This window comes from Streptosporangiales bacterium (assembly GCA_009379955.1).
GTDB lineage: Bacteria > Actinomycetota > Actinomycetes > Streptosporangiales > WHST01 > WHST01.
On sequence record WHST01000004.1, the window covers coordinates 56,872 to 112,606 of the forward strand.

General features: G+C 71.7%; 51 protein-coding genes, 1 tRNA gene and 3 pseudogenes (1 of these 55 cut by a window edge). 30 read left to right on the top strand and 25 right to left on the bottom strand.

The window, feature by feature from the left end; translation table 11 throughout:
* Positions 1 to 762: the 3' portion of a helix-turn-helix domain-containing protein gene (locus tag GEV10_02160; GenBank protein MQA77281.1), read on the top strand. It extends 39 nt beyond the left edge of the window; only the last 762 of its 801 coding nucleotides appear in the window; the start codon falls outside the window, past its left edge; its stop codon occupies positions 760 to 762.
* 16 nt (positions 763 to 778) lie between these two features.
* Here the strand turns inward: GEV10_02160 and GEV10_02165 are convergent, their stop codons facing one another.
* Positions 779 to 1,744 (bottom strand): hypothetical protein, encoded by a 966-nt coding sequence (locus GEV10_02165; GenBank protein ID MQA77282.1) that lies wholly within the window; start codon positions 1,742 to 1,744, stop codon positions 779 to 781.
* Positions 1,745 to 1,923: 179 nt separating this feature from the next.
* Between GEV10_02165 and GEV10_02170 the strand changes: the two are divergent.
* A pseudogene (locus GEV10_02170) lies at positions 1,924 to 2,199 on the top strand (hypothetical protein).
* A gap of 387 nt (positions 2,200 to 2,586) precedes the next feature.
* Here GEV10_02170 and GEV10_02175 read toward each other — a convergent pair.
* Entirely contained in the window at positions 2,587 to 3,699 is a 1,113-nt protein-coding gene (locus GEV10_02175; GenBank protein ID MQA77283.1) for a tetratricopeptide repeat protein, read from the bottom strand.
* Positions 3,678 to 4,855, bottom strand: a pseudogene (locus GEV10_02180) (AAA family ATPase). The gene GEV10_02175 and the pseudogene GEV10_02180 overlap by 22 nt, the downstream one beginning before the upstream one ends.
* Positions 4,856 to 4,906: 51 nt before the next feature.
* Between GEV10_02180 and GEV10_02185 the strand changes: the two are divergent.
* Both GEV10_02185 and GEV10_02190 read left to right on the top strand, forming a co-directional pair.
* Entirely contained in the window at positions 4,907 to 5,830 is a 924-nt protein-coding gene (locus tag GEV10_02185; GenBank protein ID MQA77284.1) for a methyltransferase domain-containing protein, read from the top strand.
* A 684-nt stretch (positions 5,831 to 6,514) separates the two neighbouring features.
* Complete coding sequence (locus tag GEV10_02190) at positions 6,515 to 6,922, top strand: hypothetical protein (GenBank protein MQA77285.1); 408 nt, start codon at positions 6,515 to 6,517, stop codon at positions 6,920 to 6,922.
* Here GEV10_02190 and GEV10_02195 read toward each other — a convergent pair.
* Positions 6,919 to 7,560: a helix-turn-helix domain-containing protein gene (locus GEV10_02195; GenBank protein MQA77286.1), complete on the bottom strand. Its 642-nt coding sequence runs from the start codon at positions 7,558 to 7,560 to the stop codon at positions 6,919 to 6,921. The genes GEV10_02190 and GEV10_02195 overlap by 4 nt on opposite strands.
* 164 nt (positions 7,561 to 7,724) lie before the next feature.
* Here GEV10_02195 and GEV10_02200 point away from each other — a divergent pair, with 164 nt between their 5' ends.
* Positions 7,725 to 8,579 carry an alpha/beta fold hydrolase gene (locus GEV10_02200; GenBank protein MQA77287.1) on the top strand — a complete coding sequence of 285 codons (855 nt, stop codon included), beginning with the start codon at positions 7,725 to 7,727 and terminating at the stop codon, positions 8,577 to 8,579.
* 327 nt (positions 8,580 to 8,906) lie between these two features.
* Here the strand turns inward: GEV10_02200 and GEV10_02205 are convergent.
* From GEV10_02205 to GEV10_02215, 3 genes and pseudogenes are all read right to left on the bottom strand, one after another.
* Positions 8,907 to 9,507 (bottom strand): annotated as a pseudogene (locus GEV10_02205) (AAA family ATPase).
* A gap of 237 nt (positions 9,508 to 9,744) precedes the next feature.
* On the bottom strand, positions 9,745 to 10,407 hold the full coding sequence (locus GEV10_02210; GenBank protein MQA77288.1) for a methyltransferase domain-containing protein: 663 nt from the start codon (positions 10,405 to 10,407) through the stop codon (positions 9,745 to 9,747).
* 191 nt (positions 10,408 to 10,598) lie between these two features.
* Complete coding sequence (locus GEV10_02215; GenBank protein ID MQA77289.1) at positions 10,599 to 11,714, bottom strand: cytochrome P450; 1,116 nt, start codon at positions 11,712 to 11,714, stop codon at positions 10,599 to 10,601.
* A 134-nt stretch (positions 11,715 to 11,848) separates the two neighbouring features.
* Between GEV10_02215 and GEV10_02220 the strand changes: the two genes are divergently transcribed.
* Positions 11,849 to 12,445, top strand: coding sequence for a TetR family transcriptional regulator (locus GEV10_02220; GenBank protein ID MQA77290.1), 597 nt, complete (start codon positions 11,849 to 11,851; stop codon positions 12,443 to 12,445).
* 14 nt (positions 12,446 to 12,459) lie between these two features.
* Here the strand turns inward: GEV10_02220 and GEV10_02225 are convergent, their stop codons facing one another.
* Positions 12,460 to 12,708, bottom strand: coding sequence for an MFS transporter (locus tag GEV10_02225; GenBank protein ID MQA77291.1), 249 nt, complete (start codon positions 12,706 to 12,708; stop codon positions 12,460 to 12,462).
* A gap of 197 nt (positions 12,709 to 12,905) precedes the next feature.
* Between GEV10_02225 and GEV10_02230 the strand changes: the two genes are divergently transcribed.
* Positions 12,906 to 13,760 carry a phosphotransferase gene (locus tag GEV10_02230; protein MQA77292.1) on the top strand — a complete coding sequence of 285 codons (855 nt, stop codon included), beginning with the start codon at positions 12,906 to 12,908 and terminating at the stop codon, positions 13,758 to 13,760.
* A gap of 202 nt (positions 13,761 to 13,962) precedes the next feature.
* Here the strand turns inward: GEV10_02230 and GEV10_02235 are convergent, their stop codons facing one another.
* Positions 13,963 to 14,367 (bottom strand): hypothetical protein, encoded by a 405-nt coding sequence (locus GEV10_02235; protein MQA77293.1) that lies wholly within the window; start codon positions 14,365 to 14,367, stop codon positions 13,963 to 13,965.
* A 66-nt stretch (positions 14,368 to 14,433) separates the two neighbouring features.
* Between GEV10_02235 and GEV10_02240 the strand changes: the two genes are divergently transcribed.
* Positions 14,434 to 16,896: a helix-turn-helix domain-containing protein gene (locus GEV10_02240; protein ID MQA77294.1), complete on the top strand. Its 2,463-nt coding sequence runs from the start codon at positions 14,434 to 14,436 to the stop codon at positions 16,894 to 16,896.
* A 420-nt stretch (positions 16,897 to 17,316) separates the two neighbouring features.
* Here the strand turns inward: GEV10_02240 and GEV10_02245 are convergent.
* A tRNA-Ser gene (locus GEV10_02245) sits at positions 17,317 to 17,405 on the bottom strand.
* Positions 17,406 to 17,480: 75 nt separating this feature from the next.
* Here GEV10_02245 and GEV10_02250 point away from each other — a divergent pair.
* Both GEV10_02250 and GEV10_02255 read left to right on the top strand, forming a co-directional pair.
* Positions 17,481 to 19,031 (top strand): hypothetical protein, encoded by a 1,551-nt coding sequence (locus tag GEV10_02250; protein ID MQA77295.1) that lies wholly within the window; start codon positions 17,481 to 17,483, stop codon positions 19,029 to 19,031.
* A gap of 31 nt (positions 19,032 to 19,062) precedes the next feature.
* Positions 19,063 to 19,881 carry an EamA family transporter gene (locus GEV10_02255; GenBank protein MQA77296.1) on the top strand — a complete coding sequence of 273 codons (819 nt, stop codon included), beginning with the start codon at positions 19,063 to 19,065 and terminating at the stop codon, positions 19,879 to 19,881.
* Here GEV10_02255 and GEV10_02260 read toward each other — a convergent pair.
* Complete coding sequence (locus GEV10_02260; GenBank protein ID MQA77297.1) at positions 19,825 to 20,493, bottom strand: methyltransferase; 669 nt, start codon at positions 20,491 to 20,493, stop codon at positions 19,825 to 19,827. The genes GEV10_02255 and GEV10_02260 overlap by 57 nt on opposite strands.
* Positions 20,490 to 22,028, bottom strand: coding sequence for an AAA family ATPase (locus GEV10_02265; protein ID MQA77298.1), 1,539 nt, complete (start codon positions 22,026 to 22,028; stop codon positions 20,490 to 20,492). Before GEV10_02265 ends, GEV10_02260 begins: the two co-directional genes overlap by 4 nt.
* 1,568 nt (positions 22,029 to 23,596) lie before the next feature.
* Between GEV10_02265 and GEV10_02270 the strand changes: the two genes are divergently transcribed.
* From GEV10_02270 to GEV10_02290, 5 genes are read left to right on the top strand one after another with little or no spacing between them, the layout of a single operon-like run.
* Positions 23,597 to 24,577, top strand: a complete 981-nt coding sequence (locus tag GEV10_02270; protein MQA77299.1) for a zinc-binding dehydrogenase — start codon at positions 23,597 to 23,599, stop codon at positions 24,575 to 24,577.
* 30 nt (positions 24,578 to 24,607) lie between these two features.
* The gene (locus tag GEV10_02275; protein MQA77300.1) at positions 24,608 to 25,261 is read left to right on the top strand and encodes a hypothetical protein; all 654 of its coding nucleotides are present in this window, start codon (positions 24,608 to 24,610) and stop codon (positions 25,259 to 25,261) included.
* Positions 25,258 to 25,857 carry a hypothetical protein gene (locus GEV10_02280; GenBank protein ID MQA77301.1) on the top strand — a complete coding sequence of 200 codons (600 nt, stop codon included), beginning with the start codon at positions 25,258 to 25,260 and terminating at the stop codon, positions 25,855 to 25,857. Before GEV10_02275 ends, GEV10_02280 begins: the two co-directional genes overlap by 4 nt.
* Positions 25,854 to 26,471 (top strand): hypothetical protein, encoded by a 618-nt coding sequence (locus tag GEV10_02285; GenBank protein MQA77302.1) that lies wholly within the window; start codon positions 25,854 to 25,856, stop codon positions 26,469 to 26,471. Before GEV10_02280 ends, GEV10_02285 begins: the two co-directional genes overlap by 4 nt.
* Positions 26,471 to 27,040, top strand: a complete 570-nt coding sequence (locus tag GEV10_02290) for a hypothetical protein (protein MQA77303.1) — start codon at positions 26,471 to 26,473, stop codon at positions 27,038 to 27,040. The genes GEV10_02285 and GEV10_02290 overlap by 1 nt, the downstream gene beginning before the upstream one ends.
* On the opposite strand, the gene GEV10_02295 is transcribed toward GEV10_02290, so the two are convergent.
* Positions 26,958 to 28,271, bottom strand: coding sequence for a hypothetical protein (locus tag GEV10_02295; protein MQA77304.1), 1,314 nt, complete (start codon positions 28,269 to 28,271; stop codon positions 26,958 to 26,960). The genes GEV10_02290 and GEV10_02295 overlap by 83 nt on opposite strands.
* A 69-nt stretch (positions 28,272 to 28,340) precedes the next feature.
* Here GEV10_02295 and GEV10_02300 point away from each other — a divergent pair, with 69 nt between their 5' ends.
* Positions 28,341 to 28,883: a DUF2587 domain-containing protein gene (locus tag GEV10_02300; protein MQA77305.1), complete on the top strand. Its 543-nt coding sequence runs from the start codon at positions 28,341 to 28,343 to the stop codon at positions 28,881 to 28,883.
* A gap of 13 nt (positions 28,884 to 28,896) precedes the next feature.
* Here the strand turns inward: GEV10_02300 and GEV10_02305 are convergent, their stop codons facing one another.
* Both GEV10_02305 and GEV10_02310 read right to left on the bottom strand, forming a co-directional pair.
* A complete protein-coding gene (locus GEV10_02305) occupies positions 28,897 to 29,712 on the bottom strand; it encodes a Cof-type HAD-IIB family hydrolase (GenBank protein ID MQA77306.1) in 816 nt (271 codons plus the stop codon).
* A 142-nt stretch (positions 29,713 to 29,854) separates the two neighbouring features.
* Positions 29,855 to 30,808, bottom strand: a complete 954-nt coding sequence (locus GEV10_02310; GenBank protein ID MQA77307.1) for a transcriptional regulator — start codon at positions 30,806 to 30,808, stop codon at positions 29,855 to 29,857.
* A 129-nt stretch (positions 30,809 to 30,937) separates the two neighbouring features.
* On the opposite strand from GEV10_02310, the gene GEV10_02315 reads away from it, so the two are divergent.
* From GEV10_02315 to GEV10_02330, 4 genes are read left to right on the top strand one after another with little or no spacing between them, the layout of a single operon-like run.
* The gene (locus GEV10_02315; GenBank protein MQA77308.1) at positions 30,938 to 31,939 is read left to right on the top strand and encodes an alcohol dehydrogenase catalytic domain-containing protein; all 1,002 of its coding nucleotides are present in this window, start codon (positions 30,938 to 30,940) and stop codon (positions 31,937 to 31,939) included.
* A gap of 28 nt (positions 31,940 to 31,967) precedes the next feature.
* On the top strand, positions 31,968 to 33,296 hold the full coding sequence (locus GEV10_02320) for an extracellular solute-binding protein (protein ID MQA77309.1): 1,329 nt from the start codon (positions 31,968 to 31,970) through the stop codon (positions 33,294 to 33,296).
* A gap of 6 nt (positions 33,297 to 33,302) precedes the next feature.
* Positions 33,303 to 34,244, top strand: a complete 942-nt coding sequence (locus GEV10_02325; GenBank protein MQA77310.1) for an ABC transporter permease subunit — start codon at positions 33,303 to 33,305, stop codon at positions 34,242 to 34,244.
* Entirely contained in the window at positions 34,241 to 35,086 is an 846-nt protein-coding gene (locus GEV10_02330; protein MQA77311.1) for an ABC transporter permease subunit, read from the top strand. The genes GEV10_02325 and GEV10_02330 overlap by 4 nt, the downstream gene beginning before the upstream one ends.
* Before the next feature lie 12 nt (positions 35,087 to 35,098).
* Here the strand turns inward: GEV10_02330 and serS are convergent, their stop codons facing one another.
* The gene (serS, locus tag GEV10_02335) at positions 35,099 to 36,361 is read right to left on the bottom strand and encodes a serine--tRNA ligase (protein ID MQA77312.1); all 1,263 of its coding nucleotides are present in this window, start codon (positions 36,359 to 36,361) and stop codon (positions 35,099 to 35,101) included.
* 60 nt (positions 36,362 to 36,421) lie between these two features.
* Positions 36,422 to 37,363, bottom strand: coding sequence for a prephenate dehydratase (gene pheA, locus GEV10_02340; GenBank protein ID MQA77313.1), 942 nt, complete (start codon positions 37,361 to 37,363; stop codon positions 36,422 to 36,424).
* A 56-nt stretch (positions 37,364 to 37,419) separates the two neighbouring features.
* Between pheA and larB the strand changes: the two genes are divergently transcribed.
* The 4 genes from larB (at position 37,420) to GEV10_02360 (ending at position 42,247) form a co-directional block, all read left to right on the top strand.
* The gene (gene larB / locus GEV10_02345; GenBank protein ID MQA77314.1) at positions 37,420 to 38,205 is read left to right on the top strand and encodes a nickel pincer cofactor biosynthesis protein LarB; all 786 of its coding nucleotides are present in this window, start codon (positions 37,420 to 37,422) and stop codon (positions 38,203 to 38,205) included.
* 38 nt (positions 38,206 to 38,243) lie between these two features.
* Positions 38,244 to 39,401 (top strand): nickel pincer cofactor biosynthesis protein LarC, encoded by a 1,158-nt coding sequence (larC, locus tag GEV10_02350; GenBank protein MQA77315.1) that lies wholly within the window; start codon positions 38,244 to 38,246, stop codon positions 39,399 to 39,401.
* Between the two features lie 4 nt (positions 39,402 to 39,405).
* The gene (locus GEV10_02355) at positions 39,406 to 39,912 is read left to right on the top strand and encodes a hypothetical protein (protein ID MQA77316.1); all 507 of its coding nucleotides are present in this window, start codon (positions 39,406 to 39,408) and stop codon (positions 39,910 to 39,912) included.
* A 121-nt stretch (positions 39,913 to 40,033) separates the two neighbouring features.
* Positions 40,034 to 42,247 (top strand): hypothetical protein, encoded by a 2,214-nt coding sequence (locus GEV10_02360; protein MQA77317.1) that lies wholly within the window; start codon positions 40,034 to 40,036, stop codon positions 42,245 to 42,247.
* Here the strand turns inward: GEV10_02360 and GEV10_02365 are convergent.
* Both GEV10_02365 and GEV10_02370 read right to left on the bottom strand, forming a co-directional pair.
* Positions 42,238 to 43,752 carry a DUF2029 domain-containing protein gene (locus GEV10_02365; protein ID MQA77318.1) on the bottom strand — a complete coding sequence of 505 codons (1,515 nt, stop codon included), beginning with the start codon at positions 43,750 to 43,752 and terminating at the stop codon, positions 42,238 to 42,240. The genes GEV10_02360 and GEV10_02365 overlap by 10 nt on opposite strands.
* Before the next feature lie 8 nt (positions 43,753 to 43,760).
* A complete protein-coding gene (locus GEV10_02370; GenBank protein ID MQA77319.1) occupies positions 43,761 to 44,507 on the bottom strand; it encodes a glycosyltransferase in 747 nt (248 codons plus the stop codon).
* Between the two features lie 89 nt (positions 44,508 to 44,596).
* On the opposite strand from GEV10_02370, the gene GEV10_02375 reads away from it, so the two are divergent.
* On the top strand, positions 44,597 to 45,643 hold the full coding sequence (locus GEV10_02375) for an NAD-dependent epimerase/dehydratase family protein (GenBank protein ID MQA77320.1): 1,047 nt from the start codon (positions 44,597 to 44,599) through the stop codon (positions 45,641 to 45,643).
* Between the two features lie 12 nt (positions 45,644 to 45,655).
* Here GEV10_02375 and GEV10_02380 read toward each other — a convergent pair whose 3' ends face one another.
* From GEV10_02380 to GEV10_02405, 6 genes are all read right to left on the bottom strand, one after another.
* The gene (locus tag GEV10_02380) at positions 45,656 to 46,777 is read right to left on the bottom strand and encodes a two-component sensor histidine kinase (protein MQA77321.1); all 1,122 of its coding nucleotides are present in this window, start codon (positions 46,775 to 46,777) and stop codon (positions 45,656 to 45,658) included.
* Entirely contained in the window at positions 46,777 to 47,481 is a 705-nt protein-coding gene (locus tag GEV10_02385; protein MQA77322.1) for a response regulator, read from the bottom strand. Before GEV10_02385 ends, GEV10_02380 begins: the two co-directional genes overlap by 1 nt.
* A 14-nt stretch (positions 47,482 to 47,495) precedes the next feature.
* Entirely contained in the window at positions 47,496 to 48,821 is a 1,326-nt protein-coding gene (locus GEV10_02390; protein ID MQA77323.1) for a hypothetical protein, read from the bottom strand.
* A gap of 137 nt (positions 48,822 to 48,958) precedes the next feature.
* Positions 48,959 to 50,440 carry an FtsX-like permease family protein gene (locus tag GEV10_02395; GenBank protein MQA77324.1) on the bottom strand — a complete coding sequence of 494 codons (1,482 nt, stop codon included), beginning with the start codon at positions 50,438 to 50,440 and terminating at the stop codon, positions 48,959 to 48,961.
* The gene (locus GEV10_02400; protein ID MQA77325.1) at positions 50,437 to 51,180 is read right to left on the bottom strand and encodes an ATP-binding cassette domain-containing protein; all 744 of its coding nucleotides are present in this window, start codon (positions 51,178 to 51,180) and stop codon (positions 50,437 to 50,439) included. The genes GEV10_02395 and GEV10_02400 overlap by 4 nt, the downstream gene beginning before the upstream one ends.
* Positions 51,173 to 51,766: a PadR family transcriptional regulator gene (locus GEV10_02405; GenBank protein MQA77326.1), complete on the bottom strand. Its 594-nt coding sequence runs from the start codon at positions 51,764 to 51,766 to the stop codon at positions 51,173 to 51,175. The genes GEV10_02400 and GEV10_02405 overlap by 8 nt, the downstream gene beginning before the upstream one ends.
* 208 nt (positions 51,767 to 51,974) lie before the next feature.
* On the opposite strand from GEV10_02405, the gene GEV10_02410 reads away from it, so the two are divergent.
* Genes GEV10_02410 through GEV10_02430 form a run of 5 tightly spaced genes read left to right on the top strand, consistent with a single transcriptional unit; the run spans position 51,975 to position 55,501 of the window.
* On the top strand, positions 51,975 to 52,616 hold the full coding sequence (locus GEV10_02410) for a glycosyltransferase (GenBank protein MQA77327.1): 642 nt from the start codon (positions 51,975 to 51,977) through the stop codon (positions 52,614 to 52,616).
* 11 nt (positions 52,617 to 52,627) lie between these two features.
* A complete protein-coding gene (locus GEV10_02415) occupies positions 52,628 to 53,275 on the top strand; it encodes a DUF2064 domain-containing protein (GenBank protein MQA77328.1) in 648 nt (215 codons plus the stop codon).
* Positions 53,272 to 53,892: an SAM-dependent methyltransferase gene (locus tag GEV10_02420; protein MQA77329.1), complete on the top strand. Its 621-nt coding sequence runs from the start codon at positions 53,272 to 53,274 to the stop codon at positions 53,890 to 53,892. Before GEV10_02415 ends, GEV10_02420 begins: the two co-directional genes overlap by 4 nt.
* Positions 53,865 to 55,040, top strand: a complete 1,176-nt coding sequence (locus tag GEV10_02425) for a molybdopterin-dependent oxidoreductase (protein MQA77330.1) — start codon at positions 53,865 to 53,867, stop codon at positions 55,038 to 55,040. Before GEV10_02420 ends, GEV10_02425 begins: the two co-directional genes overlap by 28 nt.
* Positions 55,037 to 55,501: a hypothetical protein gene (locus GEV10_02430; protein ID MQA77331.1), complete on the top strand. Its 465-nt coding sequence runs from the start codon at positions 55,037 to 55,039 to the stop codon at positions 55,499 to 55,501. Before GEV10_02425 ends, GEV10_02430 begins: the two co-directional genes overlap by 4 nt.
* Positions 55,502 to 55,735: the final 234 nt, after the last annotated feature.

A 55,735-nucleotide genomic window follows, 5' to 3' on the forward strand; every position in this document is an offset into this window, starting at 1 on the left:
CGCCGCGACCTCGAGATCCTCGACGTGCTCGCCAGCGACGAGTGCCGCAGGCGCGGCGGGCTGGGCGTCGTCCGGATCGCCGAGCGGCTGGGCAGGGAGAACAGCCAGGTGTCGCGGGCCTTGCGGGCACTCGCCGAGGCCGGGATGGTCGAGCGCGACCCGCACACCCTCGACTACCGGCTCGGCTGGCGCCTGTACTCGTACGCGGCCAGGACCTTCGAGGCGCGCCTGGTGCACGTCGCCGCGCCGTTCGTCCGGCGGCTCGTGGCGGCGGTGCAGGAGACCGCGCACCTGTGCGTGTACCGCGGGAACCAGGTCCTCACCCTGTGGAGCGAGCCCGCGCCGCACGCGTACCGCGCCTCGAGCGTGTGGGACGGCCTCTCCGTCCCGCTGCTGTCGGCCGTCGCGGGGCGCGTGCTCCTGAGCGACTGGGAGCCAGCCGTGCTGCGGAAGTGGTTCGGCGACGGTGCCGTCCTGTCGTCCGTCGAACGCCCGCGCGTCCGTACCGTCGACGAGCTGGTGACCGAGCTGGCCGTGATCAAGCAGCGCGGGTACGCGCTCGCCCGCGAGGAGTTCGAGATCGGGGTGGTGAGCTGCTCCGCGCCGGTGAAGGACAGCAGGGGGCGGGTGCTCGCCGCGCTCACGATCTCGGCCCCGAGCCCGCGCCTCGGCGACCGGCTCGACCAGGCCGGCCGGCTCACGGCGAGGTGTGCGGGGGACATCGCGCGGGCACTCCTGCGGGACGGCGCGACGCCTCGCTGAGCCGTCGGCGTCCGACCTACTCGCTCGTGAGGAGCTCGGAGCGCTGGGTGGAGAGGGACTCGCAGTACGCGGCGAGCTCGTCGACGCGTGCCTTCAGCCAGGCCAGCGTGGCGCGTACCCAGGCGGCGACGTCGTCGACCTCCTCGAGCGTGTGCTGGATCCTGCGGTGCCGCGCCCAGTCGATGACGATGTTGTCGATGAACATGTCGGCGAACCAGCGCGTGTCGACCTTGGGCAGCGTGACGTCGGCCGTGACGCCGACGTCGGCCAGCTCGCGGCCGAACACGTCGAGCGCGCGCTGCGCCGCCCAGGCCACCTCGTCGGCGGCGCCCAGGTGCTTGTGCTTGTAGTAGTCGGCCCACGGCGACAGGTTGGTGGCGTCGCCGGCGACGTCGGCCCCCGACCTGCGGATGGCGCGTCCGAGGTGGCCCTCCATCTTCCCGAGCAGGTGCTCGGTGATCGTGCCCGCCTCGTGCGCCTCGGTGTACTCGCGCAGGTCGACGTCGGCGCCGCGGTACAGGCTCTGGATCTCGGCCAGCCGGGTCCCGCGCGGGTCACCGGCGGCGGTGAGCTGCGCCGCCTTGCGGTTGACGGCGTAGTCGTACCGGTCGCGCGCGTCGCCGAGCGCGGCGAGCTCGCTGTCCATGCCGGCGAGGTCGGCGGCGATCTGGTCGCGGCGCTGTTGCTCACCCAGCAGCTTCTGCCAGGCCGCCTCGGCCTCCACGCGTTCCTTCTGCAACTTGGTCTCGCGACCACCGACCAGGTCGGAGATGAGGCGGGCGAAGCCGCCACGCTCGAGGCGTTCGACGTCCTTACGCTCGGCGGCGAAGCCGGCCTCGTACGTCTGCACCCGCTCCTCGACCGCGGTCAGCTGCTCCGCGACGACCCGTCGCTGGCTGCGTAGCTGGTCGTGACGCCGTACCCGTGCGTGAGCGTCACGGATCGCCTCGTCGACGTCGAACGTGCCGGGATCATGGGACATCGCGAGGATATTACTGGTCGTGACCGCTCGAGTGGAGTCCGGAGTGTCCCGATGTCTCCGGTGTCGCCGCCGGGCACCCTCCGGAGCCGGTCCGGGATGGGCCGGGGTTGTCCCTGACGAGGCGGGTCGAAACCGGCGGCATACTGGGCCGGGTGAGGGCGGAGCACGCGTCGAGCGCGATAGACGTGTACGTCGCGGAGCTGGCGACGTCGCTTCGTGGTCCCCGGCGGGTGCGGGCCGACCTGGTGGCCGAGGCACGCGACAGCCTCGTCGACGCCGCCGAGGCCCTCGAGGAGTCGGGCATCGCACGTGCTCCGGCCGAACGCATGGCCGTGGCGGAGTTCGGCACGGTCCGGGAGATCGGGCCGGACTACCAACGACTGCTCGGCGTCGCCCAGGGCCGCAGGACCGCGCTGGTGCTCTTCGGCGTCGGCGCCGGGCAGAGCATCGTCTCCACCTACGCCTGGCAGTCCGCGGGCATGGGCTGGACCACGGATCCGGGGCCGGTGGTCCACGTCGTCGCCAACCTCGTCGACTGGCTGGGCATCGGCACGAACGTGGTCGCGCTGCTCGCGTTCCTCGCCTGCGGCATCGGCGTGCGCTACCTCGGTGCGCATTCCTGGATGCCGCGGGCCATCGGTGTGTACGCCCTGGTGTCCTGCGTCGTGAGCGCGGCTCTCGGCTCCGTACTCGGCTGGGCCGACCCGGCTTCGTCGCCGTTCGTGTCCGTCTTCCACCTGTTCTGGTTCGTCGTGGGAGCGCTCCCGCTGTTGTGGGTCGTGTCGTCGGCGCGGCACTGCCTCGTCGCCTCGGTGAACCCTGGCCGCACTCCGCTCCCGTGATCAGCGGCTCCTCGACCGCTTCCACGGCAGCCGGGAGAGCAACGAGCGGGTCCTGCCCTCGGGACGCGACTCCTCGGGGAGGGCCGCGTCCTGCGCCGTCAGCCGGTCCGCCTCCTCGCTCGCGGCCGCTGCCTCGTCGGCGCGACCCAGCGAGTGGAAGGCCGTGGCGGCCAGCCGGAGCGACCGGGCGAGCTGGTCGCGCCAGCCCTCGGGGTTGGCGTCGGCACAGATCCTGATGATCGCGATCGCCTCCTCGACGGCGGCGAGGGCGTCCTGGGGACGGGAGACCTGCTGGAGCGCCTCCGCCCTGACCACCAGTGCCTTGGCGAGGTACGGCGCGACACCTGTCGGGTTGGGCTCGGCGAGCCGGCGGAAGAGCCGCACCGCCTCCGCGGAGTTGGCGTCGGCGCGGACGCCGTCGCCGACATGGAGCAGGATGCCGCACTGGCTGGCGAGCGTCGCGGCGAGAATCAGGGCGATGTCGTCGTTCTCCACCGGGTCGAGTGCGCGCAGGAGCGCGATCGCCTCGTCGAAGTCGCCGGTCGCGGCGGGGACGAGGCCACGGGCGTTGCCCAGGCTGTTCAGGGACATGGCGGTGGCGTGGCGGTACTCCGTCAGCCCCTGGTCGAGCAGGGCCCGGTAGGTGTCGACGGCCTCCTGGAGCGCCTCCTGGGCGTCGACGAGCCGCTCGACGTGGGTGTGTGCGCGGCCGAGGTTCGCCAGCGAGATGGCCAGGTCGGCGGTGAACTCGGTGCCCTTGTCGGCGAAGATCCGTCGGAAGACGACCGACTGCTCGAGCACCGGGATCGCCTCCTCGTGCTGGCCGGAATCCACCAGCATGGAGCCGAGGTTGCTCAGCGCGGTCGCGAGGTGGTGGGACGTGGCGGGGTTCGCCTGGGCGAGCTCGCGCAGGTACCGCACGGCCTGCCGGGTCACCTGGACGGCCTCCGCCCGGTGACCGCGTGCCCAGAGCGCGTTGCCCTGGTCGATCAGGTCGGCGCCCGCCTCTTCGAGCGACGTCATGGTCCTGCCCTTCGTCTCGCCACGGTGTCTCGACCCTACGGTGACCGGAGGCACCGGGACCCCTCCCATCAGCGTGCCGGCCACTGCCACGGTGGCCTGTCGAAGCGTTCCATGTCGACGACGTGGGTCTCGCCGAGCTCCTTGGTCAGCTCGATCGTCAGGTGCGCGACGCCGGCCTCCGCGCCGCGCTCCTCGAGGGACTCGATGAACGGCCTCGAGTGCGAGACGGTCACGACCTGGTGCGGAGGGCCGCGTCGGCGACGAGCCCGGCCAGGGGCGCGAGCAGTCGCGGGTGCAGGCTCGTCTCCGGCTCGTTGAGCACGAGCAGCGCGGGCGGGCGCGGGGTGAGCAGGGCGGCGAGCCACAGCAGGTAGCGGATCGTGCCGTCGGAGAGCTCGGCGCCGGAGAGCGGTCTGAGCAGGCCATGCTGGTGGAACGCGAGCTCGAACCGTCCGGCGTTGTCGACGACGTCGACCCGGCTGCCGGGGAACGCGCTCTCGACGGCGTCGGTCAACCGGGCGGCGTCACCGACCTCGACGATCGTCTGGAGCGCGGCGGGGAGGTCGGCGCCGTCCTGGCCCAGGGCGAACGTGCGGGTGCCCACTCTGGTCTGGCGCGCGGGTGCGTCGGTGTCGGTGCGGAACTGGTCGTAGAAGCGCCAGGACCGGATCCGGCCGCGTAGCTCGACCAGCTCAGGAGCCCGGGTCGGGTCGGTGAACTCCGACAGCACGCTGTCGAAGACGTGGACGGGGTCGGGACGGTCCGGCCGCATGCCGTCGGACTCCCGGATCCACACGTTGTCGCGGTGTCGGTCGACGAGGGTCGCCGCTCTGCGCAGGAGCGGTCCGGCCCAGACCGCCTCCCGCTTGATCTCGGGGTCGAGGCCGAACGCCGTCGCACTGTCCTGCGGCAGGCCGAAGTCGACCGCGTAGCCGAAGTCGTCGCTGGCGAAGCCCACCCGCAACGCGACCGGACCCGTGCGGACGGTGCCCTGTACCGGATGGCCGCCCGCATGCACATCGCGCCCGAAGCTCTCCGGGCCCGCCCACAGCGTCGAGCGCAGCCCGCCCTCGCGTGCCAGGCTCGCGATCGCCCCGTTGTGGGCCGCGTCGGCGACGAGCCGCAGGGCGCGGTACAGGTTCGACTTGCCGCTGCCGTTCGCGCCGGTCACCACCGTGAGCGCGCCGAGCGGCGTGACCAGGTCGCGCAGCGACCGGTAGTTCTCCACCGCGAACGTCCGTAGCACCCGTCGGATGCTAACGGGGACCTCCGACCTGGTGTCCCGCGTCGGTCAGCGATGCACGGCGAGCGTACGAGTCTGGGATCATCGGCGCCGAGAGGGCGGGTGAGGGATGTGACCGACCAGCGGGATGCGCGGGTACGTCCGAACGCCGGCCAGGCGTCCGGCCCGCACCGGGCCAGGCTCGCCGCCCTGTTCGACGCCGAGATCGCTCCGCACAACGCGCTGTTCCGCGCGGCCGCCGGCGTCCGCCCCCACGATCGCGTGCTCGACGTCGGCTGCGGTACGGGCGAGTCCACGCGCGAGGCGGCCCGCGCCGCCATCGGTGGGAGCGCACTGGGGGTAGACCTGTCCGTGCCGCTGCTCGACCATGCCCGCCGGCTCACCGAGGAGGAGGGGCTGCGCAATGTCGCGTACGAGCAGGCCGACGTCCAGGTCCACCGCTTCCCGCCCGGCGCGTTCGACCTGTGCATCAGCCGGTTCGGCGTGATGTTCTTTGCCGACCCGGTCGCCGCGTTCACCAACATCGCGCGTGCCCTGCGGCCGGGAGCGCGGCTCGTGGTCCTGGTCTGGCAGGAGCGCGACCGCAACGAGTGGTCGACCGCGGTCCGCGAGACCCTCCTCGGCGGGGCGGCCGCGCCCGCTCCGCCCGCGGGTGGCCAGCACCCGTTCTCCCTCGGCGACCCGGCCGTCGCGGAGCGCGTCCTGACGGCTGCCGGGTTCACCGATGTCGGGTTCACCGACGTGCACGAGCCCGTCTACTACGGCACCGACGAAGCCGAGGCGTACGACTTCGTGCGCGGCCTGCAGGACGTCAGGGACCTGCTCGACGGCATAGACGCCGGGGCGGCCGAGCGGGCACGAGGGCGGCTGCGCGCCACGCTCGCCGCGCACGCGACCGCGAGCGGGGTGTTCTTCGACTCCCGTGCCTGGATCGTCGACGCCGTGCTGCCGACAGGCGAGGCGCCCGGGCCTCGCTGAGCCGCGCCGCGGACGACGGGAGGACGCGTGCACGGTCTGCAGCTCGACAGGGACGAGTTCGGCACGATGCCGGACGGCACGCAGGTCGACCGCTACACCTTCGGCAGCCCCGCGGGCCGACCGTCCAGGTGATCACGTACGGCGCGACCCTGCAGACCGCGCTCGCGCCGACCGGCGCGGCCGGCGTGCGACTCGCCGAACCAACCCGGCTATCCGACCACCGTGTTGCGTCCGGGTGAGGAGCTCCGGTCCGCGACCGTCTACCGCTTCTCGTGAGACCTGCCGGGCGGCTCTCGCGAACCGTCCTCCTCCTTGGCAGAGGGGCAGTGTGAACCTGATGGCGCTCGGCAGCATCGAACGCAGGCATGACCGGACGCGCACGGACGAGAAGATCGGGCTGACATGGTGCACAACCGCGCTGCAGGGCACCGACGACGCCTGTCGCTGCTCGTTCTTGGAATGCTGTGCCTGTTCGCGACCGCCGGGTGCGGCGGATACGACGACACACGCGACGCGTACGAACGCACCGCGGATGAGCGAGCCGCCGCGCACCGGGACCTGAGGACCGAAGCGATTGAGCTTTCGGTGCCGCGACTCGGGACGCCGAGAACGACATCCCACGCGAGCTGCTCGGCACGACCACAGGATCAGATCTTCGGCTCCGAGACGGTCAACTGCGCCGCGATGCGTTCAGTCGCCTATCGCGTCGGCGACGCAGACGCGTCACCCGACGTGCTCTGGGCCGCCGAGAGATCCGCGATGAAGGACGTGGTCGACGACCTCGACCGGGCCGGCTGGGAGCGGACGGAGTGGGGCGCGCAGCTGGACCAGTCGTTAGCCGATCGGAACTATGACCCCTACCCCGTCTACAACTCGACCGAGGCGAAGGATCCGGTCAGCGTCCGCCTGTACCTCATTGATCGTCGATGGCATCAGCCCGGTGAGCTGTACGACGAAGCGCAGCCGTTCGCCGCGATGCTCGACAACAGTGAGTCCGGAGCCTTGGTGGTCGTCGTCTTCACCGAGACCTACCTACGAGCCGACTGCGGCGAGTGCACCGACCACGAGCCGACGACCTATCCGTCTCCCTAGGTGCCACCAGCGCTCCCCGCCCAAGGCCTCGAGGGGCGGGTGGGCCAGGCGATGTCGTCGATCGTCAGGAACGGCTCGGCGGCCACGGTCGCGGGGGTCACGCCGGCGAACGCCATGACGTCGCGGTGCAGGTGGGACTGGTCGGTGTAGCCGCCGTCGGCCGCGACTCGGGCCGCGTCCCTACCGGCGACCAGGCGGTGGGCGGCGTGGTCGAAGCGGACCAGCTTGGCGGTGCGCTTGGGCGGTAGGCCGATCTGGGCGTGGAAACGAGACCACAGGCGCTTACGGCTCCAGCCCAGTTCGGTTGCCAGGCGGTCGACCCGGACCGTCTCCCGGCCCCACAGGTCGTCCAGGGAGACCACGGCGCCGTCGAGATCGGACGGTCGCACACCCAGCACGGCGCCGGCGACCACCGGGGGCAGGCGCACCTGCAGGCACGTGATGTTCTCCGCTCGCTGGAGCCGGGCCGCGCCGAACCCGAGACCGAGCCCGCCGACGAGGCTGCCGTGCTGCTCCCGTCCGGTGGCATCGTCCACGGCGGGCGAGCCGGTGCCGAACGCCAGAAGTAGCGTCACTGCCGGGTGCGGGATCAGCCGGAGGGGGAACGGGGTCATGCCCCGGTCGCTGAACCCGGCCATCGTGACTCCGGGCACCCGGCTGGCCCACTCCGGACGGGACACGTCCCACACCGCCGCATCGTCACCTTCGGGGACGGTGTTCCGCATTCCTTCATGTCAGGCGGAGCCGCCGGACGGAACATTTGTCCAATCCCCGGCGCGCACCGGTGGGCGACAGTGGGCCCATGACGACTTCTGACGGCCGGCCGCCCGCGCAAAGCAGCCCCGAGGCCACCGAGGACGAGACCCTGTCGCTGGACGGCGGCACCATCTACGTCGGCCAGGACGGCCCTCGCGACGCGCCCGTACTCCTGCTCATCCACGGGTCGGGCGCCTCGACCCGTTCGTGGGACTCGCTGGTCCCGCTGCTGACCGAGCCCCACCGCGTCATCCGGATCGACCTGCTCGGCCACGGCCGGTCGGCCAAACCGGCCGACGGCGACTATGCGATCCCCGCGCAGGCCCGCCGGGTCGGCATGGCCCTGGACCGGCTCGGCGTCACGAACACCATCGTGGCCGGCCACTCCTCCGGCGGCGTGACCGCCACCGCTCTGGCCGAGCAGCGCCCCGACCTGGTGACCGCGCTCGCGCTCATCAACACCGGCCCCCGGATGGAGGCCTTGATCGCCCAGCGGTTCTCCTTCGAGCCGGCGCAATGGCCGCACCTGACAGACGAGCAGATCCGCCAGGCCGCGAGCACGGGGTTCAACCGCCCGGGTTACCGGCCTCCGCAGGATCTCATCAACGACATGCGGCTCATGACCTTCCACACGTTCACCGCGACGATGCGCGCGTCCCGCGAGTACCTGTCCGAGCAGCCGGTCCCGGACCGGCTGAAGGACCTCGACCTGCCGCTGCTGGTGATCTTCGGTGAGGACGACCGCAGATGGCGGTCCTCGTTCGCCGTCGACTACAACGCCGTGCCGGGCGCGCAGATCGAGATGCTGCCCGGCCTCGGCCACTCGCCGATACTGGAGGACCCGCCGCGGGCCGCCGCGCCGCTGCTGGCCTTCACCGCCCGCCACGCCGCGCAGCCCTGAACGGACCACGCGGGGGATGTTGCCCGCGGCAAGCGCCTGGTGGAACTACAAGAGACGTGGCTTCCGTATCTGTAAGCCGCCGCGACGACGCCGTCCCACGAGGAGGGTGACCATCGGCCGTGACTAGGGCCGAGGTCGTAGATCGACGCCGTGCTCCCTCTCCTGTTTATCGATGGGCGTATGTAGACCGCATCGAGCATTACACCGCGGGTAACGACTCCGTCGTACCCCGCGTGCCGGGACCAGGAGCGAGCTGGGGTACCGGACCGCCGTCATTGGTGTGGGATAGGTACGCCGAGTTTCGTACGTCGTCCCATGGGGCACACCCTAGGTTTCCTTTGATTCCAGCGATCTTGCCTGCCGCATCCGCTTGCCGTTTCCGTGAGCCTGGCGCAAGTCGGCCCTGGCCAGCACCTCGTCGGCCAGCTCAGCCGGGGTGAGCCTGTCCGACCGCAGCATGAGCGTCCCACCCGGCTGGCGGGCAGCGGCAGCCACGGCCTCATCCACGGGGGTCAGGCCGAACTCGCGGGCTGCCTGGTCCCACTCCGGGTTGTCGGGGTGAGTCACTCGGGCGCGGGCATCGAGCCGCTCCCGGAGCACGCCGTCGTCCGCCTCGAGGAAGACGTGCAGGACCTCCTCGCCCGCGTCGGCGAGTCCGCCGAGGATCGGCCCGGTAGGCGTCGCGGATCAGCGACATCGGGACGATGAGCGTCTCCGCGTGGTGCCTGCGCAGCGACAGCGCCGTCGCGACGACCAGTTCCCGCCAGCTCGGCAGGTGCTGGAAATCGCCGTTGGGCCGCATCCACTTCCAGAGCATGAGGCCGACGTCCTCCGGGTCATACACGACCGCGTCCGGGAGCCGCCGGTGCAGCTCCTCCGCCAGCGTCGTCTTGCCCGCTCCGAAGCCGCCGTTGAGCCAGAAGATCACCGGCACAAGGTATCCGGTTAATCCCTGGGCCTGACATCTCGGCGTCTCAGCGTGGTGATGAGTTTCCGCACGTCTTCAAGGCGGGCCCTCCGGCCCGCGCGCGCCGCCGACGCGGCGTCCGGCACTCCTGCCCCCCTTCCAGCCTCGGGCGGCGATGGAGATCGGTCTGCGGTGGGGGCAGTGCGCCCGCGCGCACCCCGCACGTGCACCAGTTGGTGAACCGGCGAGAGGTGAGTGTCAGGTCGGTGCGTGGGCTGTGCCCAGCACGTGTGGTGCCGAGGGTTGGGTGAACCGGTGTTCTGGAAAGCGCAGGCGCCGGCAGGTGGTGATGTCGAACCCAGCTTCGGTGATGTGGGCGACGGGATCGGTGGCGGTGTGGCAGCCACCTGAGAACAGGGGCCAGAACGTAGCATCGGCGAGCCGCTGCACGGCGTGCAGGCCAGGTGTGTCGGCGAAGGTGTGTTCAAGGAACCGCAGCGTGCCGCCGGGACGCAGGACCCGCCGGATCTCGGCGAGCGCGGCGGGACGATCGTCGAGTGAGCACATGACCAGGCACAGCACCGCGGCGTCGACGCTGTCGTCGGCCAGCGGAAGCCGGTCGGCCGTACCGGCGTGGACGGTCACCGTCGCGGGCGCCGTCGCACATGCCCGGCCCGTCAGTGCCCGCAGGTACGGTTCGGGTTCGACGGCGTCCACGTGGGTGACGGTGTCGGGGTAGTGCCGGAAGTTCATACCGTTGCCGGCTCCGACCTCGACCACGTCCCCGGTCAACTCGCTCAACAGCTCGCCGCGCAACGCGGCCAGGCCCTCGGCTTCGAGTCGCGCGCTGATCTTGGCGTAGAAGCGACTGAAGAACCGGCGAGGACGGTCAGTCTCGGGCGAGCGTGTGTTGGCTGACATGGGTTACCCCTTCACTGCGCGCTTGACGGTGCGGCAGGCATCCACGTCGTCGGTGAGCCACGGGCTTCGCCGTGCAATATTTCGACGACGCGCTCGTCGACCAGCTCGCTGCGCCTGTGGACATCCTCGAGCGGGCGGAGTGCCTGAACGGTGTGCAGGCTGGCCGGGTTCCACGTACGAGGGCTGACATCTCACCAGGTGACCGGGAGTTCGACGAGGTCGTCGCGGATGGTCAGGTCGTCGATCGGTACGGCCAGGCGCATCGCGGGGAACCGGTCGATGAGCGCGGCGAAGGCGACCTGCAGCTCGATGCGGGCCAGTGGTGCGCCGATGCAGTAGCGGGCGCCGTGCCCGAACGCGAGGTGCGCGGACGCCGAGGATCGCGTGACGTCGAAGAGGTCGGGGTCGGCGAAGACGGCGGCGTCGTGGTTGGCGGCGGTGTTATCGAGCAGCACCAGGTCGCCGGCCCGGATCGTGACGCCGGCGAGGTCGAAGTCGGTGCGGGCGTACCGGGGGATGCCGCCGCTTCCCGTGCCCGGAGCGCGCATGATCTCGTCGACGGCGCCGGGCAGCAGGTCGGGGTCCTCGCGAAGCGCCCGCCATTGGTCGGGGTTGGTGAACAGGAGCACCGCTCCGAAGCCGAGCTGGCGCACGGTCGTCTCGTGGCCGGCGAATAGCAGGGCCATCGACAGCATGGCGATCTCGTTGTCGCCGAGGCCCTCGGTGCTGCAGAACCGGGAGATCACGTCGTCGCCGGGATCGCGGCGCTTGCGTTCGACAAGTTCGAGCCCGTATCCGAACAGGTCACCCAGTCCCTGCTCGGAGCGGGACCGGTCGACCACGTCACCGGCGGCCTCCGACCAGGCGCGGAACCGGGCGCGATCCGCGTAGGGCACGCCGAGCAGTTCACAGATCACCTGGATCGGCAGCGGCAGGGCGAGGGCGGCGTGCAGATCGGCGGGCGGGGACTGCTGGGCGAGGTCGTCGAGCAGCTCGGTGGTCAACGACTGCACGCGTTGCCGCAGCGCGCGCATGCGTTTGGGAGTGAAGTGCGGCTGTAGCAACGACCGCATCCGGGCGTGGTCGACCTTCTCGGTGTCGAAGTCGCCCAGCGGCCCGCCGAACAGGGCGGATTCTCCCGACCGCGCGGCGTTGTCCGGGTCGGCATGGGCGCGGCCAAGCCGGTCGTCGTCGAACAAGCGCCGCACCTCGTCGTAGCCGGTGACCAGCCACGCCCCATGACCGACGCGGGTGCGGACCTGGTGGACGACGCCCTCCCCCTGTAGGGAGCGCAGGAGTGCCGGCATCTGCAGCGGACGGGTCTGCTGGAACGGCAGCCGGACGGTCACGGCGACTCCTGGTGAATGTCAGGTTGTATATTTCGTTCTAAACAACGCTACATGTAGTTTCGGCAGCAGACAAGTGGAGGGTGGTGACCGGGATGACGGCACGCCGGGAGCGGCAGGTACCCGGTCCGGCCAAGCGGCTGCGCCGGGCCGAGCGCCGGGAGCAGATACTCGACGCCGCGACCCGCGCGTTCGCTCGCACCGGCTTCGCCGCCACCAGCCTCGAGGACGTCGCCACCGAAGCGGCGATCACTCCGGTCCTGCTCTACCGGCACTTCGACTCCAAGGCCGCGATGTACCGGGCGGTCCTGGACCGGGCCTGCGCACGTCTGGAGGAGTCGGTGGGCAGCGACAACTTCGACGACGACACGCTTTCCGGACTCCTCCGCGCCGCGAGTGCCGACCCCGACGGCTTCCGACTCCTCTTCCACCATGCCGCCCGGGAGCCGGACTTCCGCGACGTCGTCGACTCCCTCACTGCCACGTCGAATGAGGTCGCCGAGCGGCACTTGGCCTCGCTCATCCCGGCCGGGCCATGGCTGACCTGGGCCGCGCGGGTCGTCCCGGTGGTCACGATCGAAGCCATCATCGGATGGCTGGACGCCGGACAACCCGACCCCCACCTTGCCCCCGGGATGATCCGCCACGCGATCGGCGGCGCCATCGAGGCCGCACGACAGGCCGGTGGTTAGGGCCGAATGATCTGTCAGGTTGTCGAGGTGTGATGGTGGGTTTCGTACATGCGGACGGCGACGAGGATCCCGGAGGCCGCGCTGATGGCGGCGGCGGTCCAGACGGCTGCGCGTAGCCCCCACAGGTCGGCGGCGATCCCGCCGATGAGGGCGCCGATGGCGTAGCCGCCATCGCGCCAGAGCCGGTAGACGCCGACGGCGCGGGCGCGCCAGGCCGGGTGCGCGACATCGCCGACGGCGGCGAGCAGGGTGGGGTAGACCATGGCGGCGCCGAGGACGGCGACGATTCAACCGGTGAACGTGTCCGCGTAGGCGATGAGGCAGAGTGCGGCGGCCTGGGTGAGGATGCCGGCGCGCCCGGCCCGTCGCGCACCGGGCTCTCTATCGACAACTTGGGTATGGTGCCCAGTCGCACCGCTTGGAGAGTACGGCAGCGCGCAAGGGAGGGGGCCGGGCGACGATGCAGGCGTCAGAGGTCCCGCGTGCAGTGGCTGCGGCCATGTCGACCGCCTCATCACTGGACCTGACAGTCGACGACGCGATCGTTCTTCATGACTCGAACAAGCTCACTCTGCGTCTGCTGCCTTGTGACGTCCTGGCCCGGGTGGCACCTGTAGCGCATCAGGTCGCACAGTTCGAAATCGAGCTTGCTCAACGGCTCGCCGAATCCGAGAGCCCTGTGGCTGTTCTCGAGCCTCGAGTGGAGCCACGCGTCTACGAGCGTGATGGCTTCGTGGTCACGCTGTGGACCTATTACGAACCTGCGACGCCTCGAGAGGTCTCACCAGCCGACTACGCCAATGCGTTCGAGCGGCTGCATGCCGGTATGCGCAAGCTCGATGTCCCTACGCCGCACTTCACGGATCGAGTCGAGCAGGCCCAACAACTCGTGGCAAGCCGCGACCACACTCCGGCGCTCGCCGACGCGGACCGGGAGCTCCTCGGCAACACGTTACGAAGCCTGAGACGAGTGATCGGCGAGCGCGGCGGCGCCGAGCAGCTACTGCACGGCGAGCCGCACCCAGGCAACGTGCTCACCACGAAGAACGGGCTGTTGCTGTTCATAGACCTTGAGACGTGCTGCCGTGGGCCTGTCGAATTCGACCTTGCCCATGCGCCAGAAGAAGTCAGTGAGCACTATCCAGGTATCAATCAAGACTTGCTACGTGAGTGCCGGATCCTCGTGCTGGCGATGATCACAACGTGGCGCTGGGATCGAGGCGACCAGCTCCCAAACGGGCGCCAGCTGGGCACAGAGTGGCTCAGCCAGATCCGAGCAGCGCTCGACCGCAACGGCCTGGATACCCATGGCTGATCGCGGGCCTTCGACGTCGTGGCCGGCTGGCTGTTGATGGCGGGATCTACCGTGATCCCGGTCTTTGGCCGGTTGCCTGACGCGGCACTAGTAGCCGAACGTCACCACGGCTTCGCCCCTCGCCCGTGGGCAAGTCATCCCGTGTCCCGTGGCTTGCGGGTACGTCGTCGCCCGTCCGGTACATGATCCGATCCCGGGGCTCTCAATTCCCGCCGTCCTGCCCGGCGAGGGCGGCGAGCATCGCGGGGGTGTCGACGTAGACCCGGTACGAGAGGAGTTTGCTGTCGCGCAGCTGCCAAGCGTGGATCTCCGGTATGCGGAAGGTGTTGCCGTGGGCAAGGACCCTTCCGCGGGTGTGGCCTACTTCGACGATGTGGTCCCCGGCGTCGAAGAGTTCCTCGATGTCCAGGATCGGCTCGATGTGAGTCAGTAATGTGCCGAGGAAGGCGAAGAAGCCTTCAGGTCCGTGACGTCTACCTCCCCACGGCAGTAGGTCGCTCTGCTCCATGACGAAGTCTTGCCCGATGGCGGCGCGGATGGTGTCTAGGTCGCGGTCTGCGAAGGCCTCGTACAGTCCGCGCACGATGTCCAAGTCGGTGGTCGGCACTGAGCACTCCTCTGTCGGTTAGTGTCGTCGCGAGAGACATACTTGATTGCGCGGGAGCCGCCGGCCATGGACAGCGCTCACACACCGCGGAGTGTGCGAGATGGTGGGTCGGTACTGGGCGAGCCCTTCGGCGTGGTTCTCCGCCGGCTGCGAAAGCGGGCGGGCCTCACGCAGGAGCAGTTGGCCCAACGCGCCGGGCTCAGCACGAACGCGGTCAGCTCACTGGAGCGTGGTACTCGGCGGTTGCCTTACCCCCATACACGTAATGCCTTGGCCCGTGCTCTCGGCCTCAGCTCCGCCGAGCGCGGGGCCCTCGAGGCTGGGCTCGCTGGGCGCTGGGAGCGTCCGCGTCTGCCGGTCCCCGCCTGGCGGATGATCGGGCGGGAGTCGGAAATCGTCACGGTCTCGCAGCTGCTCTCGACCGAGCGGGTCGTCACTCTCGTCGGGCCAGGAGGCGTCGGCAAGAGCCGGCTCGCGCTCGCCGTTGCTGAGCGGCTTGAGCCCGACTACCGAGACGGCGCTGTCTTCGTAGCCCTGAGCCGACTGCACGATCCGCACGACGTACTTCCGACGGTCGCAGCCGATCTCGGTCTGCGTGAGCTTGGTTCGCGGGATATCCGCGAGGTGCTGGCAACCTACCTAAGGTCGCGGCGGCTACTGCTCGTCCTAGACAACTTCGAGCACGTCACGTCGGCCGCGGCAGACCTAGCAGCCATGCTGTCCGCGGCTCCCGCGGTCACGGTCCTGGTCACCAGCCGGGCGCCCTTGCGGATCGGCGGGGAACACGTCTTCGCAGTACCGGTACTCGATTCGTCGGTCGCGACCGCGCTCTTCCGGGAACGTGCGGAGCAGGCCGCCGGTATACCGCTCACCGCCGGCGCCGACCTAGTCACGCGGATCTGCGCGCAGCTGGACAACCTTCCCCTGGCGATCGAGTTGGCCGCTTCACGAACCCGGATACTCTCTCCAGATCAGCTGCTGGTTCGCCTCGATGAGATCCAATCCACGGTGATGGGTGGGCGGCGGGACGCACCCGAGCGCCACCAAACCCTGCGGCTGACGGTGGACTGGAGCTACCGACTGCTCGACCCGCCTGCACAAACATTGTTGAGACTCGTTTCGGTGTTCTCAGGTGGTTGGACGCTCGAGGCGGCCACCGAAATCGGCGGCTTGGAGGAATCCCTCACGTTAGAACTGCACCAGACCCTCCTCGACAACAGCCTCATCACTCGAGACCTGACCAGCGTCGAGCCGCGATTCGCCATGCTTGACACCATCCGGGCGTTCGCCGGGGACGAACTACACGCCAGCGGCGCCGCCGAGTCGGCCTACGACAGCCACGCCCACTTCTACAGTGACCAGGCAGCCGCAGCCGGCCCCCGGCTCTGGACCCAAGACCAAGCTGACCTGCTCCACCGACTCGAATCAGACCACGAGAACATCCGCTCGGCGTTGTCTCGACTCCTCAACCGCGGCGGCCTCGACGAGCTTGCCAGCGCCTGTTTCGGCCTCTGGTTGTTCTGGGTCATCCGCGGCCACCTACGGGATGCGCTGTCCTGGGCGGATACTGCACTCGCCTCAGCCGATCCGCCATCGGCCACCGCACGCGCCAGACTGCAGTACGTGGCGGGTTGGATGCTCATGCCGCGCGGGCGATACGACGAGGCCATCGAACGATTCACCGAAGCAGCACGGTACGCCAGGACCGCGCCCGACCTGCCCACCCTGTGCTGGACCATGCCGTCCTGGGCGAACGCGGAAATCTACCGAGGACAAGCATACACCGCCGCACGCCTTCTCGACGACGCCGAAGACCTCGCGCGACAGTCAGGCGACCATCACATCCTCAGCTGTGTCGTGATCGGCAGAGCGCACGTCGGGATCACAGCCGACAAGTTGACCGAAACCGACGCCCTGCTCACCGCGCAAATGCCCGCGATCGAAGCACGCGGAGCCGACTGGCCACTCGCCGTCACACTAGGAATCCAAGGCCGCATCGCCACAGCCCTCAACGACCACCCCAGAGCCGACAACCTGTTACGCAGATCAGTCCGAATCTTCGGCCAACTACAGGACACCTGGGGTATGGCTCACCAACTCACCCACGTCGCGGACGCCGCGGCACTTCGCGCGACAGCTCGACATGACTACCCCCGGGCTTCCCTGCTCTACGGCGCGACACATCGACCAACTCACAGAACAAACCGGGGCACGGATCTTTCCGGTATGGCAAGCGCTCAGCGACCGATGCCAACACGACGTACTCCTCAACCTCGGCATCGACGCCCACCGCAAGCTCCGACAACGCGGCCGCCAACTATCACCCGACCAAATCATCAACCTCGCCGACAACGCGCCCGTCCAACCCACCCTCCTCACCGACAACTGACACAAAGCCGGAACCAAGAGGCGACACCTGCCCGGCAGCACGGTGAGAATGAATCCGCGGCGGACACGCGGATACAGGCCGATACGCTTCACCATGAAGGTGCTCCTCGCTCAACAAGATCTTGGCCTCGACAACCCTGATCCTTGTTGGTCTGGAGCACTCTTCACGTCAGCGCCACGCAGTCACCGTGAAAGCGCCGGGCTAGAGCGCCCCAGCGCGTTCGACGTGCGACCTGCGCCACGCGTCTGTGTCGCTCTGGCTCATGCGCGAGTGCCGGGCCGGCCCCCTGTTGGTCGAGCGGGTGGGGTCGCGTCCACGGCCTGAGGCGCGTCTACGCCAAATGGGTCTGCGGCCAGCCGATCAATGCATCGAGCCGGGGCTCTCGCCGCTGGGCGACGACAGGCGAGCGTGCCGCTGACGCCGGTATCGCGTAGCCGAACTTCACCACGTATTCGCCACAGACAGCCGTAGACGGCCGGACAGCGCCGGACGTCACCGGACAACGGACCCGGCCCTTCACCAGCGTTTGCCCTGGTGAGGGCCCGAGTTTGTGGGGAGAGCGGAGGGCGTGGGATTCGAACCCACGATGAGAGTCACCCCTCATAGCGGTTTTCAAGACCGCCGCACTAGGCCACTATGCGAGCCCTCCTGGCCGGCAGCTGCGGCCGTGCCGGAGACGAGTGTCCCACGGCTGCCGGGTGACGGTCGCCGCTAGGCTCCGCTCGTGAACGAGATTCCGCCGGCCGTCGGCCGCAGCGAGACGGCCGGGCGGGCGCCGTTCGGTGGGCTCGTCGGCCTGGTCCTGCTGACCCTCGTGCTGCTCGGCTGGGGGGTGGCGCAGCCGTTCCTGTGGTCGTACCTGGCCGGCGCGGTCTCGGCGGGCCTGCTCGGCGCCGGGCTCGTGCATCGCCTTGCCGGGCGTGTGGGACGCAAGGCGGTCCGTGCGCTCGTGGCCGTGGCCACGGCGTTCGTCGTCGCCGGGGTCGTCGTCGCCGTGCCGGCGGTGGCGCGCTACGTGCGGACCGACGGTGCGGTCGGGTGGAGCACGGAGGTGCCGACGCGGTGGGTCAACATCGTCCCACTGCGCGACCGGATCTACCTGTACGAGCAGTCGCGCGGGTTCCGGGTCCTCGACAGGTCGACAGGCCGGCAGCTGTTCTCCGTCGGCGGCGTCGAGGTGTCGGGCGACGTCGCGGGTGACGGCTCGATGGTGCTCAGCAACAGGACCACCGGCGAGTACTACTCGGCGGCCGGGACGCGGCTCTGGCGGCTGGCGGGCGTGGCGTGGCTCAGGGCACTGGGCGCGAACACCGCGGCAGGCACGTCGACCAGCCCTACCGTCGTGGCCGTCGCCGGCGGTGTCACCGTCTTCAGGACTTGCGGACGAGAGGACTGCTGGTACGCCGGGATCGACCGGCACGGCGAGGTCGTGTGGAGGTGGGTCGGCGGAGAGATCCAGCCCGAGCCCCAGGTGCCCTTCCCCGGCGCCGACAAGGCCGGCCCACTGCCCGCGGTCGTCGTCGCCGAGACGCGCGCATCCGGTGACGACGGCGAGTACGTGACGCTGGCGGTGGCGGACGGCCAAGAGCTCGACCGGCGCCCCACCGCACCCGGCGCCGGGACGGTCTCCGGCAGCAGGGGCGGGGCCGGCGCGGTGGGCGACCTGGCGGTCTTCACCGGACGGGACGGTGGCGGATGCACGGTCACCGGGGTCCGCGCCGGCCGCCAGGTGTGGCGCGCGAAGGGTCTGCCCTGCGCGGACGGCGGCGGGCCACTGTGGCCCTCACTCCTCGTGGAGCACCGCATGTACGCCGAGGTGACGGACGAGTCGAGCGTGACGGTCGACCTGCGCAACGGGCGGTGGCGAGAGATCGACGCTGTCGCCTTCTCGGCCCGCGAGCACCTGTCGAGGAAGATCGGGATTCCCGGTGACGACGTCATCGTCTACCGCGACGGCCCCGACCTGACGGGGGTCGATGCCGGCAGTGGCAGGCGCCTGTGGGCCTTCGCGGACTCCACCGGCGAGACGCCCGGCGTCGACGTGGGCTCCGGCGCCGTGGTCGTGCTCAGTCGACCGGGCGGTCACAACCCGTTGGTCCCGGCGGATGTGAGGGACGACGGCTACCTGGTGACCGTCCTGGATCCCCGCGACGGCTCCGACCTGGGTCGCCTGCTCTCTCTCGGCGGGGTCGCGACGTCCGCCCCGGTCGGCGACGGTCGGGCGCTCGTCGTCACGGAGAACGAACCCGAGGCCAGGCTCGTCGGTCGTGACTGACCCGGGCGGGCTGCCCCTGGCGGCGGCTCTCATGGTGCTCGTCGCCGCCGTGGCACACGCGAGCTGGAACGCGATCGCGCACGACATCGACGACAAGCTCGTGTCGTTCACCCTCGTCGGTCTCGGCGGCGCCGTCTGCTCGCTCGTCGTCGTCGCTGTCGCGCCGCTGCCGCACCGAGACAGCTGGCCGTACCTCCTCACCTCCGCGCTGGTGCACGTCGCCTACTTCGCCCTGCTCATGAAGTCGTACGAGCTCGGCGAGTTCAGCCAGGTGTACCCGCTCGCGCGGGGCACCTCGCCGCTGGTGGTCACCGTCCTCGCGGCCGTGTTCGTCCGCGAGGTGCCGCCGCCATTCGAGCTCGCGGGAGTGCTCGTGGTGTCCGTCGGGCTCGGCACCCTGGTGCTCGCCGGCGGGCGTCCCGGCAGGCGCGACCTGCCGGCGCTGGCTGCCGCCGTGGGCACCGGCCTCACGATCGCCGCCTACACCACCATCGACGGGATCGGCGTGCGCGCGTCGGGCAACGCCGCCGCGTACACCGGATGGCTGATCCTGTTGCAGAGCCTGCCGATCCCGTTGTACGCGCTCGCGCGCCGCCGGCGCGCGCTGATCCGTCAGCTGCGCCCGCAGGCCGTCCGCGGTCTGGCCGGCGGCGTGCTGAGCCTGCTGGCGTACGGGCTCGTGCTGTGGGCGCAGACCCGCGGGGCGCTGGCGCCGATCGCGGCGCTGCGCGAGACGAGCATCATCGTCGGCGCGGTCATCGGCACGATCTTCTTCGCCGAGCCGTTCGGCAGGTCACGTGTCGTCGCCACGGTCGTAGTCGTCGGCATCGTGCTGATCAGTCTGGCCTGAGGTCGCCGGCCCCACCCGCAAGATGCGGAACCCCTTGGCGCTGGCGAGCCGTTCGCATGCGTGCCGCTGGTCGGTGAGCCACCGCTGCAGCGAGTCCGCGCCGAGGTTGCGCTGGACGACGAGGTGGGCCGAACCGGCGGCGCGCAGCCGGCCGAGCCAGGTGCGCAGCAGGTCGTGCAGCGCGGACTTGCCGACCCGGATCGGCGGGTTGGCGTAGATCGCGTCGAACATGACGTCCGCGGGCACCTCGTCGCCGGACGCGACGCGGACGTTGGGCAGCCCGAGCGCGGCGGCGTTGGTGCGGGTCAGCTCGCGGGCGCGCTCGTTGACGTCGACCGCCCACACCTCGGCCCCCGGCGACCGGCGTGCCAGTACGCAGGCGATGGGCCCGTACCCGCAGCCGAGGTCGAGCAACGTGCCGGTCGCGGGCGGCGCCGGGCCGCGCTGCAGCAGCACTGCTGTGCCCGGGTCGAGCCGCGTGGAGCTGAAGACCCCGCGCGCCGTGCGGAGCGCGTAGTCGTGCCCGTCGACCGTGAAGCGGACGGTTCGGTCGCCGGGGTCCGAGGACGGCGAGGCGCTGAAGTAGTGCTCGCCGCCCGTTCGCTCAGTCAGACCGGCAGCCTGTGCTGGAAGCCCGCGGCGACCGCGGCGGTGAGCTGCAGGTACGCGTCACGCGTAGCCGGGCTCAGCTGCTCGAGCACGAACTCCGCGCCGGCCTCGAGGTGCGGGTCGAACGGCACGCGCACCAGTGCACGGCACCGGGCGTTGAAGTGCTGCTCGAGCCGGCTCAGGTCGACCGCCTTGTTCTGCGGCCGGACCGCGGACATGACGACCACGCCGGACTGGACGAGGCCGCTGTAGTCGTGGGCGTCGAGCCAGTCGAGCGTGGCGCTCGCGGAGCGGGCACCGTCGACGGAGGCCGAGCTCACCAGCACGATCTGGTCGGCGAGCCCGAGCACGCCGCGCATCGCCGAGTGCAGCAGGCCGGTGCCGCAGTCGGTGAGACAGATCGAGTAGTAGTGCTCGAGCACCTCCGTGATCGACCGGTAGTCGCCCTCGCTGAACGCCTCCGAGATCGCGGGATCGGGGTCGGACGCCAGGACCTCGAGCCGGCTCGCCGCCTGCGACGTGTACTGGCGTACGTCGGCGTAGCGCGTGATCCCGTCCTTGTTCCCGAGCAGGTCGCGGACGTTGGCCCGGGTCTCGAGACGCACCTTCTCGCTGAGCGTGCCGCGGTCGGGGTTGGCGTCGACGGCGATGATGCGGTCACCACGCAGCGTCGAGAGGGTCGAGCCGAGACCGACGGTCGTGGTGGTCTTGCCGACGCCGCCCTTGAGGCTGAGCACCGCGACGCGGTAGTGGCCGCCCGCGACGGGTGTGCGGACGAGCGACACCATCTGCTGGCGCTGCAGCTCCTTGTTCGACTCGCCCGGGTCGATGATTCCGCCGCTCGCCTTGAACAGGGCACGCCGCCAGCCGCTGGTCGGCGGTGCCTTGCGCGGACGAAGCAGGGACTGCGGTGACAGGTGCTCCGAGGTCAGAGGGATCGGCGGCTGCTGCGGCGCCATGCCGGGGAACGCCTGGCCCTGCTGTCCGAGGAAGCCCTGCGGGTCCTGGAAGCCTTGCGGGCCTGGGCCCTGGAAACCCTGCTGTCCGGGAAAGCCCTGCTGTCCGGGGAAGCCCTGCGGGTCCTGGAAGCCCTGCAGGCCCGGCCCCTGGAAACCCTGGTGGCCGGGGAAGCCCTGACCCGGTGCCTGCGGGGGCGGCCCCGCCTGCGGCGGGGCCTGCTGCTGCTCGGACGGCTGGTAGCCGACCTGGAACTGCGACAGGTCGTACCGCTGGTGTGGGCCGGTCTGCTGCTGGCTCGGACCCTGGTCGGCCTGGCCGGGCCACGGCCCCCACGCGGATGGTGCCTCCGGCTGCGGTGCCGTGCCCGCCCCCGCCTCCGGTGCCGGGGGTGGTGCCCACGGCTCGCCGAACGCCGGGAAGGCGCTGTCGTGCTGCTGGGCGCGCGCCGCCTCGTCGTCGGGGGCGGCCGACCAGAACGGCGACGGCTCGCCGAGGGGTTCGCCGGGTGTGTCCGGGGAGTCCGCGGTCGGCGCCGGGGGTTGTCCCTGCCCGACCTCGGGCTGCCAGAACGGGGCCATGTCGTCGTGGTCGTCGGCTGCCGGAACCGCGGTCGACTCCGTGCCCGACGAGGCCTCGGGAGGCGCGGCGGACTCGTCGGCGCCGGTCGAGGGGGCGAACGGGTCGTCACCCGGGGGGCTGGGCAACCACGCCTGACCGAACGGCGACTGGTCGTCGGCCTGACCGGACGAGAACGGCGAGGACTCGAACGGCTCGTCGGCGCCCTGACCGAACGGGTCGGAGCCGGCCTGGTCGCCGGATCCCGCGGCGAACGGGTCGGCCGCGCCGAATCCCTGCTCGCCGGGCTGCGCGCCCGCAGGGGGAGGCCCGAACGGATCGGCATCGCCCGGCTGGTGCCACGACGGCTGTCCGTTCTGCTGCTGCCAGGGCTGCTGGTCCGGTGCCTGTTGCCAGGGCTGCTGGTCCGGGCTCTGCTGCTGCCACGGTTGCTGGTCCGGTGCCTGTTGCTGCCAGGGCTGTTGCTCGGGTCCTTGCGCCCACGGCTGCGCCTGGCCCTGCTGCCAGGGCTGCTGCTCGGGTGCCTGTTGCTGCCACGGCTGCTGGTCCGGGCTCTGCTGCTGCCAGGGCTGCTGGTCGGGTGCCTGTTGCTGCCAGGGCTGCTGCTCAGGGCTCTGCTGCCACGGTTGCTGGTCCGGTGCCTGTTGCTGCCAGGGCTGTTGCTCGGGTCCTTGCGCCCACGGCTGCGCCTGGCCCTGTTGCCAGGGCTGCTGCTCGGGTGCCTGTTGCTGCCACGGCTGCTGTTCCGGTGCCTGTTGCCAGGGCTGCTGCTCGGGCGCCGGTGCCCAGGGCTGTTGCTCGGGGCCTTGCTGCCAGGGCCCTGCGCCCGGACCGCCGGCCTCGAACTCCCACGGGGGCGGCACCTCGTGCTCGAGGTGCGCCATCGGCTCGGCGGGCGCCCACGGGCTCCCGCCGCCCGGCGCCGGGCCGAAGTCGGGCTCCGCGCCACCGAGGTCCTGTCCGGTCACCGCCCAGGGGTCAGGCCCGTCGGACCGGTCCGACGCGAACGGGTCGCCGGTGGGCTCGTTCAGGACCGGACGTCCGAAGTCGTCGGTGTCGACGACGTGCGTGGTGTGGTCGGGTGCGACGTCACCCGGCAGCGCCTGCTGCTCCGGGTGGTCCTGCGACAGCGACGAGGTCGCGCGCCCGAAGTCGTCGGTCTCGACCACCTGGGTCGTGTGGTCGGACGCGACGTCGCCCGGCAGCGGACCCCACAGGCTCGAGTCGAGCTCAGAGCCCTCGGGCTCCTCGGAGCCGCCGACACCGTCGGGATCGACGATCGTGCCGTCCTGCTCGTCGGAGTCGGCGAACGGTTCGGACTCCTTGCCGGTCATCCGGGACCCCTCCCGCTTCTCGGCGTGCTCGGCGACCGCCGCCTGACGGGCACGGCGGCTCCTGCCGGCGTCACCCCTCGGTCGCGCGGCACGCGTCCCCCTCGTCCGGTATCGACTGCACCGCACACACGCACAACAAGAGCCCAGCCTAAGCCCAACGCTCTCCTCCGTGGCACCTCGGCATCGCCGACCTGCGGGAATGGGCCGGGACGGCGTGCGACATTAGGGTGAGCGGCATGCGCGCGATCGTGATGACCGAGCCCGGCGGACCCGAGGTGCTGCGGTGGGACGAGGCCCCCGATCCCGTGCCCGGCGCGGGTGAGGTGCTGCTCGAGGTGGTGGCGAGCGCGGTCAACCGCGCCGACCTGCTGCAGCGCCAGGGTCACTATGACCCGCCGCCGGGCACGTCGCCGTACCTCGGGCTCGAGTGCTCGGGTCGGGTGGTGGCGCTCGGCGACGGCGTCGACTCCTGGTCGGTGGGCGACGAGGTATGCGCGCTGCTCAGCGGCGGCGGTTACGCCGAGCTGGTCGCCGTCCCCGCCGACCAGTTGCTGCCGATTCCCCAGGGCGTCTCCCTCACCGAGGCCGCGGGGCTGCCCGAAGTCGCCTGCACCGTGTTCTCCACGGCGTTCATGGTCGCCGGTCTGCGGCCCGGCGAGACCTTCCTCGTCCACGGCGGCGGCAGCGGGATCGGCACGTTCGCGATCCAGCTGGCGAAGGCGGCCGGCGTCGGCGCGGTGTTCTGCACCGTGGGGAGCAGGGCCAAGGCCGACAGGTGCCGCGAGCTCGGCGCCGACCTCGCAGTCGACTACACCGCGGAGGACTTCGTCGCGAAGGTGAAGGAGGCGACCGGCGGCGAGGGCGCCGACGTCGTCCTCGACATCGTCGGCGCCAAGTACCTGGCGCGGAACGTCGACGCGCTCGCACGCAACGGCCGTCTCGCCGTCATCGGCCTGCAGGGTGGTCGCACCGCCGAGCTCGACCTCGGCGCGCTGCTGGCCAAGCGGGTCGCCGTCATCGGCGTGACGCTCCGCGGCAGGCCGCTCGAGGAGAAGGCGGCGATCGTGGCCGCGGTACGGGAGAATGTCTGGCCGGCCGTCGAGTCCGGTGAGGTGCGTCCGCTCATCGACCGGACGGTGCCGATGAGCGACGCCGCCGCCGCGCACCGGATCGTCGCGGACAGCGGTCACTTCGGCAAGGTCCTCCTCGCCACCTGACGGCCGGCGGAGCGGCTAGAATCGCCGACCGTGACACCCCCGACCGCGTCTCTTCCACCGCCGCCCCCGCCGTCGGCACCGCCGCCCCCGCGGCCACGGCGCCGCGCGTTCGCTGGATACGGTGTCGAGGCGGTGGTGCTCGCCCTCGTTCTCGTGTTCGCCGTCGCCGTGGTCCTGCCGACCTGGTTGATGGGCGGCTTCGGCCAGGTGCCGAAGAAGGGTCTGCCCGAGATCCAGCCGAGCCAGACGATCTCGTACGGCGAGTACCGGATCTCCCCGTTGAACGCGAAGCTGACGCCCGCCAACCCGACCGGCGAGTACAACACGAAGAAGAACATGCAGTACCTCACCGTCCAGGTTCGCGTGGAGAACCGCACCAAGGAGTCGGCGTACGGTTTCGAAGACCTCGTGCTGGTCGGCTCGCCGATCTTCGCCAAGCTGTCGCCGCCCGAACAGTCGGGACTCGTCCGCGACGGCTCCGGGGTCCAGGTTCTGCAGTCGGGGGTCCCCGAGATCGTCCAGCTCATCTGGGAGATCCCGCGGACGACGGCGGTCCCACCGGGGGTGAAGGTCACCATCCAGCGCAACAGCTACAACGAGGGCTTCTTCGACAAGAAGATGCGGTGGAGCGCGCCGGACCCGTGGGTCGTGGTCACCCTTCCCGTGACGCGGGTGGGCATATGAGCGTCACGACCCACCTGACCAGGCAGAAAGCGCTGATGGCGCTGCTGTCGGTCGCGCTGTTCCTGCTTGCCATCGGCGTCCAGAAGGCCCAGCCGCCGGACGAGTCCAACGCCTTCGCGCCCTCGTTCAAGATCCAGGGGTCGCTCGGCGAGACCATCGCGCTTCGCGAGGGCAACATCACGTTCAGCAACCTGCGGGTGGCGAAGTCGATCCAGACCGGCGACGGCTTCAGCAAGAAGAGCCTGACCACGTCGGGTCTGTGGCTGGTCGTCGACTACACCTTCATGCCGCAGCGAGACTCGGGATACATGAACGTGTCGCTGCAGACGCCCGACCACACCACCTACCGCACCTCGCTGCGCGGCGGCGTTTCCGGGATCAACGGTGAACCGGGGTTCAAGGAGATGGGGACCATCCCGTTCGAGGTGCGCAGGTCCGCGGCCACGCTGTCCGGGGCGCGGCTGCTGGTCGGCAACACCGGTGCGTTCGGCGTCCCGCTGTGGGACACCGAGGGCATCGTCCCCCTCGGCATCGACGACGCGCGGGCGGCCCGGCTCGTGCGCGATGCCCCGGCCACGCTGACCGTCTCCGAATGAGCAGTCCGAGTCAGGGAAGGGAGGGGCGCGCCGTGCGGCAGTGGTTCCGCCGGTTCCGTGTCTACGTCATCCTCGCGCCGCTGACGCTCGCCCTGGGATTCGGCTACAACGGCTACGAGGCGTGGACGGGCAACGACGGCGTCGCCCACCGCGCCGAGGACGTACCGAAGGGCGAGTGGGTCACCCTCGGGCCGACCACCGTGCGGTTGATGGCCATGACGCAGAGGCAACCGAGCTCCGACCCGGACGCGACCGCGGAGGTGCCGATCGACTCGGTCGTCGTCATCGCGAGGTTCCAGGCGAAGGTCAACGACGTCAAGAAGCTCACCAGCGAGAAGAAGATCTTCGGCTGTGACTCGACCGTCGAGAACGGCGACGGTTGGACGTGGGACTCGGAGACGTTGCTCGGAAAACCGTACGTCGCCGACACGGTCTCCCAGACGTGCTCGGGCAAGACGATGACCAAGGACTTCAAGGACAAGTTCCCGAAGCAGGGCGACACGTTCGAGTACGTTTACGCGTACTTCGTGCCCAAGGAGCGGGCGAAGGAGCTCCGGCCGACTCTCGCGTGGTACCCGGAGTACCCGCGCTACTACCGTTTCGCCGTGCGCTGATGAGGCAGTGGTTCCGCCGGTTCCGTGTCTACGTCATCCTCGCGCCGCTGACGCTCGCCCTGGGATTCGGCTACAACGGCTACGACGCGTGGGTGGGCAACGACGGCGTCGCCCATCGCGCCGAGGACGTGCCGAAGGGTGAGTGGGTGACGCTCGGACCGACCACCGTGCGCCTGGTGAGCATGACCGTGAAGCAGTCGACCTCCGACTCAGAGCTGCCGAAGAACTCGGTCGTCGCGATCGCGAGGTTCCGGGCGAAGGTCGACGACGTGAAGAAGCTGACCAGCCAGAAGAAGATCTTCGGCTGTGACTCGACCGTCGAGAGTGGAGAGGGCTGGGTGTGGGAATCGACGTACGGAATCCGTGAGCCGTATGTCGCGGAGGCCGTCTCGCAGACGTGCTCGGGCAGGACCATGACCAAGGACTTCAAGGACAAGTTCCCGAAGCAGGGCGAGACATTCGAATACGTCCACGCGTACTACGTGCCTAAGGAGCGGGCGAAGGAGCTGCGGCCGACTCTCGCGTGGTATCCGGACTTCCCGCGCTACTACCGTTTCGCCGTGCGCTGAACCGCGACATCGCCAGGTCGAACGTCACGGCGAGCAGGCAGATGCGCAGCGGCTCGATGATCGCGAAGATGGCGACGTCGAGGACGCCGGACGCCTCCTGCCAGAACATGCCCGAGTCGTGCGGCCCGATGATCGTGACGATGCCCTGCTTCAGCAACACTCCGGTGAGCTCGACACCGCCGTAGAACACGCAGAAGAGCAGGGCCGCGGGCACGCCCGCGGCGAGCATCAGCCTGATGGCGTGCAGTGGCGGGTAGTACTTCTCCTTGAACCCGTCGGGAGGGAACCTGTTCGCCCACCGCTTGACGACGCCGGGCGCCTTCTCCAGGGTCTTGGTGACCCTGCCGAGCTGCTTGTCGCCGAGCAGGATCCGCACGTCTTCCATCTGCCGGCCGTAGACGGCACCGGCGATCGCCAGCCAGGCGATCGGCAGGATGATGCCGTCCTTGACCGCGCCCTGGAACGGGGTGAACCAGCCGAGGTCGAAGGTGAACAGGTGGTGGAAGTGGATGGGGACCATCGGTCCCACGCCGTCGAAGATGTCCTTGGTGCCCACGAGGTTCTGCCACGCGAGCGTGCCTGACAACCAACCGAGGAACTCGCGACCGAGCTTCAACACGCCGAGCAGGCCGAAGAACATCCACAGCGACTCGAACACGGCGGCGAGCAGCCCGGTGACGGGGTTGAGGGTCTTCCTGGTGATGCCCTCGAAGATCTTGACGAGGATCCACGCGACGACGCCGGCGCCTGCGAACCACCAGGTGAAGTCGGTGCTCTCGGACGGTGCCCCGCCCAGCGGGTGGAGCTCCCAGCCGCGGTACTCGAGCTGCCGCACGTCGTCCATGAACAGGTCCCAGGCGGAGTACACGAGGAGGAACGGCATCAGGGACAGGCCGATCGACCTGATCAGCTCGCCCAGGCCCTCACGCTCCGGGGCCTTGATCGTCGGATCGACCGCCGCCTCGGACTGGCGCAGGCTCCACAGGGTGGGCAGCCCGCGCCGGACGGAGACGAACATGAGGACGTACGAGGTGAGGGTGCACAAGATGGCCAGCGACAGCAGCGCGTAGCCGGCCACCTTGTTGATGCCGTTGACGTGCGCGGCGACCTCGGCGATCAGGTCGTGCAGGCCGCGGCCGACGAGATACCAGGTGATGAGCGGCACCCAGAACTGCCCGAACAGACGCAGGGTCCTTCGGGGGATGCTGAGTGGCAGGCTGGACACGTCCATCGCCCCCGGAGCCTACCGGCAACCGGAGGAGGACCTACAGTGTGCTGGGCTGACGCGGAAGGATGACGAATGACCGAATCGGGCAGTGTGTTCCCCGGACGTCCCGACGACGAGTCGGGACGTCCCCGCGTCATGATCGTCGGCTCCGGGGGCACGGCGACCAACGACGGTGACGACCGGGAGGGCGAGTCGCCCGCGGACATGGTCGAGCAACCCGCGAAGGTCATGCGGATCGGCAACATGATCCGCCAGCTGCTCGAGGAGGTGCGGGCGGCGCCGCTGGACGAGAAGAGCCGCGCCCGGCTCGCCGAGATCCACCGCTCGTCGATCAAGGAGCTCGAGGACGGCCTCTCCGAGGACCTCGTGAGCGAGCTCGAACGGCTGAGCCTGCCGTTCACCGTCGACGAGATCCCGAGCGACGCCGAGCTGCGGATCGCGCAGGCGCAGCTGGTGGGCTGGCTGGAGGGCCTGTTCCACGGCATCCAGACGGCCCTGTTCGCCCAGCAGATGGCGGCGCGTGCGCAGCTGGAGCAGATGCGCCGGGCGTTGCCGCCTGGTGCCGTCCCCCAGGACGGTCAGCAGCCGGGGCACGGCGCCGGCCCGTACCTCTGACCCCGCTCCGCGATCAGCGGAGCGAGTGGCTCGGTTCGGCGAGGTCGAACAGCGCGGCGAGCGTTCTGGCGACTCCGTCGTCGTCGTTGGTGGGGGCCCGCGCGGTGACGACGTCGAGCACGTCGGGATGGGCGTTGCGCATCGCGTAGGAGCGACCTGCCCAGCGCAGCATCTCCAGGTCGTTGGGCATGTCGCCGAAGGCGACGACGTCGGCGGCGTCGATCCCACGCTCGGCGCACAGCGCAGCGACCGCGCTGGCCTTGGTCACCCCGTACGCGCTGATCTCGACCAGGCCCGATCCGAAGCCGGAGTGCGTGCACGTCGCGAGCGTGCCGACGGTGTCGGTCAGCCGGGCGAGCAGCGCGTCGGAGTCGCCGTCCGGGTGCTTGGCCAGCAGCTTCGCCGCGGGACGCGACGTCAGGGTGGCGAGGTCGACCTGCTCGTGCGGTTCGACCGCGCGGTAGTCGGCCTGCGCGGCGAAGTCCCAGCCGTACTCGGCGGCGAACGCGACCTTCGGCACGGCGCGATCGATGACGTCGACGAGGTGCGCCAGCAGATCGGGCGCCATCGGGTGCGCCGTCAGGATCTCCTCGTGCCGCAGGTCGACGACGAGTGCGCCGTTGGAGCAGACCGCGAGCCCGTGCTCGCCGGCGTGCTCGGCCATGCCGTCCATCCAGCGCGGTGGACGCCCGGTGACGAACACGACCTCGGCGCCCGCGGCCTCGACCGCCGCGAGCACCGCGTGGGTGTACGGGGACACGGTGCGGTCGGTGCGAAGGAGGGTGCCGTCGAGGTCGGTGGCGACGAGGCGAGGAGGGCGGGGCGGCACGCCTCAAGGCTATCCGCTCGAACGCCGACCCGGTCCGTCCCAGCTGGGTCCCCGGTGGTGGTCCTGGCCCTCGCTGGGGTCCCCGGCTGTGGTGCGGGCCCCCGTTGGGGTCCCCAGCCGGTCACGGGTGACGCGGCGTGGATCAGGCGAGGAGGCGGCGGGCCAGGGCGGTGTGGGTGACGAGCGAGGTGCCGATGCCGCCGGCCTTCACCGCGCGGACGGCGTCCGCCTTGCGGGCGTCGTAGGCGAGGGTGAGGACCGACCTGGTGCGGCGCAGGTCGGCCGGGCCGACCCCGATCACCCGCGAGCGCAGCCCGGGATCGAGCGGTGCGCCGTCGCGGTCGAACACGACCCCGCAGGTCTCCGCGGTGGCGCCGGCCCTGGCGAGCGAGCGGCGTTCGCGCTCGCCCAGCGCGTCGTACACCGTCGACAGACCGGTACCCCAGGCCCCGACCGAGATCACGGCGACGGACAGCCGCCGGTAGTGGCTGTGCGCCCGCGCCACGAGGGCCTCGCGGCGCAGCGCGGTCGCGGCGCCGGCGTCGGGGACGAGCAGCGGCGCGTAGAAGGTGACGGCCGAGCCGCCGGACGCCTCGGCCACCTTGCGGGTGACGTCGACGGTGCTCGCGTCGACGTCGGACCTGGCCAGTGCGCCGCACAGCTGGACTGCCGAGCACGGCGGCAGCTCGGTGAGCTGGGCCGCGAGGTCGAGCAGCGAGCGCCCCCACGCGATCCCCACGACGTCGCCCGGCTCGACCACCTCGGCCAGGTGGTCGGCCGCGAGGCGGGAGATCTGGTGCCTGAGCACGGCTGGCTCGTCGTCGTCGAGGTCGGCGACGACGACGTGCTCGTACCCCAGGCGCAGCCGGACGGCCTCGGACAGGTCGGTGTCGATCTCTGCCGGCCGGCCGATCTGGATGGTCACGAGACCCTCGCTGTGCGCCCGTTCGAGCAGCCGGGCGACCTTGAACCTGCTGAGACCGAGCTCCTCGCCGATCTGGATCTTCGACCGGCCGTCGAGGTGGAACCGTCGTGCCACGGCCGTGAGCTGGACGAGCTCCGCCGGGCCCAGCCGCCTGCGCTCTGTCGTCGGCATGGCGGCTCCCGGCTGGACGGCGTGTCGCCGTCGGTGCGCGGGGCTTGACAGCCCGTGCTGACGGCGCTGTACTCAGCGTACTCGTTCGAGCGTCGGTTCGCTCATCTGAGCGCACCGCGAGGAGGCTGCATGCGGGCGGCGGTCATCACCACCCCGGGCGACATCACCGTCCGGGAGGTGCCCGACCCGACGCCGGGACCCGGCGCGATCGTCGTACGGGTCGGCGCGTGCGGCGTGTGCGGCACCGACCTGCACATCGCCGACGGCGAGTTCCCGCCGACGCCGTACCCGATCGTGCCCGGACACGAGTTCAGCGGCACGGTCGTCGCGCTCGGCGCCGACGTCCGTGCCGACGTGCGCGAGGGAGACCGGGTCGCCGTCGACCCGTCGCTGTTCTGCGGGCGCTGCGCCGAGTGCAGGCGCGGGCGCGGCAACCTGTGCGAGAACTGGGGAGCGACGGGCGACACCGTCGACGGCGCGTTCGCCGAGTACGTCTCGGTGCCCGCCGTCCAGGCGTACGGCATGCCCGATCACCTGTCGTGGTCGGAGGGAGCGCTCGTCGAGCCGGTCTCGTGCGCCGTCCACGGTCTGCACCGGTTGGGTGTCGAGGTGGGCGAGCGGGTGCTCGTGGTCGGCGCTGGCACCATGGGACTGCTCATCTCGCAGCTCGCCCAGCGCGCGGGTGGCGTGGTGAGTGTCGTCGACCGCAACCCGGCCCGGCTGCCCGCGGCCGCCGAGATCGGCGCGCACGCGACCGCCGAGTCGGTCGAGGCGCTCGACGCGCCGCCGTTCGACGTCGCTGTCGACGTCACGGGTGCTCCGCCCGCGATCGAGGCGGCGTTCGGCGCGTTGCGCCGCGGCGGCCGGCTGCAGATCTTCGGTGTCGCCGCGGCCGAGGCGCGGGTCAGCCTTTCGCCGTTCCGCATCTACAACGACGAGATCACCATCGTCGGCTCGATGGCCGTGCTCAACAGCTACGGCAAGGCGCTGGAGCTCGTCGGCTCCGGCGCCGTCCAGGTCGGCGGGCTCGTCACCGACACGCTGCCGCTCGGGCGATACGCCGACGCGCTGCAGCGTGTACGCGATGGTGCCGGACTGAAGGTCCACGTCGATCCGGCACTGCCCGACTAGTCAGGCCCGACGTTCGAGGAGGTCCGCAATGGCGCGGAGCAGGCTGGTCACGGGAGCGGCACTCGTCGCCGCCGGAGCACTGCTCACGGGGTGCGCGGGCGCGGGCGCGATCGGCGGCGGGAGTGACAGCACGCAGCTGACCATCGCGATCGACGCGATCGCGCTCTCGTCCCGGTTCGAGCGCGACAACCCCGGCATCGAGCTCGACTTCGTCTCGTTGCCGGAGAACGAGGCGCGCGCGAAGATCACGACGTCCGTGGCGACCGGCGGCGGCGAGTACGACGTCACGATGATCAGCAACTACGAGACGCAGATGTGGGCCGAGAACGGCTGGATCACCAACCTGCAGCCGTACATCGACGAGTCGCCTTCGTACGACGCCGACGACTTCATCCCGTCGCTGAAGGAATCCCTCTCCTACGAGGGCGACATGTACTCCGTGCCGTTCTACGGCGAGTCGTCGTTCCTCACCTACCGCGAGGACCTGTTCGAGAAGGCGGGCCTGACCATGCCGGCCAAGCCGACCTGGCCGCAGGTCGCGGAGCTCGCCAAGAAGCTGGACGATCCCGAGAATGGTGTGTCGGGCATCTGCCTGCGCGGCATCCCCGGTTGGGGTGAGGTGCTCGCGCCCCTCGACACCGTCATCAACACGTTCGGCGGCCGCTGGTTCGACGAGAACTGGAACGCGCAGCTCACCTCGCCCGAGGTGAAGGAGGCCGTGCAGTTCTACGTCGACACCGTGCGGGAGAGCGGGCAGACCGGCGCCGCGGCGAGCAACTTCGGCGACTGCCTCACCCGCTACAGCCAGGGGCAGGCCGCGATGTGGTACGACGCGACGTCGATGGTCAGCACCACCGAGGACAAGGCCGAGAGCGAGGTCGAGGGCAAGAACGGCTACGCGCCCGCACCGGTGGTGAAGACGGAGTCGTCGGGCTGGCTCTACACCTGGTCGCTCGGCATCCCGCGCACGTCCGAGCACAAGGACGACGCCTGGAAGTTCGTCGAGTGGATGACGAACAAGGAGTACATCGAGACCGTCGGCGAGGAGCTCGGCTGGGCGCGCGTGCCACCGGGGAGCCGGCAGTCGACGTACGAGATCCCGCAGGTCGAGGATGCCGCGCAGGCGTACGCGGGTCCCACGTTGCAGGCCCTGGAGACCGCGGACGAGAAGAAGCCGACGGTGCAGGCGGTGCCGTACCAGGGCATCCAGTTCCTGCGGATACCGGAGTTCCAGGACCTCGGCACCAGGGTCAGCCAGCAGATCGCCGCGGCGATCGCCGGCAACGTCACCGTCGACGAGGCGCTCGAGCAGTCGCAGCGATATGCGCAGAGCGTCGGCGAGAGCTATCGAGAGTAGGTCGACATGACGACGACCACCGCGAACGTGACCGCGCCCCAGGCCGCCCCCGGCGGGTCACGTGCGTCCGAGCGTCGCGAGGGCTGGATGCGGCGTGGGCCGCTGCTCCCCGCCCTGGTGTTCGCCATCATCGTCACGCAGCTGCCGTTCCTCGCGACCCTGTACTACTCCACCCAGTCGTGGAACCTCGTACGTCCCGGGTCGCGGCAGTTCGTGGGACTCGCCAACTACGGGGCCGTGTTCGCCGACCGCACCTTCCGGGAGGCCGCGCTGAACTCGATCCTGATCACCGTCGGCTGCGTCCTGGTCGCGATGCTGCTGGGCATCGGTCTCGCCCTGCTGCTCGACCGGCCGTTCCGCGGCCGCGGCATCGTCCGCACGCTGCTCATCACGCCGTTCCTGGTGATGCCGGTGGCGGGCGCGCTGCTGTGGAAGACGACGATGTTCGACCCCATCTTCGGCATCGTCAACTTCGTGCTCGGCCCGCTCGGCTTCGGTGACTTCGCCTGGCTCACGAGCAGCCCGCTGTTCTCGATCGTCGCCGCGCTGGTCTGGCAGTGGACGCCGTTCATGATGCTGCTCGTCCTCGCCGGCCTGCAGAGCCAGTCGGGTGAGGTGCTCGAGGCCGCGTCGGTCGACGGCGCGAGCCGGTGGCAGACGTTCGTGTCGATCACGCTGCCGCACCTGCGGCGCTACATCGAGCTCGGCGTGCTGCTGGGCGCGATCTACGTGGTCAACACGTTCGACACGATCTACATGATGGCCCAGGGCGGGCCTGGCACGTCGAGCGCCAACCTGCCCTTCTACCTCTACCAGCGCGCGTTCCTCGGCTTCGACGTCGGCCAGGCCGCGGCGCTCGGCGTGGTCGTGGTGATCGGCACCATCATCGTCGCCACCGCGGCCCTGCGGCTGCTGTTCAGGAGCTTCAACGTGGAGGGCCAGTCATGAGCGCCATCACCGCACAGGGCGGTCCGCGGCAGAGGTCGGCGGGCGGCGGCCTGCTCACGGTCGCCACCTGGATCATCGGGCTCGGGTTCTTCTTCCCGGTGCTGTGGATGGTGCTGACCGGCTTCAAGCAGGAGCGTGACGCGTACACCGACGTGCCGCGCGTGGTGTTCGCGCCGACGCTGCAGCAGTTCGCCAACGTCTTCGAGCGCGGCGTGCTGCCCTACCTCGGTAACTCGGCGTTCGCGACGCTGGTGTCGACGATCCTCGTCGTCCTGCTCGCGACGCCGGCGGCGTACGCGCTGTCGATGCGGCCGGTGAAGAAGACCCAGGACGTGCTGTTCTTCTTCATCTCCACCAAGATGCTGCCGGTCGCCGCGGTGATCGTGCCTCTTTACGTGGCCGCGCAGGCGCTGTCGATGCTCGACAACGTGTGGATGCTGATCATCCTCTACACCTCGATGAACCTGCCGATCGCGGTGTGGATGATGCGGTCGTTCTTCCAGGAGGTGCCTGGCGCGATCGTCGAGGCCGCGTCCGTCGACGGAGCCAGCCTGTGGCGCACGCTGTGGCAGATCATCCTGCCGGTCATCGCGCCGGGGCTGGCCGCCACGGCGCTGATCTGCGTGATCTTCTCGTGGAACGAGTTCTTCTTCGCGGTCAACCTGACGGCGTCCAACGCCGCCACCGTCCCGGTGTTCCTCGTCGGGTTCATCACGACGAAGGGCCAGTACTTCGCGCAGCTGTCGGCGGCCGCGACGCTCGCCTCGTTGCCGGTCATCGTCGCCGGCTGGATCGCGCAGAAGCAGCTCGTCCGCGGCCTGTCGATGGGCGCGGTGAAGTAGCCGCGCCTCCATTCAGCCGACCGGCTTGAGCACGTCGCGGTTGCCGAGGTACGGGCGCAGCGCCTGCGGGACGTACACCGAGCCGTCGGCCTGCTGGTGGTTCTCCAGGATCGCGACGATCCAGCGCGTGGTCGCGAGCGTGCCGTTGAGCGTGGCGGCGTACGCCGGCTTGTTCTTGTCGTCGCGGTATCTGATGTTGAGGCGTCGGGTCTGGAACTGCGTGCAGTTCGACGTGGACGTCACCTCGCGGTAGCGGTCCTGCGACGGCACCCACGCCTCGCAGTCGTACTTGCGGGCCGCGGACGAGCCGAGGTCTCCCGCGGCGACGTCGATGACGCGGTAGGGCAGCTCGACGTTCGCGAGCATGTCCTTCTCGAAGTTCAGCAGCCGCAGGTGCTCGTCGTGCGCGTCCTCGGGACGGCAGTAGACGAACATCTCGATCTTGTCGAACTGGTGCACGCGGATGATGCCGCGGGTGTCCTTGCCGTACGAGCCCGCCTCGCGCCGAAAGCACGTCGACCAGCCCGCGTAGCGCCGCGGGCCGTCGAGGTCGAGGATCTCGTCCATGTGGTAGCCGGCGAGCGGCACCTCCGACGTGCCGACGAGGTAGAGGTCCTCGTCGTCGAGGTGGTAGACCTCGGCGGCATGCTCACCGAGGAAGCCCGTGCCCTCCATGACCTCGGGCTTGACGAGGACGGGCGGGGTCATCGGCGTGAACCCGTTGTCGACGGCGGTGCGCAGGGCGAGGAACAGCAGCGCCTGCTGCAGCTCGACGCCGACGCCGCGGAGGAAGTAGAAGCGCGCGCCGGAGACCTTGGCGCCGCGCTCCATGTCGATGGCGGCGAGTCCCTCGCCGAGCGCCAGGTGGTCGCGCGGCTCGAAGGCGAGCCGCGTGCGCTCGCCGACCTCTTCGAGGACGGTGTAGTCGTCCTCGCCGCCGGCCGGCGCGCCGTCCTCGACGACGTTCGACAGCCGGAGCATCAGCGCGCGTGCCTCGGCGTCGGCCTCGTTCTGGTCGGACTCGGCCTGCTTCACCTGACCCGCGAGCTCCCTGGCCCCGGCGAGCAGTGCCTCACGCTCGTCACCCTGGGCGCGGGAGACCTGCTTGCCCGACGCCTTCTGCTCGGCGCGCAGGGTGTCGAAGCGTGCGATGGCGGCGCGGCGGCGTTCGTCGGCCGCAAGGTAGGCGTCGACGATGCTCTCGTCCTCACCGCGGGCACGCTGCGACGCGCGCACCAGGTCGGGTTGCTCGCGTAGCAGTCTCGGGTCGATCACGGGGTCGAGGTTACTCGCGCACCCCTGCGGTGCTGCCACCGGTTTCCTGCGTGCGGGTGATCAGTGGCGGCCGGCGCGGATCTGTTCGAGCCAGGCCCCGGCGTCGCGGAAGTCCTTGTCGGACGTGCCGTCGCGGACGATCGGCGCGTACTGGTCCTCGCGCGGGTAGCTGCCGAGGAACCTGACGTCGGCGCACACCCGGCGCAGCGCCGACAGCGCCTCGCCGACCCGCATGTCGTGGACGTGGCCCTCGCAGTCGATGGAGAAGCAGTAGCGCCCGTGCCCGTTGCCGGTGGGGCGGGAGTCGATGCGGCTGAGGTTGACGCCGCGGACGGAGAACTCGGTGAGGATCTCGAGCAGCGCGCCCGGGTGGTCGTCGCGGATGAACGCCACGAGCGACGTGCGGTCGGCGCCGGTGGGTGCCGCGGCGGCGGACGGCCTGCTGACGAGCACGAACCTGGTGACGGCGTCCGGCCGGTCGCCGATGTGGTCGGCGACGACCTGCAGGCCGTAGTGGTCGACGGCGAGGGGCGACGCGACGGCCGCGTCGTACTGGTCGGTACTCGCGACCTCGGCCGCGGCGGCCGCCGTCGACGCGGCGGGGATGACCTTGACGTCGGGCAGGTGCGTCGCGAGCCAGCCTCGGCACTGCGCGGCCGCGTGCGGGTGGGTCGCGAGCACGCGCACGGTGTCGAGGGTGACGCCGGGCCGCGCGGCGAGCACGAACCTGATCGGCAGCAGCACCTCCCTGGTGATGACCAGGGGGTCGCCCGTCGCCAGCTCGTCGAGGGTCGCCGGGACGGCGCCTTCGACGGAGTTCTCGATCGGCACCATGGCGGCGGTGGCATCGCCGCGGCGTACGGCGTCGAGTGCGGCGGGGACCGTGGCGCAGGGTTCGAGGTCGGAGCCGGCCGACGCGGCGGGCACACGCAGCAGCGCCTCCTCGGTGAACGTGCCCTGCGGACCGAGATAGGCGTACCTCGCGGGTGGAACTCCTGGCATGCCGGCGAGGGTACCTCTGCGTGGCGCGCCACCAGCCGGCGCATAGATTGACGGGCGTGGACCGAGACGAGGTGCGTACGCTGCTCGCCGCCGTCGCCGCGGGCGACGTGACGGTCGAGACCGGGCTCGACCGGCTGGCCGACGGCCCGTTCGGCGCGAACGGCTCGGGGTTCGTCGATCTCGGCTTCGCGCGCGTCGACACCCATCGCGGCCTGCGCACCGGAGATCCCGAGGTCGTCTACGCGGCGGGCAAGCAGCCTGACCAGGTCGTCGCGCTGCTACGGACCCTCGTGGACCAGCCGGGCGAACGTCCCGCCGTGGCGACGCGGCTGGGTGACGAAGGGCTCGCTGCGGTCCGCGCGGCGTTCCCCGACGCCGCGGTCGACGAGGTCGGCAGGTGCGCTGCCGTTGGCGTGCTCCCCGTGCCGACCGGGCGCGTGGCCGTGGTGTGCGCGGGCACCAGCGACCTGCCGGTGGCCCGCGAGGCCGCGTTCGTGGCGCGCGCGTTCGGCACCGAGGTCGACGAGATCGACGACGTCGGCGTCGCCGGCATCCACCGGCTGCTCGCGGAACGGGAGCGACTCGACGCCGCCGACTGCCTCGTCGTCGTGGCGGGCATGGAGGGTGCGCTGCCCAGTGTGGTCGGCGGTCTCGTGGGCGCTCCGCTCGTGGCCGTCCCGACGTCGGTCGGATACGGCGCGTCGTTCGGCGGGCTCGCGGCACTGCTCGCGATGCTCAACTCCTGCGCACCAGGCGTCGCGGTGTGCAACATCGACAACGGCTTCGGCGGCGGGGTCTTCGCCGCCCGCGTCGCGCGCCGTGCGGCGGGTGTGCACCGGTGATCGGCTGGTTCGACGTGGTCGGCGGTGCGAGCGGCGACATGATGCTCGGCGCGCTCGTCGACGCCGGCGTCCCGCTCGAGGTGCTGCAGGACGCGGTCGACGCCGTCGGCGTCGAGCCTGTCGAGCTCACGGCGGAACGGGTGAGCCGGCACGGGCTGGCCGCCACCCGGGTGCACGTCCGCGCCGCGGAGTCCGGTGTCACGCGGACGTGGGACGACGTCCGCGCGCTGCTCGACGCCGCCGCGCTCGACGCCGGCGTACGCGACCGCGCACACGACGCGTTCGCGCGGCTTGCCCGCGCCGAGGCCGCGTCGCACGGCATCCCGGTCGACCGCGTGCACTTCCACGAGGTCGGCGCACTCGACTCGATCGCCGACGTCGTCGGCGCGAGCGCTGGCCTGCACGCCCTCGCACTCGACCGCGTCGTGGTCTCGCCGGTCCCGCTCGGATCCGGTGTCACCCGGGGCATGCACGGCGGCATCCCGCTGCCCGCGCCGGCCGCGCTGGCGGTGCTCGGCGAGGCGGGCGCACCGGTGTTCGGCGGCGACGTCCCGCTCGAACGCACCACCCCAACGGGTGCGGCCCTGCTGGCGGCGGCGGCGCACGACTGGGGGCCGCTGCCGCCGATGCGCGTCGACCGCGTGGGCGTCGGTGCGGGCGGCCGCGATCCGCGCGAGGTGCCGAACGTCCTGCGCCTCGTCGTCGGCACGCCGGCACGTCCGGGCGACGGTGTGGCGTCGACCGACCTGCTCCTCGCCGCCAACGTCGACGACCTCGACCCGCGGCTGTGGCCGACCGTGCTGGCGCGGCTCCTCGACGCCGGCGCCGCCGACGCGTGGCTGACCCCGATCCTGATGAAGAAGGGCCGTCCGGCGCACACGGTCACCGCGCTCGTCGCCGCCGGTCACGCCGACGCGGTCCGCCGCGCGATCTACGAGGAGACGTCGACGATCGGCGTGCGCGAGACGTCCGTCCGCAAGGGTGCGCTCGACCGGCAGGTGCACGAGGTCGACGTCGACGGCGCCACGGTGCGGGTGAAGGTCGCGGTGCTCGACGGTGCCGTCGTCAACGTCCAGCCGGAGTACGACGACGTCGTGGCGGCCGCGGATCGCCTCCGTCGCCCGGTGAAGACCGTCCTGGCGGCGGCGCAGGCGGCGGCTCACCGGTTCGGCGGCACCCGCGACGACCTACGCTGAACGCATGGCCAGGTCCGACCCGAACGCGTGGACGCCGGGCGAGCTGCGGCTCACCTGGGTCGCGGGTGAGCGCCTCGCCGTGAGCAACCTGCCGCCGCGCCGTTCCCTCACCTGGCTGGCGGGCCAGGGCGTGACGCACGTGGTGAACTGCCGGGCCATGGTCCAGACCTGGGTCACCCGCGACCTCGTCGCCGAGCGCGCCGTCTTCGGCAGGTCCCGGGTCGCGCACGCGCCGATGTGGGACCTCGGCCGCCCGCAGAGCCCACGGCTGTGGCGGTCGGCGGTGCGCTTCGCGGTCCTGGCGCTCGACGACCCCGACGCCGCGGTGCTCGTCCACTGCCAGCAGGGCAGGCGGCGGTCGATCCTCGTGACGTACGCCGTGCTCCGCATGCGCGGTCACTCCGCGGAGGCGGCGAGCCGGCTGATCGCCGACTCCCGGGCGGAGGCCCAGCTCGTCCCCGCGTACCTGACGAGCGTCGAACGGTGGCTGGCCAGGACGGTCACGTCGTAGGACGGCCGGGCGCGTCTGCGGCTCGAGGTCGCGTAGCGTCCGGACAATGGTCACTCCGACTCGATCCGGCCGGAGATGCCTGACACGTAACGAGCGCGATCACCTCGGTAGCCTGGCGCGCATGCCTGCTCAGGTGTGGCGCCGCCGACCGGTGCGCGTCCGTCGCTGGTGCGCACTGCTGGGAGCGGCCCTCGTGGCCGCGCTCGCGGTCTGCCTGCCCGCCGATGAGGCCGCGGCCGAGCCCACCCGGGTGCCGGGTCCTGTGGTCGTCGTCGGACTCGCCGGGCTCACCTGGCAGGACGTCGACCCCGAGGTGACGCCCACGTTGTGGCGGATGGCGGGTGAGGGCTCGGCCGGCTCGATGACCGCGAGGGTGAACGCGCGGCTCACCTGCCCGGTCGAGGCCTGGCTCACCGTCGGCGCCGGCAGCCGGGCACTGATGCCGATACCGCCCGAGGACGACGAGTCGCCGACGCCCACGCCGACCTCCTCGATGGCGGAGACACGGTGCGCCGACTACCCGCGGACGAGCGTCTCACGCGGCGAGCGCACGGTCGACGGCTGGTCCGACTACGTCGAGCAGAACGCCGAGGGTGAGTACGGCACCAGGCTCGGCGCGCTTCCCCAGGTCCTCGCCGAGCACGGCGAGTGCGTCGGCGCCGTCGGTGCCGGCGCGGTGCTCGCGTCCGCGACGCCCGACGGCAGGGTGACGGGCACGCGGGGGCGGCTCACCGACCTCGACGGCATCACGTCGCAGTGCCCGCTGACGTTCGTCGACGCAGGGGCCGGGCCGAGCCCCGCCGAGGCCGAGGCGACGGTGGCCGAGGTGAGGCGGACGGTGCCCGGCGCCACCGTGCTCGTCCTCGGCCTGTCGGACCGGTACGACTACGCGCAGATGCACGTCGCGATCGCGTACGGACCGACCATGGGAACGGAGCCGTACGAGCAGCGGTGGCTCGGGAGCGCGTCGACGCGTCGCGACGATATCGTCCAGCTCACCGACGTCACGCCGACGCTGCTCCAGCTGCTCGGCCACGGCGGCGCGCAGACGAGCCAGATGAGCGGCGCGCCGATGCGCGCGACGACCTCGTACGGTCCCGACACCACCACCGCGGACGTGGTGGAGACGCTGCGCGGGGTCGACCGCGCGAACAAGGTCAGCCGCGACCTCACGCCCGCGTTCATCGCCGTGCTCGAGGTCGCCCAGCTGGTCATCTACCTCATCGCGGCGATCGGACTGCGCCGCCGGTGGTCGACGCCGGGACAGCGCAGGCGGGTGCTGCAGGTCGTCAGGACGAGCGCGCTCGTGGGCGCGTCCGTGCTGCCGGCGACGTTCCTCGCCAACCTCGTGCCGTGGTGGCGGGTCGTCCATCCGCTCCCCGCGCTCATCGGCACCTGTGCCGTGTTCGTCGCGGCGATTCTCGGTGTGGCGGTGGCCGGCCCGTGGCGACGGCATGTCATCGGACCGCCGACCGTCGTCGCGGCCGCGATGGCGGTGGTGCTCGGCGTGGACGTGATGACCGGCTCGAACATGCAGCTGTCGAGCGTGCTCGGCTACCCCGTCGTGATCGGCGCGCGGTTCTACGGCTTCGGCAACACCATGTTCGCGCTCTTCGCGACCGGGACGCTGCTGTTCCTCGCCGGCCTCTACCACTGGCTCGCGACCCGCCTGCGCAGGTACCTCGTGCTGCTCCTCGTCCTCGTCCTCGGCGGGTTCGCCGTCCTGCTCGACGGCTGGCCTGCGTTCGGCAGTGACTTCGGCGGCGTCATCGCGTTCGTGCCCGGCGTCATCGTGCTCGCGCTGCTGCTCACCGGCCGGCGGCTCAACCTGAAGTGGCTGCTCGGCGTCGCCGTGTCCGGCGTCCTCGTCGTCGGCGTGATCGCGTTCATCGACTACCGCAGGCCGAGCCAGGAGCAGTCACACCTCGGCCGGTTCGTCGGGCAGGTGCTGAACGGTGAGGCCTGGCAGGTGGTGCTGCGCAAGCTCGGCGCGAACCTGTCGATCCTCGTGTCGAGCTACGGCCTGGCGCTGCTCATCGTCGTCGGCGTGCTGTTCCTCGCCTTCGTCCTGCTGCGGCCGGTCGAGTGGCGCGCACCGGCGCTGCAACGGGTCTTCGTGCGCGCGCCCGAGTTCCGCGCCGGCCTGCTCGCCAGCCTCGTCACCCTGGTGATCGGCGGCCTGCTGAACGACTCGGGCATCGCGATCCCCGCGATGGGGATGATGTTCGCCATACCTCTCGCCATCGCGGCGAGCGCCCGTGCGGTCGAGGACGACGACGCCCCGGCGCCGCAGTCGGTCGACGCCGGCGAGCCGTCGCCGTCGCGTCAGGGTTGACCCGACGGCAGGGCGGTCGGACTCCGGCCCGGCATCCTGATGATCACCACCAGGGCCGCGATCAGCAGCGCCGTGGTGAGGTACGGCGCCACCTCGGCGCGGTAGAACAGCGTCGCCACCCGGACGTCGTCGGGCAGCGTCGTGCGGCCCGGCACGTACGCGAGCGAGAGCACGATGCCGCGGACCAGGAAGAGTCCGTCGAGCCGGCTGGCCGGCAGCAGGGCGAGGAACGCCCAGCCGAACGCGTCGTACCAGGGCAGGGCGTACGGCGCCGTGAACAGCCACGCGATCCCCAGCGCGCCGGTCACCCAGACGGCCGTGCGGAGCCGCTCGTCCGGCAGCGGTCCCGGTCCTGGCATCGGGCCGGTGTCCGCGGGTCCCCAGCGTCGATGCGCCCACCGCAGCAGCAGGGCCGCGACGACCAGGAGGGCGACGACGCCCAGGATCCGCAGGATCAACCGGGTCGGTCCGTGGCCGATGAGCGGTTCGATGGTCTCGGCGAGCAGGCGTCCCGGCGTCGCCAGCGAGATGTACCTCGACGCGCGGTAGAGCTGGTCGAACGCATGCGGTCCTGCGGTGGCGTAGAGGCCGGCGAACACCAGGACGGACACGCCACCGGTCAGCAGCAGCGTGCGGAACCGTCGGCAGAGAGCCCAGGCGATGCCGGCCGCACCGAGTGCGGCGGGCAGCTTCACGGCCATCGCGACGGCGAGCAGCACTCCTGAGGCGACGGGACTCCGGCGGACGGCGAGCACCGCCGCGACGAGCAGCGCGACCATGAGCGTGTCGACGTGCAGCCCGTTGACCGCGGCGTACAGCAGCAACGGGTTGACCGACCACAGGACCATCGCGCGCCGCTGCCGTGCCGGGTCGCCGCGGGTGGCGCGGTAGAGCAGCACGGCGGTGAGCAGGAACGCCAGGGCGTTGACCACCGCGAGGACCAGGATGGTCGTGCGCACGGAGGTGCCGCCGATGTGCGACGCGAGTTCCTGCTCCATCGTGGTCACCGGGCCGTAGACCGATGTCGTGTCCTGCCAGGGAGGCTCCGCGGCCGCGACGACCGGGTCGCCGTCCGCGGCGGCCTCGCTCGGCGTGACGGCGTACGGGTCGAAGCCGAGCGCTGCGACGCGTCCGTACGCCACGTAGCTCAGGTGGTCGGCGGAGCCCATCGGCGGGACGATCGCGAGTGCGCAGGTGGCGAGCACGCCGGCGAGCAGGAGCCGCCGGGGGCACGGGCGCCATCCCTTGCGCAGCGCGGCCAGCGCGGTGCCGAACGAGATCGCGCCGAGGAGCAGCGCGGAGCCGAGCAGCCGGACCATCGTCCACGCCTCGGGCCGTGTGTCGAACGCGTACGGCGGGAGGCCGGTCGGGTCGCCGAGCGCCGGTTGGGCGGCGGACGGGCCGAGCAGGCCGGCGAGGACGACGAGCAGGAGGGACCCGGCGATGCCGGCCAGCGCGGCGCGACCGGCGACGGTGGCGCCCCGCGCGACCGGTTCGGCTCCCATCGGTGTCGTCAGCGCCTGCTGCCGGCCGTCCTCGGCCTCCCGACCGGCGCCGGCGTGACCTCGCGGAGCAGGGCGAAGGCGACGTGGGCGAACTGGCGGCCGCGGTGGATCTGCGCGCGCAGGTCGGTGCCCGTGACCCGGTGCGCGAACGGCATCTCGACCTCGAGGACCCGGAAGCCCCTGCGCAGCAGGTCGATGGTGAGCGCGGTCTCGACGCCGAAGCCGTACGCCAGCGGGCGCGCGGCCTCGAACGCCTGCCGCGTGAGACAGCGCTGGCCGTTCAGCGGTTGGGTCGCCTGCCAGCCCGTCGCGCGCCTGATGCCCTCGCGGGACAGCCGGACGACGAACCCGTGGCCGCCGCCACCGCCGGCGCCGGGCATGATCGCGATCGTCATGTCCGCCGCGCCGGAGACGACCGGGGTGACCAGGCCGCCGGCGGCACCCGCGGTCTCGGCGAGGTCGGCGTCGAGGAAGAGCAGGTGCCGCGGCGTCTCACGTTGCTCACGGTCGTCGACCACCGACACGACCTCGGCCCCGCTCGTCATGGCCGCGCTCTTGCCGCGGTTGCGGTCGTGCCGGACGACGAGGGCACCGGCCCTGCGCGCCGCCGCGGTGGTCGCGTCGGTCGAGCCGTCGTCGACGACGACCACCACGCCGACGCCGTCGATGCTCTGCGCCGCGCGGACGGTGGCCTCGATGCGGTCGGCCTCGTTCTTGGCGGGGATCACGACGGCGACGTCTCCGGTACCCGGCATGGGGGGAGCCTACTTGCCGGATCTTGTGATCTCCTTACGTCCCCGTCGATGCGGCGACACGTGTGCCGGACGCGTTCTAGCGTCGGGGCATGCGCGTACTCGTGACCGGCGGTGCCGGGTTCGTCGGCTCGCACGTCGTGGAGGCGTTGCTCGCGGAGGACCACGAGGTTCGGGTGCTCGACCTGTGCGACGCCCGCTCGCCGAGCCTCGACCATGTCCGGGGAGACGTCCGCGACGGCGCGGTCGTGGCCCGCGCACTTGCCGGCGTCGACGCGATCTGCCACCAGGCGGCGATGGTCGGGCTCGGCGCCGACCTCGTCGCGGACCTGCCGGCGTACGTCGGATGCAACGACCTCGGCACGGCCGTCGTGCTCGCCCAAGCGGCGGAGCGCGGCGTCGGGCACGTCGTGCTGGCGTCGAGCATGGTGGTGTACGGCGAGGGCGGCTACGCCTGTGCCGAGCACGGGGTCGTGCGCCCGCTGCCCCGTGAGGCGGCCGACCTGGCCGCCGGCCGGTTCGAGCCGCGCTGCCCGAGCTGCGGCGCCGGGCTCGTCACACGGCGGGTCACCGAGGACGAGCCGCTCGACCCGCGCAACGTGTATGCGGCGACGAAGGTCGCGCAGGAGCACCTCGCGGCGGTATGGGCACGCGAGACCGGCGGGTCGGCGATCGCGTTGCGGTACCACAACGTCTACGGGCCGCGGATGCCCAGGGACACGCCGTACGCGGGGGTCGCGAGCATCTTCGGGTCTGCGCTGCGGCGCGGCGAGGCGCCGCGGGTCTTCGAGGACGGCGGTCAGCTGCGCGACTTCGTGCACGTCCGCGACGTGGCGGCGGCGAACGTCGGGGCGGCGACGGCGACCGCCGCGCCCGGGACGCTGCGTGCGTACAACGTCGCCAGCGGCGAGCCGCACACGGTCGGCGACCTGGCCGCCGCGCTCGCCGAGGCGCACCGGGGTCCCGCGCCCGTGGTCACCGGCGAGTACCGGCTGGGGGACGTCAGGCACGTCGTCGCGTCCCCGGCCCTGATCGCCGACGAGCTCGCCCACGTCTCAACCGTCCGCTTCGCCGACGGCGTCGCCGAGTTCGCCCAGCTCGCCGAGTTGTCAGAGCCTCCGCAGGTCATGGCGCGCTGAGGTTCGGACAGGTCAGCCGAGGGGGAGCCGCACGACGAAGCGGCAGCCGGGTCCGCTGTTGGTCACGCCGATCTCGCCCGCGTGGGCCTCGACGATGCCGCGCGCGATCGCGAGACCGAGACCGCCGCCGCCGGACGACGTCGGCGTGCGCGCCGCCTCGCCGCGGAACGCCACGTCGAACACGTGCGGCAGGTCGGTCTCGGGGATGCCGCCGCACGCGTCGCTCACGGCGAGGTTCGCCGCGCCCTCGGCGAGGTCGGCGGTGACCTCGATGGTGCCGTCGGACGGCGTGTGCCTGATCGCGTTGACGAGCAGGTTGCGCAGCACCCGGCCCATGCCGTCGGCGTCCACGCGCACGGGAACCGCGGACGTCGTGCCGCCGAGGACGTGCACACCCTTGGCGTCGGCGACCGGCGCGACGCTCGCCACGGCCTCGGCGACGAGGTCGGCGAGCCCGACCCGCTGCAGGCTGAGCCGAAGCGCCCCCGAATGGATGCGGGACAGCTCGAAGAGGTCGTCGACCATGCCGGAGAGCCGGTCGGTCTCCTCACGGATCTGGGTGTGGTAGCGCCGCGTCGTGTCGGCATCGCTCACGATGCCGTCCTCGAGCGCCTCGGCCATGGCCCTGATGCCGGCGAGCGGTGTGCGGAGGTCGTGCGACATCCAGGCGACGAGGTTGCGGCGGCTCGCCTCGAGCGCCGCCTCCCGCTGCCGTGCGCGGATCAGCTTCTCGTCGGTGACCTGGAGCTGCCGCGAGACGAGGTCGAGCTCGGCGGGCAGGTCGGCGGGCGGTGCGTACCCGGAGCCGACGACCTGTGCGGCCGACGCGAGTGATCCGGTGCTCGCGGCGACCCGCCGACCGAGCAGCCACGCGGCCGCGACGCCCGCGAGCGCGGCGACCCCGAGCACCACCATGACGACGGTGAAGTCGTGCGCGTCGATGAGCATCGCCTGCACGACGACCACGACGCCGGCGAGTGTGGCGAGGACGGACGCCGCCGCGACGATCGTCTGCAGCAGCCGCAGCGAGCGGCGGCGCATGAGGTGCAGCAACAGGCCGCCGATCCCCGCGACGAGCGCGGTCGCCGGCACGGCGTACGCGACGACCAGCAGGAGGTCCTTGACGGGCAGCATCAGTCCTCACCGACCGGCTCGTAGCGGTAGCCGACGCCCCACACGGTCACGATGCGCGCCGGCGTGGTCGGGTCGGCCTCGATCTTCTCGCGCAGCCGGCGGACGTGCACGGTCACCGTGGAGTGGTCGCCGAACGACCAGCCCCACACCTGTTCGAGCAGGTCGGCCCTGGTGAACGCGCGCCGCGGGTGCCTGACCAGGTGGACGAGCAGGTCGAACTCGCGGGACGTCAGCGTCAACGTCTCGTCGCGCAGACGTGCCTCGTGGGCGCCGACGTCGACGACGAGGTCGTGATCGCGCAGCACGTCGGCCGGGCTCGGCGCGGTGGCCGCGCGCGACCTCCGGAGCACCGACTGCACCCGCAGGACGAGCTCGCGTGCGCTGAACGGCTTGGTGACGTAGTCGTCGGCGCCGAGCTCGAGACCGGTGACGCGGTCGGTCTCGTCGCCCCGTGCGGTGAGCATGATGATCGGCACCGGTGTGCTCTGCCGCAGTCGCCTGCACACCTCGTACCCGTCGATGCCCGGCAGCATCAGGTCGAGCACCACCAGGTCGGGCGGCCGCGCATCGGCGAGGCCCAGGGCCTGCGCGCCGTCCCTGGCCCGGTCGACCGTGTGCCCGTTCTTCTCCAGGTACCGCGTGACGACCTCGGCCACCGTCGGGTCGTCGTCGACCACGAGGATCCGTCCTGGCCGCTCGTGCACCGGGTGTGGAGGAGTCACCACAGCAGCTTCACCGCCCCCTGCACGAGTAGGGCCGTCGTGACCTGCACGGCCAGCCAACGGCGCACATGTCCCGACGGTAGCGCGGTCGCGGCCAGCATCAGCCACGGCGCGAACGGCAACCAGATCCGCTCGACCTCTCCTCGCGTGACGCCGGACAGGTCGAGCACCACGACGGCGAGCACGACGCTGCCGAGCAGCAGCCACCGCCGCCGACCGCGAGAGGCGACGAGCCCGGCAGCCGTGGCGGGGCCGGTGAGGACGGCGAGGAGCGCGAGGTTGGCCACGAGCACGTAGCCGTACGGCCGCTTCGAGCCGGACCCGGCCGCCCACCGCTCGTGCGTTGCGGCCACGCCGTCCGGCCACCAGAACCCACCGGCCGTGAACGCGCCGACGACCAGTGCCGCACCCGCGAGCGCGCCGGCGACGGCGCGAGCCGACGGCCGCGAGACGACGACGGCGACCGCGATCGCGCCGATCGGCAGCAGCCCGTAGTTGAGGTACGCCGTCGCGCCGAGTGGCACGCCGGCGGCGAGACCCAGCAGTGCGGAATCGCGTACCGACGCGATCGTGAGTAGCGCGACGCCCCACGCGGTGACGCCGAGGAACATCGCGTCCGCGCTGGTCGCCACGGTCAGGGCGTACGGGGCGAGTAGCAGGTACGGCGCGGCGGCACGCGCGGTCTCCTCCCCGACCAGGTGCCGCGCCGTCACGAGCACCGCCGCCGAGGCGGACGCCCCGAGCAGGATGCACAACGCGGCGGCGGACGGCGCGAGCGGCAGCCCGAGGGCGTGCGGCAGCCAGAACATCAGCACCGGCAGCGGCGGGTGACCGGCGACGTGGGTGGGGTACGAGCCGACGTTGCCCGCGAAGTGGCGCAGCCAGCCCAGCGGGTCGTCGCCGACCGCGGCGGCGACCCCCAGGTACTCGTTCTCGTGCAGCAGCGGCGTGACGAGTGCGGCCGGACCGCCGTCGGACGCGGCGAGCACGCACGCCCAGGCCGTGGCGCCGAGCCAGGTGAGCAGCAGCAGCCTGACCCACCCCGCCGTGCGCGCCAGCCGTGGCGCGACCGCGATCGCGGCCGCCGCGAACGCCGCCGCGGGCAGCAGCTGCCAGGTCAGCGCCGCGGCACGCAACTCGCCGTGGAACGGCGGGAACGCGCCTAGACGCAGCAGCCCCCGGTCGTGCAGGACGAGACCCACTGCGACGCTCGCGCCGACGAGCAGCAGCCAGCCGGCGACCGCGTACGCCGTCCGGCGACGGCCGCGGCGCGGGTCGGCGGTGGGCGACTGCCGGCTCCCGGGCAGCGTCGTGGTGGACACGGCCCGAGCGTAGGAGCCGGCGGCGGGTGGGAGCCGGCTGCGGACGCGGACGTCACCACCTCGTAAGACCTGCGGACGAAGGAGTGTCGGCGTCCGGTGCCACCCCGAGCACCGGACGCCGACCGGGCGGACCGCCCCTATTCGGTCCGCAGCTCCGCGACGTCGGTGCTCGACCGCAGGAAGAGCAGTCCGATCGCGGTGACCACGAGCACCGCGAGAACGCTACCGCCGGCGATGACGGCGAGGTCGGCCCACGGGATCGGCACGGTGAGCGTCACCGGGGGTGTGCAGTTCCCCGCGGCGTCGCAGAACTCGCCGCCGCGGACCTCGCGCCCGAGGGCCGAGAAGGCCATGACCGTGCCGGCGGCCGTGGCGAGCAGCACGGCGGGCACGAGCGGCGCGACGGTCTGCAGCAGCTGGGCACGGGCGAGCACGGGGCGCGGCGTGCCGCCCGCCACCAGGGCGGCGAGCGACCGTCGCCGCGTGACGAGCTGCTCGGCGAGCATCACCAGCAGGCTCGCCACGGCGACCGTGAGTGCGACCACGACCGCCAGCTGGATGAGGTCGAACGCCGTCTCGTAGAAGCTCGTGTCGCGCGGGAGGTACTCCTCGCCGGACATCTTGGTGAAGGCCCGGTCACTGAGGTCGTCGGCGCGGAACCCGGTCGCGAAGACACTGTGGACCGCCGCGGCACCGCTGCCGAACAGGGTGGTGATCACGATGACGCCGAGGAGCCTGCTGCCCGCCCACGGGTCGGCCATCAGGCGGCGGCCGGCGAGCAACGCGGCCGGTCGCCGACCGACCCGGTGCAGCAGCCGGCCCAGCGTGTACGCGATCCAGCCGGTGCCGAGGGCGAGACCCAGCGCCACCAGCAGGGTGCACACGACACCCAGGCGGAGGAACAGCCGGCCGGACTCCACGGCGTCCTGTGTCTGGAACACTCTGCCGGCGGCCGTGAAGGCCACCCAGCCCCCCAGGCCGACCACCACGAGCACGCCGGGCCAGGGCCGCACCTTCTTGTCGCGCGACCGGCGGACGACGCCGAACGGCGTGACCGACACCCGGCGCATCAGCAGCAACGACAGTGCGATCGCCAACACCGGGATCCCCACGAGGATCGCCACCATGACAGCGAGGGGCGGCAGCACGTCGGTGGGCAGCGGGCGCATTCCGCTCGGCCCCGGCGCGTCGAGGACGGCTCGCCCGGCGAAGTAGACGGCGGCGCCGAGGAGCGCGCCGAGCGCCGCCGCCACGCCGGTCTCGGTCGCCGCGATCCGCGCGGTCTGTGCGGGCGTCGCGCCGCCCATGCGGAAGGCGGCCAGCCGTCTGTCCCGGGCCGGCGCGCCGAGCCGGCTGCATTGCGCGACGAAGAACAGCACCGGGATCGTGGTGAGCACGAGCGCGACGGACGGGCCCGGACGCAGCCCGGGCTCGGCGAGCAGACCGTTGGTGTAGTACGCGTCGGGGTTGTCCCCACCGCCCGTAGGGATCGAGAGCACGGTCGCCACAGCCAGGAGACCGAGGGTCGCGGCGCCCGCGCCGAGTGCGGTGAGCAGGATCCGGACGCTGTCCGTTCGCGTCCCCGCGAGCGCGAACCGTACGGTGGTGAGCGCGGTCATGACACATCCTGCACCGTACGCCGGGCGGTCGCGTGGGCGCCGACGGGCGACGACAGGCCGAGGCCCGACGTGTCGACCCGGCCGTCACTCAGCACGACCTCGCGGTCGCCGTACGCCGCGACGCGCGTGTCGTGGGTGACGAGGACGATGGTGGTCTCCTGGTCGCGGGCGACGCGCAGCAGGTGCTCGAGCGCCTGCTCGCCCGCCAGGCTGTCGAGCGCCCCGGTCGGCTCGTCCGCGAACAGCACGCGCGGTTCGGTGACCAGTGCCCTGGCCATGGCGATGCGCTGCTGCTGGCCACCCGACACCGCGCCCGGCCGGGAGTCGGCGAGGTCGCCGACCCCGAACCTGTCGAGCCACTGCCGGGCGGTCGTGCGCGCCGGCCCGCGGCGCACACCGGACAGCAGGAGCGGGAGCGCGACGTTCTCGGCGGCGGTGAGCTCGGCGACGAGCTGGCCGAACTGGAAGACGACGCCGAAGTCCGTGCGCCGCATCCGCGTCAGGTCGCGCTCGCTCCTGGTGTCGATGCGTTCGCCGCGGTACCAGACCTCGCCCGCGTCGGGACGCAGGATGCCGGCGAGGCAATGCAGCAGTGTCGACTTCCCGCAGCCGCTCGGTCCGGTCACCGCGACGATCTCGCCCGGCTGGATCGCGAGCGAGACGCCGCGGAGCGCGGGTGTGGGGCCGTACGACCGGACGACGCCTCGGGCGGCGAGCACCGGTTCCTGTGGTTCAGTCATCGTCTACTCCGGCGGTGGTGGGTTCGAGCACGCGTACGTCGTCGTGGCCGCGAACGGTGGTGCGCAGCTCGGCGAGGCGGTCGAGGGTGGTGCGCATCCAGCGCAGGTCGGCGTCGAGGTGGGCGAGGGCGTAGTCGGCCGCGACGACGTCGGCGAGGCCGGATCCCGGTTCGGTCTTGACCGCGGTGAGCTCGCGCATCCTCCCGGTGTGCGCGTCGCGTTGCGCGGTCAGGTAGTCGCGGGCCGCCGCCTCGTCCGGCTGGGCGAGCAGCGCGACGATCACCTTCACGAAGAGGGTGTCGGAGACGTACGGCGCCGGCGCCTCGACGCGACCGAGCCAGGCGGCCAGCTCGGCGCGGCCCCTGTCGGTGAGCTCGTACGACGTGCGCTCCGGGCCGCCGTCGCGGCTCTGGCCGGCCTCGGCGACGAGCCCGTCGCGGGTGAGCCGGCCGAGCGTGGCGTAGACCTGCCCGAACGCCAGCGGCCGGGACCTGGGCAGGTGCCCGTCGTGCCCGCGCTTGAGCCCGTAGCCGTGCTGCCGGCCGTCGCGGGCCAGCAGACCGAGGAGCACATGAGCAGTGGACACACCACTACTATTCACTGAGTGAATAGTAGTGTCAACCCCCGACCGTCACGAGCTCGTAAGGATCGCGGGCCGGGCGCGCGCCTACGTTCGTGACTGTGTTTCCCGCCGCTCTCCTCCGCTCCGCTCCTCGCTCACGCCCTGTCGGCACGCAACCTGCGGCAGTCGCTCTCGCTGCGATGCTCACTCCGGAGGGCGGCTTGTGACTGTGATCGACGTCGTGCTGCCGTGCCTGGACGAGGCGGACGCCCTGCCGTGGGTGCTCGAGCGGGTGCCGCCCGGGTACCGCGCGGTGGTGGCCGACAACGGGTCGACCGACGGCTCGGCCGAGGTCGCCCGCGGGTACGGCGCCCGGGTGGTGGACGTCGCCGAGCGCGGGTTCGGCGCCGCGTGCCACGCGGGTGTCGTCGCCGCTGGGACCGACGTCGTCTGCGTCATGGACGCCGACGCGTCGTGCGACCCGGCCGAGCTCGACCGGGTCGCGGGTCCCGTCGTCCGCGGGACGGCCGACCTCGTGCTCGGCCGGCGGCGGGCGGAGCGCGGTGCCTTCCCCATGCATGCGCGGTTGGCCAACGTGGCACTCGCCGCCGTCGTGTCCCGGGAGGCGGGCGTACGCCTGCACGACCTCGGTCCGATGCGGGCGTTCCGGCGCGAGGCGCTGCTGGCGCTCGAGCTCGCCGACCGCAGGTTCGGCTACCCGCTCGAGCTGGTCGTCCGCGCGGCGCGGGCGGGCTGGCGCATCGAGGAGGTGCCGGTCTCGTACCTGCGGCGGGCCGGCAGGTCGAAGGTGACCGGGACCGTCCGCGGGACGCTCCGCACCGTCCGTGACATGAGCCGGGTGCTCGCCTCGTGACACCGCTCGGAGTGCAGATCGTCGTGCTCGCCAAGCGCCCCGCACCCGGCCGGGTCAAGACCCGGCTGACCCCGCCGTTCACGCCGGACCAGGCCGCGGCGCTCGCGGCGGCGTCGCTGACCGACACCCTCGACGCGGTCGGTGCGGCTCCGGTCGCGGCGCGCGCGCTCGCCTTCGACGAGGACCCCGACGGGTGGCTGCGCCCCGGGTACGACCTCGTCGAGCAGGTCGCCGGCGGGCTCGGCGACCGGTTGGCCGGGGCCGTCCGCGACGCGTACGCGCTGTGCGGGCTGCCCCTGCTCCTCGTCGGCATGGACACCCCGCAGCTCACCCCGCGGCTGCTCGCCGCGGCCGCGCGGCGGCTGCTCGTCACCGGGGTCGACGCCGTGCTGGGCCCGGCGACCGACGGCGGCTACTGGGCGATCGGGTTTCGCACACCGCGCGACCACGCGTTCGCCGGGGTGCCGATGTCGACGCCGGCGACGTACCGCGCCCAACGGCGCCGGCTGTGGACGCTCGGACTGCGGGTCGACGAGCTGCACCCCCTCACCGACGTCGACGACGTGGCGACCGCGCGAGGGGTCGCCGCGTCGTCGCCGCACACGCGGTTCGCCCGCCTGCTCGCCGACCTCGATCCTGCTGAGGAGGGAGCGGCATGATCGGCGGCCTGTACGAGGAGACGCTGCACGGCCGGCGGGACGTGCACGTCGAGTACGCCTGTGGCGAGGCGCGGCCGTTCACCGTGGACGAGTGGCTGGCGCTCCGACCCGGTGACGAGTCGCTGCTCGCCCGGTGCGTGGGGCCGACGCTCGACGTCGGATGCGGGCCCGGCCGGTTCGTCACCGAGCTCGCCGCGCGCGGTCAGGTGGCGCTCGGCATCGACGTGACACCGGCGGCCGTGGGGCTCACCGCCCGCGCCGGCGGGTCGGTCCTGCTCCGCGACGTCTTCGACCCCGTCCCCGGCACGGGCCGGTGGCAGACCGTGCTGCTCGCCGACGGGAACGTCGGCATCGGTGGCGACCCGGTCGCGCTGTTCCGCCGCGTCGCGACCCTGCTGGCGGCGACCGGACGCGTCCTCGTCGACGCCGATTCGCCGGGCACCGGTCTGCGGACGCTGCGCGCGCGGCTGCGTGCGGGTACCACGCGAAGCGAGTGGTTCGACTGGGCGACAGTGGGCGTCGACGCCCTCGCCGCGACCGCGGAGCCCGCCGGCCTCGCCATCGCCGAGACCTGGGCGGAGGAGGGCAGATGGCTGGCCGCACTCGTCCGCCCGTGAGTCTGGCCGCGGGCCTCGAGCTCGCGCGCGGGCTGGAGGGACGGTTCGCGAGCCGGCTGCGTGACCCGGGGGTCGCCGCCCGGCTGGGCATCGCCCTCGGCCTGGCCTTCGGCGTGTGCTTCCTCACCGGGCTCGTCAGCCACTTCATGCAGCACCCGCCGTTCGGGCTCGCGTGGCCCGCACGTCCCGTCGCGTTCTACCGCGTCACCCAGGGCCTGCACGTCGTCACCGGGGTGGCGACCGTCCCGCTCCTGCTCGCGAAGTTCTACGCCGTCTACCCGAGGCTGTTCCGCTGGCCGCCGTTCCGCTCGCTCGCGCACGCCGCCGAGCGCGGCTTCGTCCTCGTCCTGGTGATCGGTGCGCTCTTCCAGGTGGTCACCGGGCTCCTGAACATCGCGCGCTGGTACCCGTTCGCGTTCAACTTCACCACCACCCACTACGCCGTCGCCTGGCTGCTGGTCGGTGCGCTCGTCGTCCACGTGGCGCATCAATGGCGCACGGTCCGTGACGCCGTCCGCGTGCCGTTGCCGTCGCCCGACTCCGGCGAGACGTTGGGACGGCGGCAGTTCCTCGGCCTCGCGGCTGCGTCGAGTGGCCTGCTCGCCCTCGTCACGGCGGGGCAGACCGTGCCGGGCCTGCGTCCGTTCGCACTCCTCGCGCCGCGCCGCGGCGACATCGGACCGCAGGGCGTGCCGGTCAACAAGACCGCGGTCTCGGCGGGTGTCGCCGGCCGGCTGCGCGACCCGGCGTACGTGCTGCGTGTCACCGGTGCCGTCGAACGCGAGCTCGTCCTCGACCTCGACGCGTTGCGTGCCCTGCCGCAGGTCCGGTCGTGGCTGGCGATCACGTGCGTCGAGGGGTGGAGCGCCGACGCGACGTGGGAGGGCATCGCCCTGCGTGACCTGCTCGACCGCGCGGGCGCGAGGCCGGACGCCAGGGTCCGGGTCGAGTCGCTGCAGCGCGGCGGTGCGTACCGGCAGTCGTACGTCGACCCGCCGCACGCGCGCGACCCGTTGACCCTGCTGGCGCTCCGGGTCAACGGCGAGACGCTCGCCGCCGACCACGGCTACCCGTGCCGGCTCATCGCGCCGAACCGTCCCGGCGTGCTGCAGACCAAGTGGGTCTCGGTCGTCGAGGTGCTGTCGTGACGGAGCGCAAGGGACTGGTCGTCGCCTTCGCGGTCGGCACGCTGTGCGTCGCGTACGGCGGCTGGCTGCTGCTCACCAGCCGGCGGCTCGCCGACGTGCCCGCGGCGCTGTGGTGGCTCGCCGGCGTGCTCGTCGCGCATGACGGGATCGTCGCCCCGCTCACGATCATCGCGGGACTGCTCGTCGTGCGGTTCATCCCGGCCCTGGTGCGCCCGCCGGTGCAGGCGGGCCTGTTCGTCAGCGTGGTGCTCGTGGTGGCGTCGTCCGCCCTCGTCCTCGGCCTCGGCCGCGACCCGCTGAACCCGTCGCTGCTCCCGCTGCCGTACGGCAGGAACCTCGCGCTGCTGCTCGGTCTGGTGTGGGCGGCGGTGCTCGCCGCGATCGTCGTCAGGTCCGCGCGCTCACGCCGGCGCCCACGCGACGAGGCCAACCCCAGCCGGGGTCCCCAGCGGTGGCGGTAGCCCCAGCCGGGGTCCCCAGCGGTGGCGGGACCCTGGCTGGGGTCCCCAGCGGTGGCGGGACCCTGGCTGGGGTCCCCAGCGGTGGTGGGGGCTGTAGTAAAGACCTGAACGGATGGTTGGAGATCAGGACATCCCCCTGATGGGGTAAACGGGCTTGGTGTCCCAACCACTCATCAGGAGGATGTCTTGTCCAAGGGTAGTAGTCGCCGGCTGTCTCGTGGGGACCGTCGCCGC

Bases quoted from the DNA above. Each gene is read 5' to 3' on its own strand.
- GEV10_02165 (MQA77282.1), bottom strand. From the start codon at position 1,744: ATGTCCCATGATCCCGGCACGTTCGACGTCGACGAGGCGATCCGTGAC.
- GEV10_02185 (MQA77284.1), top strand. From the start codon at position 4,907: ATGCACGGCGAGCGTACGAGTCTGGGATCATCGGCGCCGAGAGGGCGG.
- GEV10_02190 (MQA77285.1), top strand. From the start codon at position 6,515: ATGCGTTCAGTCGCCTATCGCGTCGGCGACGCAGACGCGTCACCCGAC.
- GEV10_02195 (MQA77286.1), bottom strand. From the start codon at position 7,560: ATGGCCGGGTTCAGCGACCGGGGCATGACCCCGTTCCCCCTCCGGCTG.
- GEV10_02200 (MQA77287.1), top strand. From the start codon at position 7,725: ATGACGACTTCTGACGGCCGGCCGCCCGCGCAAAGCAGCCCCGAGGCC.
- GEV10_02210 (MQA77288.1), bottom strand. From the start codon at position 10,407: ATGTCAGCCAACACACGCTCGCCCGAGACTGACCGTCCTCGCCGGTTC.
- GEV10_02215 (MQA77289.1), bottom strand. From the start codon at position 11,714: ATGCCGGCACTCCTGCGCTCCCTACAGGGGGAGGGCGTCGTCCACCAG.
- GEV10_02220 (MQA77290.1), top strand. From the start codon at position 11,849: ATGACGGCACGCCGGGAGCGGCAGGTACCCGGTCCGGCCAAGCGGCTG.
- GEV10_02225 (MQA77291.1), bottom strand. From the start codon at position 12,708: ATGGTCTACCCCACCCTGCTCGCCGCCGTCGGCGATGTCGCGCACCCG.
- GEV10_02230 (MQA77292.1), top strand. From the start codon at position 12,906: ATGCAGGCGTCAGAGGTCCCGCGTGCAGTGGCTGCGGCCATGTCGACC.
- GEV10_02240 (MQA77294.1), top strand. From the start codon at position 14,434: ATGGACAGCGCTCACACACCGCGGAGTGTGCGAGATGGTGGGTCGGTA.
- GEV10_02255 (MQA77296.1), top strand. From the start codon at position 19,063: ATGGTGCTCGTCGCCGCCGTGGCACACGCGAGCTGGAACGCGATCGCG.
- GEV10_02265 (MQA77298.1), bottom strand. From the start codon at position 22,028: ATGGCCCCGTTCTGGCAGCCCGAGGTCGGGCAGGGACAACCCCCGGCG.
- GEV10_02270 (MQA77299.1), top strand. From the start codon at position 23,597: ATGCGCGCGATCGTGATGACCGAGCCCGGCGGACCCGAGGTGCTGCGG.
- GEV10_02280 (MQA77301.1), top strand. From the start codon at position 25,258: ATGAGCGTCACGACCCACCTGACCAGGCAGAAAGCGCTGATGGCGCTG.
- GEV10_02285 (MQA77302.1), top strand. From the start codon at position 25,854: ATGAGCAGTCCGAGTCAGGGAAGGGAGGGGCGCGCCGTGCGGCAGTGG.
- GEV10_02290 (MQA77303.1), top strand. From the start codon at position 26,471: ATGAGGCAGTGGTTCCGCCGGTTCCGTGTCTACGTCATCCTCGCGCCG.
- GEV10_02295 (MQA77304.1), bottom strand. From the start codon at position 28,271: ATGGACGTGTCCAGCCTGCCACTCAGCATCCCCCGAAGGACCCTGCGT.
- GEV10_02300 (MQA77305.1), top strand. From the start codon at position 28,341: ATGACCGAATCGGGCAGTGTGTTCCCCGGACGTCCCGACGACGAGTCG.
- GEV10_02310 (MQA77307.1), bottom strand. From the start codon at position 30,808: ATGCCGACGACAGAGCGCAGGCGGCTGGGCCCGGCGGAGCTCGTCCAG.
- GEV10_02315 (MQA77308.1), top strand. From the start codon at position 30,938: ATGCGGGCGGCGGTCATCACCACCCCGGGCGACATCACCGTCCGGGAG.
- GEV10_02320 (MQA77309.1), top strand. From the start codon at position 31,968: ATGGCGCGGAGCAGGCTGGTCACGGGAGCGGCACTCGTCGCCGCCGGA.
- GEV10_02325 (MQA77310.1), top strand. From the start codon at position 33,303: ATGACGACGACCACCGCGAACGTGACCGCGCCCCAGGCCGCCCCCGGC.
- GEV10_02330 (MQA77311.1), top strand. From the start codon at position 34,241: ATGAGCGCCATCACCGCACAGGGCGGTCCGCGGCAGAGGTCGGCGGGC.
- pheA (MQA77313.1), bottom strand. From the start codon at position 37,363: ATGCCAGGAGTTCCACCCGCGAGGTACGCCTATCTCGGTCCGCAGGGC.
- larC (MQA77315.1), top strand. From the start codon at position 38,244: ATGATGCTCGGCGCGCTCGTCGACGCCGGCGTCCCGCTCGAGGTGCTG.
- GEV10_02355 (MQA77316.1), top strand. From the start codon at position 39,406: ATGGCCAGGTCCGACCCGAACGCGTGGACGCCGGGCGAGCTGCGGCTC.
- GEV10_02360 (MQA77317.1), top strand. From the start codon at position 40,034: ATGCCTGCTCAGGTGTGGCGCCGCCGACCGGTGCGCGTCCGTCGCTGG.
- GEV10_02365 (MQA77318.1), bottom strand. From the start codon at position 43,752: ATGGGAGCCGAACCGGTCGCGCGGGGCGCCACCGTCGCCGGTCGCGCC.
- GEV10_02370 (MQA77319.1), bottom strand. From the start codon at position 44,507: ATGCCGGGTACCGGAGACGTCGCCGTCGTGATCCCCGCCAAGAACGAG.
- GEV10_02375 (MQA77320.1), top strand. From the start codon at position 44,597: ATGCGCGTACTCGTGACCGGCGGTGCCGGGTTCGTCGGCTCGCACGTC.
- GEV10_02380 (MQA77321.1), bottom strand. From the start codon at position 46,777: ATGCTGCCCGTCAAGGACCTCCTGCTGGTCGTCGCGTACGCCGTGCCG.
- GEV10_02395 (MQA77324.1), bottom strand. From the start codon at position 50,440: ATGACCGCGCTCACCACCGTACGGTTCGCGCTCGCGGGGACGCGAACG.
- GEV10_02400 (MQA77325.1), bottom strand. From the start codon at position 51,180: ATGACTGAACCACAGGAACCGGTGCTCGCCGCCCGAGGCGTCGTCCGG.
- GEV10_02420 (MQA77329.1), top strand. From the start codon at position 53,272: ATGATCGGCGGCCTGTACGAGGAGACGCTGCACGGCCGGCGGGACGTG.
- GEV10_02425 (MQA77330.1), top strand. From the start codon at position 53,865: ATGGCTGGCCGCACTCGTCCGCCCGTGAGTCTGGCCGCGGGCCTCGAG.